Origin of the sequence: Nocardia goodfellowii (assembly GCF_017875645.1) — a bacterium.
Classification (GTDB): Bacteria; Actinomycetota; Actinomycetes; order Mycobacteriales; family Mycobacteriaceae; genus Nocardia; species Nocardia goodfellowii.
Map to the genome: position 1 here is coordinate 6,609,221 of NZ_JAGGMR010000001.1, position 55,720 is coordinate 6,664,940.

Genomic DNA, 55,720 nt, shown 5'->3' on the forward strand with positions numbered 1-55,720 from the left:
CGTGCGGATAGACCCCGGACAACACCTTCATCAGGGTCGATTTGCCCGCGCCGTTCTCACCGACCAGGGCGTGGATCTCGCCGCGGGCGACCTGGAAGTCGACCTCGTCGAGCGCCTTCACGCCCGGGAATTCCATGGTGATGGCACGCATTTCGAGAATATTCGCCGTCATCGGCCGCTCCGCCCGCCCGCCGCCGCTATTGCAGGTCCTTGTCGGTGTAGTAGCCGGTGTCGATCAGCGCCGCCCGATAGTTCGTCTTGTCCACCGACACCGGTCGCAGCAGGTACGACGGCACCTTCTTCCTGCCGTTTTCGTAGGAGGTGGTGTCGTTGGTCTCCGGCGTGCCGCCGGTGAGGATGGCGTTGGTCATCTGCACCGCCCGTTCGGCCAGTTTCCGGGTGTCCTTGAAGACGGTTTGGGTCTGCTCGCCCGCGATGATGGATTTGACCGACGCCTTCTCGGCATCCTGGCCGGTGACGATGGGCATCTTCCGGGCCCCGCCGTAGCCGACGGCCTTGAGCGCGGACAGGATTCCGATGGACACCCCGTCGTACGGGGACAGCACCGCGTCCACGGTCGCTGCGGCGTAATGCGCCGAGAGCAGGTTCTCCATGCGGGACTGAGCGGTCGCGCCATCCCAGCGCAGGGTGGTTACCTGATCGATCCTGGTCTGTCCCGACCGCACCACGAGCTTGCCGGTGTCGATATGCGGCTGCAGCACCGACATCGCGCCGTTGAAGAAGAAATAGGTGTTGTTGTCGTCCGGAGACCCGGCGAACAATTCGATGTTGAACGGCCCCGGACCGACGGCGACACCGAGGTGCTCGACCAGGTAAGCGGCTTGCAGCACACCGACTTCGAAGTTGTCGAAGGTCGCGTAGTAGTCGACGTCGGCGGTGTCGCGGATGAGCCGGTCGTAGGCGATGACCGCGACCTTGTTCCGTTTCGCCTGCGCCAGTACTCCGGTCAGCGACTTGTTGTCGATGGCCGCGATCACCAGCGCCGTGGCGCCCTGGGTGAGCATGTTCTCGAGCTGTGAGACCTGTGTCTCGATGACGTCCTCGGCGTACTGCAGGTCGGTGGTGTAGCCGAGTGCTTGGAACTGGTTGACGATATTGCTGCCGTCGGCCACCCAGCGCTCGGAAGATTTGGTGGGCATGGAGATTCCGATGCGACCCTTACCGCCCGAGCTCGGGCTTCCGCTGTCGACGGAACAGGCGGCCGCCGCCAACAGGGCGATGGCGCCGCCTCCGACCGCGAAGAATCCGCGGCGATTGATGCCGGTCATGTGCTGGCTCCTCTGTCAGACCTGGACGAATTCGATTCCGGACATGCGGCAGAACACCCGCCAGTCGGCGGCGTGCCGGCCCAGGTTGAGTACCTGGTGGTGTGGGCCGCCGGCGCTCAACCAGCCATCCATGCAGGCGCGCACCCCCGCGTCGGGCCGGAACTGGCCGTAGGGCATCTCCAACTGCGGCAGCGGCGGCGCGTCGAGCACCTCGCCCTCGGTCACCACCAGCCGGAAGCGTTCGTCTCCGAGCGAGACCAGGCAGGCCAGGGTGGCGGGCCCGGGGCGGTAACGGAACAGGAAGGTCGGCGGGGCGTCGAGTTTGCCGATGCCGAGTTCGCGGTGGATGAGCCGCACCGGCTCGTCGTCCCGGGCGACGCGCCAATTGCCCTCGCCCATATGGCTCATCAGGATCGAGTCGGACGGGAAGTCCATGGCGTACATCTCGGTGAAGTGGCCGTCGCCGATGAGCTGGTGCCCGGCGTACACCATGGCGGCGGCCAGCGCGTCGCCCTCCGCTCCGTACCCGTAGCCCTTGGCCATCAGGCTCGACGCCGCGGCCAGCGGCAGCCGCCGGAACCGCCCGTCGTCGCCGATGGCGTCGAAATGCGTGGAGTACGCGCCATAGCCGCGGTCGGTGAGAATGCGTTCGATGGCGATCTGCATGCGGGCGTGGTCCTCGCGTTCCAGCGCGGTCAGCGCCGGATCGACCGCGAAACGGGTGTCCTCCCACTCGATCAGCGCCCGCACCTCGTCGTCGGTGACATCGCGGGTGCCCCGGTACAGGTCACCGGGGGCGAGGTAGCTGATCTCCGGGCCCAGGGCCCGCAGCAGGGCGTTCTCGTCGACGCGGATATCGCCCATATCGTTCATGGCGTAGCCGAAGACGCCGATCTTCAACGACTTCCAGGCCGTCACCGCGCGGGCGGAGCGGGCCCAGCGGTCCACCCGGTCATGGAACTCGGCGCTGCGCCAATCCTCGGTGATCACTTCGAAGGGGCGGTCGGCGCGCACCATGGCGTTGGCCGTGTCCTGCGCGCCGTGGATGCCCTGGTTGTAGGTCATGTCGGCCATGTCCCAGGCGGCGGTAACGGCCGGCTCGGGCTGAATGTTGGCCAGCAGCACCGGCATCCGGTTCTCGTTGAACAGCCGGGCGACCCGCATGGCCGGGCCGTAGGTCAGCAGGACGACCATGACCCCGTCGAGTTCGCCGTGCTGGAATTCGCGCATGACCGCCTCGGCGTCGGCGCGGTCTTTGACCGGGCGGCCGACGGTCCAGTCGGCGACATCGGCGAGTTGGTCGGCGATGGCTTCGGCGTAGCCCGCCTGGCGTTCGGTGATACCGGGAATCATGTGGTCGTAGAGGGCCTGCATGATGCCGAGCAGACCGATGCGCGGCTTGCGGGTGGTGGCCGTCGTGGCGGAGGCCGAGGGTGCGGTCACGAGGGAGAACTCCTTCTTCGGAGCCGGTAGAACCGGCGAAATCAGCGCTGGCCGTATACGTTTCGGTAGCGGTCGTGCAGGCTGTCCACGGCGGACTGCGGAATGGGAACCGGCTCGCCGAGACTGCGAGCCAGGTGTGCGGTGCGTGCCACGTCCTCGCACATGACCGCGGCCTTGACCGCCGCGCGCGCGTCCGGACCGATGGTGAACACGCCGTGGTTCTTCATCAGGACGGCCGGAGAACGATGTCCGGCAAGGGTTTCCACCACGCCCCGGCCGATCTCGTCGCCACCGATGAGCGCGAACGGCCCGACCGGGATCGCACCGCCGAATTCGTCGGCCATGGCGGTGAGGACGCACGGAATGGGCTCGGCCCGCGCCGCCCACGCACTGGCGAAGGACGAATGGGTGTGCACCACACCGCCGACGTGCGGCATGTGCCGGTAGATATAGGCGTGCGCGGCCGTGTCGCTGGACGGGGACAGCGCGCCGTCGACCAGGTTGCCGTCCAAGTCGCACACCACCATCGATTCGGGGGTGAGGTCGTCGTAGGAGACGCCGCTGGGCTTGATGACCATCAGGTCCTGCCCGGCTACGCGGGCCGATACATTGCCCGCGGTCCAGGCCACCAGGCCCCAGCGCACCAGCTCACGGTGCAGATCGACCAGTTGGGTGCGCAGTCCGGCGAGATCGAGGTCGGTCATGCGGTGGCTACCTCCGTGCGAGTGGCGTTACGAATACGGCGCAGCCGGTGCAGTACCTGGGTGCCGCCGCGGCCGAAATGGTCGTGCAGGGTGCGGTATTCGGCGTAGAGCGCGTCGTAGGCGGTGACGCGACCCGGGTCCGGCAGGTAGGCGGCATTGCTGACCCGGCCCATCGCCGCCGAGGCCACGCGCACGTCCGGGTACGCGCCCGCCGCGACGGCGGCATGAATGGCCGAGCCGAGCGCAGGGCCTTGTTCGGAGCCGAGTACCGAGAGGGGCAGGCCCGTGACGTCTGCGTAGATCTGCATGAGCAGCGGATTTTTGAGGAGTCCACCCGCGACGATCAGCTCTCGCACGGGAACGCCTGCGGCATTGAAGGTTTCGATGATCATGCGGGTGCCGAAGGCGGTCGCCTCGAGCAGGGCGCGATAGATGTCCTCGGGCCGGGTGGACAGCGTCAGCCCGACCAGCACGCCCGACAGGTCGTGATCCACCAGGACGGAGCGATTGCCGCCGAGCCAATCCAGCGCGATCAGGCCGTGCTCGCCGACGCGCTGGCGTCCGGCCAGATCACCGAGATAGGCGTGCGTATCCTGCCCCCGGGCGGCCGCCTGTTCGCGATAGTGCCCCGGCACCGCGCTGTCGGCGAACCAGGCGAAGATATCGCCCACCGCGCTCTGCCCTGCCTCGTAACCCCAACTACCGCTGACGATCCCGCCGTCGACGACACCGCACATGCCGGGCACCTCGGCCAGCCGATCGCTGTTCATCACATGACAGGTGGAGGTGCCCATGACCGCGAGCAGCTGACCCTCCCCCACGGCCTGCGCCGCGGGCGCGGTCACGTGCGCGTCGACATTGCCGACCGCGACCGCGATGCCCGGGCGCAGACCGGTCCACCGTGCCGCCCGCTCGGTCAGGCCGCCGGCACGACCGCCGAGCGGCGACAACGGATGGGCGAGCTTGCCGACGAAGTCGGCGAAACCCGGATTCAGGGCGGTCAGATAGGCGCGGCCGGGCCAGGCATCGTCCTGATGCTGCCCCTTGTACCCCGCCGTGCAGACATTGCGAGTTTCCCGCCCGCACAGCTGCCAGACGATCCAGTCCGCCGCCTCGATGAATCGCGCTGCGGCAGCGTAGATCTCAGGGTCTTCCTCCAGCATCTGGAGCCCTTTGGCGAATTCCCACTCACTGGAGATGCGACCGCCGTAGCGGCCGATCCAGGGCTCGCCGAGCTCGTGGGCCACCGCGGTGACCCGGTCCGCCTGCGGTTGTGCGGCGTGGTGCTTCCACAATTTGGGATACGCGTGCGGGCGTCCGGCGAACTGCGGCAACCGGCACAGCGGAGTTCCCTCCGCCGTGGTCGGCAGGACCGTGCAGGCCGTGAAATCCGTTGCGATGCCGATGATGTCGGCCGGATCGACCTGAGCCGCGCGCACCGCCGCGGGCACCGCGACGCGCAGCACGTCCAGATAGTCCTCGGGATCTTGCAGCGCCCAATCCGGTGCCAGCGGCACCCCGGTGGCGGGCAGCTCCCGCTCGATCACCCCGTGCCGGTACGCACAGATCGCGGTGCCCAACTCCGCGCCGTCACGCACCCGCACGACCAGGGCGCGACCGGACAGCGTCCCGAAGTCGACCCCAACGACGTACTTGTCGGCCATGTATCGCTCCCAGCTATGTTAACGCTCACATTGTTACCTACGACACTGGGCGGATGTCAAGGTTCGCGGCGCGACGGGAGGATGCGGACGATTCGAAATCGCTATATAGCAAGGTGATACGAGGTATCACTTTGGCAGCCAAACTCAGAGCGAGCACCTATCAGGCGCGTGGTCGCGGTGTGAGCGCTCACCACGCGCCGATCGGCGCGGCTGATTTCGAACTCGCTGACGGTCGTGGCGTGTTCGACGGGCCTGGCCGCAGGTCGAACCGGCGGCGGCCCCGGTGCGGCAACGGCTCTGGCGGACAAGCTGATCCGGGGCACGGCAGCGCCCTGGTTCAAAGCTCGTAGGTTCGGGTTACCGCGATCAGATCTCCGTCTTCTCGGGTCGAGGCGACGGTGTCGCTGGGGCGGGGACGGAAGCCTGGTGCGTCGGCGAGGTTGTAGGACTCGTCGATGGCGGTCACTCGGATTCGGGTGGCGCCAGGCGTACGCAGTGTGATGTCGACTCCTTCCGGTGGAAGGTCGCGGAGGCGTATTTCGCCCGGCCAGGTCTTGGCGCGTGCACCGGTGACGTCGAGAGTGGACGATGTCATGCCCGGAAATGTCGCGGTTACCCGGTCGATCCGGTGATCGACGCGAAGTACCAGTGCGGTCGCCGCTCGCCGGGACGCCACGTGCAGCGTGACGGTGTCGCCGTCGCGGCCGCGGCGGTCGATCGACGGACCGTCGAGTGCCATCGGTTCGGCCACACCGGTCCAGAGCGGGCCGCGCGCGTATCCGGGCGAAAGCTGGGATACATCTTGGGTTTTCAGGTATTCGCGGGTCCAGTCGGCAGGTTCGGCTTCCCCGCTCACCCAGCTCGCCGTGCCGGTGTCCGCGTTGAGCACGTAGGCGAGGTGCGAGCGTTCGGGGTGATCGGCGTCGACGGTGTCCACCGCGAGACCGGTGCCGACCAGCGCCGCCGCCAGGATCGCGGCGGTGGCCGGTACGGCGGCGGTGGCTCGTTGCCCCCGGGCGGGGGACGGCAGCAACAGCTCGAACACCGGGAGCAGCAGCAGCCCGAACAGTGTCAAACACACAGCGGTTACGCCACCGAGAGCCAAGCCCAAGCCGTTGAACAGATTACGAGCCAGCGTTGGTAGTACCGCGGTGGCGACCAAGAGCCCCAGCGTCAGTGCGACGACCGGGAACCAGCTCCCCCGGACCGGCAGCAGCAGTGCCGCCAACGCGCCCAACGCCGCGAACAACGCCGGCAGCGCGAACAGGAACGACGCGCCTGGCGCGAAGAGCGCGCACGCGATTCCAGCCGCGACCGGCCAGGTCAGAGCGCCGATCGCCAGCGCCGCCGGGCCCAGGCGGCGGCGAAGCAGCAGATACCAGCCGGATAAAGCCGTCGCGACCACCGCGACGAGGGCGCACTGGTAAGCCATCGGGCGATGCAGAAGTCCGCCCATCAGGTCGTAGCCGGGGCGCAACCAGACCAGCGCCGACCACATGGCCTGGCCGAGGAACAGCGACACCGCCAGGGGTACCGCCACCGAGACGGCGCTGACGAGGATGCGCGGAACGCTCACCAGCCGCCGCTGTCGCGCTGCCACCGCGAGGGCGACGAGCAGTAACAGAGCCAGCAGGGCGATCGGCGAAACCAGCGCGTCCGAGTAGGTGACCATGTGGCCGAACAGGCGAAAGTAGGTCGCGTCGTGGTCGGACCGCAGCTCGGGCAGATCAGCAGCGCCCAGGGCGCGAGACAGCTGCAGCATGTTCTCGCCGTGGTGCTGCAGACTGCTCCGGTCGAGGTTGGCGAGAGAGTCACCGGCGGTGTGATAGTGCGACGAGTTCTCGATGTAGGCGAAGTTCAGTCCGGTGAAACCGGCATCCCGTAACGCGCTGAAGTCGGTGTTGTTGGGCAGTATTCGATACAGCTGGACCAGCGCCGAGTCACCTCGGGGATGGGGCACCGCCTCGGCGAACAACGAGACCAAATCGGCGTTGTGCTCCGAGGTCTCGAACATCAGAGACGGTCCGCTGACTCCCCGGGCCTCCCAGTTGAGCACCACACCACCGGCGCGAGCCAGCGGGTGTGCACGTGCGAACGCGTCCGCGCCGAGTACGCCGTCTTCCTCACCGTCGGTGAACAGCAGGACGAGGTCGTTGCGCAGACCGCCTTGCGCGCTGATCAGCTGACCGACCTCGAGCATCGCCGCCACCGCCGCGCCATCGTCGGAAGCACCGGGGCCCATCGCGGCGGAATCGTAATGTGCGGCCAGCACAACCGTTCCGGTGGCGTCGCGTCCGGGCAGCGTCGCCACCACGTTGTCCACTCGGCCGAAAGTCGCGAGGCCGGTCGAGGAGCGAGTGCCGAGGGCGTGCTGAGTGGTCACGAAGAACCCGGCCGACCGCAGCTGCTCGGTGAGGTATTCCCGCGCCCGGTCACTGGCCGGACTGCCCAGCGGCCGCGGCTCGGTCGCGAAACGGTGCAGATGGGTCAGTGCCCGTTCGGCGCTGAATCTGTCGGTAACGGATGCGGAAAGCGGTTGCTGGCCGCTGCCTTCGCCCAGCACGGTTACCGCGACCGCGGCCAGCAGAACCAGCAGCGCCGCTACTCCCGCCTTTATCCGATGGGGAGTTTCGATCAGTTTTTCGATCACGATGCGACGCTATGCAGCGGGAATATCGATCAGTACGGGGAAATCCGCACACCGAGTGCGGAAAACCACAATGGTCCGCCCGGAAAACCGCAATGGTCCGCCGATTTCACGCCGGTAACGTCGTTTTCATGGATATCGTCGCAACCACGAACACCACAGAGCTGGGTGGTGTCGCCGCATGGGCGGTCGATCTGATGGAACGCCTCGGCGGCTTCGGCGCCGGGCTGGCCATAGCCGCGGAGAACTTGTTCCCGCCGTTGCCGAGCGAAGTGATCCTGCCGCTGGCCGGATTCGCTGCCGCGCGCGGGGAGATATCTCTCGTCGGTGCGATCGGCTGGACGACCGCCGGTTCACTGATCGGCGCGACCGTGCTCTATCTGCTCGGAGTCGCGCTCGGCCGTGATCGGTTGTACGCGATCGTGCGTCGCCTGCCGCTGGTGCACACCGACGATCTTGCGCGCAGCGAGGAATGGTTCGCCCGGCACGGCCGCAAGGCAGTGCTGTTCGGCCGCATGGTTCCGATCGTGCGCAGTCTGGTCTCGATTCCGGCGGGCGTGCAGCGCATGCCGCTCGGTCAGTTCGTCGCGCTGACCGCACTGGGCAGCGCGATCTGGAATTCGCTGTTCGTTCTCGCCGGACATAGTCTCGGCGCGAATTGGGAGACGGTCTCGGAATACGTCTCGCGGTATCAATTGCTGGTGTTGGCGCTGATCGCGCTCGGCGTAGTCGTGTGGTTTGTTCGCCGCTTGCGCGCCCGGCTAGCCTGACCGCGTGATCATGGCGAAGTTGCCCGACTCGTTCGTGCGGGCCATCCGCGCGCTGGTCGGCGCGATATTCGGAACGATCACCGCGCTCACCGGACTGTTCGCGGCGCTCGCGGGCCGCGACACCCGGCTGCCCCGCCAGGTGCGTCGCGACCGGCAGCGCCTGGTCCGGTGGTTCGGCGCATCCGCGGTCGGTGACCTGCCGGATCGCGACCCCCGCCGATATGTCCTGGCGCGCTCGGCTTACGGCATCGTCGGGGGCGTCCTACTCGTCGGTGTGCTGGTCGCCGCGGTGGGTTATTTCAGCTGGGCGGTCGAACTCACCGCGCGGGGACGGATCCCGATCCAAACCGGCGCGGTGACGATGGCGGTCGGCGCCGTCGGCGTCTACCTGTGCGCGCGGTTCGCGATCGCCCTCGGGCGGTGGGACGTCACACTCGCGCTGCGCTTCCTCGCCGCCGACCCGACACAGCATCGCCTGCGCGAGCTGGAACGCACCCGCGCCGACGTCGTCCGCGCGGTGGACGACGAGCGCCGCCGGATCGAACGAGCCCTGCACGACGGTGTCCAACAGCGCGCTGTCGCGTTGGCACTGCAACTCGGCCGAGCCCGCCGCCGCACGAGCGGGGAAACCGCCGAATTGGTCACCGAACTCGACCGCGCGGCCGTCGAGGCCGGACAGTTGATCCGCGACTTGCGCGAGGTCGCCTGGCGGATCTATCCAGCGGTCCTCGACGAGCACGGACTCGAAGTCGCATTGCGCGGGTTGTCGGCACACACCACGATGCCGCTCCGGCTCGAGGTCCATCTGGACCGCCCACCGGAGCCCGCGATCGCGGCCGCGGCGTACTTCGTAGTCGCCGAAGCTGTCACCAATGCGGTCAAACACTCCGGCGCCCATACCGTTTCGGTTTCGGTCGGCACCACGATGGATCGCCTGACAGCGGAGGTGCACGACGACGGATGCGGCGGAGCCGACCCCGCCGGGACGGGCCTGACCGGTCTGCGGCGGCGCGTCGCCGCGCTGGACGGAACTCTGCACGTCCGCAGCCCCGCGGGTGGGCCGACCGTTTTGCGAGCGGAGTTGCCGTGCGCGTCGTGATCGCCGAGGATTCCACGCTGCTGCGCGAAGGACTGACCCGCCTGCTGGCGGATGAAGGGCATGAGGTGACCGCGGTCGGTACGGCGATCGAACTCGTCCACGAAATAGACCGTGACACACCGGATCTCGCCATCGTGGACGTCCGCATGCCGCCGACGCACTCTACCGAGGGCCTGGACGCCGCCAAGACGTTGAAAGCCCGCTATCCGGATCTCGGTGTATTGGTGCTGTCCCAGTACGTCGAACAGCGCAGTGCCGTCGAACTTCTCACCGCGGGCCAGGGTGGCGTCGGATACCTGCTGAAGGACCGTATCGCCGACCTCGACACATTTCTGGCGGACATGAACCGGGTCGCTAACGGCGGCACCGCTTTCGATCCCGAGGTGGTCCGTCAATTGTTCGCCCAGCAACGGCGACCGCAGCCGCTCGCCGCCCTCTCGCCGCGGGAACTCGACGTTCTTCACCTACTTTCCCAGGGGTACACCAACACTGGGACAGCCGATCATCTTTCCCTGTCCGTCAGCGCGGTCGAGAAACACGTCAACGCTATTTTCACCAAGCTCGAATTGGCCAAAGACCCCAACCACAGCCAGCGCGTCCGGGCCGTGTTGATCTACCTGGAACAGAACACCTCCTGAACGCTCGCGAGGCCGGCCGTTCCACGCTGCTGTCAGCGGATCCGCTGACAGCAGCAGGGGGCGATTTCCGGGGTCGGGCTGGGGCACGGTGGGTGCATGGCACATGACGACAAGACGCCGACGTTCAATTGGCGCATCCGGGAACAGCTTTTCGGCCGGCGGATTCTGGTGCTCGACGGTCCGCTGGACGACGACAACGGAGCGCTGCTGATGACGCAGTTGCTGACCCTCGCCGCCGAGGATGCCGAGGCCGGGATCTCGCTGTGGATCCATTCACCGGGCGGATCGGTTCCGGCGATGCTCGCCATTCGCGATGTCATGCGGCTGGTGCCGTGTGAGGTGTCCACACTGGCGCTCGGATTAGCTTGCAGCGCTGGGCAATTCCTGCTTTCGGCCGGAACTCCGGGGCGGCGGTTCGCCTTGCCGCACGCGCGGATTCTCATGCATCAGGGCTCAGCCGGAATCGGTGGCAGTGCGGTGGAGGTCGAGGTGCAGGCCGACGATTTGCGCTACACGGTGCAGACCGTCCTCGGACTCATCTCCGAGGACACCGGCCAGCCCTACGACCAGATCTTCGAGGACTCCTTGCACGACCGATGGTTCACCGCGACCCAGGCCCGGGAGTACGGGTTCATCGACGGGATCGTCGACTCGTTCTGGCAGGTCGTTCCGCAGCGGCAGCGGGTGGGAATCTCATGACCAGCTACACGATTCCGAATGTCATCGCCCAGCATCCGCGCGGCGAGCGCATCATGGATGTGTACTCGCACCTGCTCACCGAGCGCATCGTCTACCTCGGCACCCCCATCGATTCGGGTGTCGCCAACGCGCTCATCGCGCAGCTGCTGCACCTCGACGCCGACAGTCCCGGCCAGGACATCAACCTCTACATCAATTGCGAGGGCGGAGATTTGACCGCCATGCTCGCGCTCTACGACACCATGCAGCACATCCAGTCTCCGGTGGTCACCACCTGCGTCGGCCAAGCCATCGCGGTCGGCGCGGTACTGCTGACCGGCGGCGTGGCGGGCCGGCGATCGCTGCTCCCGCACGCCCGGGTCGTCCTGCATCAACCCGCGGCTCGCGGGCAGGGCACCATCCCCGACCTCATCCTGCAGGCCGACGAGTTGGTCCGGATGCGCGCCGAGGTCGAAGCCATCCTGTCCAAGCACACCGGCCAGTCGGTGGAGACGCTGCGGCACGACACCGACCGCGACCGCGTCTTCACCGCACAGGCGGCCATCGATTACGGCATCGTCGACCAAGTACTGGCACCGCGGGATTGACCGGCGCGCAGGGCGACGGCGCGCCGGACCGAGGGGGACGGCGCGCCGGACGCTACGCCGCGAGGAGCAGCCCGTTGTAGGGAGCGTTCGCGCGCGGCCCGGCCGAACGCGTCAGGGCGGGCCGTTGCTGCTGGAACAGGTCGTCGGCGACCTGATGGATGAGCCCGCCGAGCGGGATGTCGAGCGCACCCGCCATGGCGGCGATCATCTCGCTGGAGGGTTCCTTGAGGCCGCGCTCCACCTCCGAGAGGTACTGCGGTGAAACCCCGGCTCGCCCAGCGGTTTCCGCGAGCGTCTCGCGCTGCTCCTGTCGCAGCGCCCGCAGCCGCTGCCCCAGGGCCTCCCGCCAGAGGAGCTCGCGGACAGGCCGCGGCCGGGCACCGCGCGCGGCCGGCGCAAGCCGATCGACCGGAGCCGAGGACCGTCGATCGAGGGCAGGCAGTTTCCCGGAAATCTCCGGATGCGGATTGCGCGGCCGATGGTCACGACCGCCGGGGATCGCCCGCAATCGCGGCGGTTCGGTCCGCGGAATCTCAGCGCTCGGATGCTCGCTCATAGTCGGAGCGTACGGCTGGACTCCACCCCGTGCCCGCTCCTCTGCTCTGGGCGAACAGCATCGTGCGGCTATCGCCCGCCAGTCCGATCGCTAGTGCGCGGCCGGGGCGGGAAGCAAGATCGTCCGCAGCACTTCCGCCCATTCCTCCGGGCTCGGCGGCGCGCCGGTGACCAGGGCCTGCATCAGCATGCCGTCGATCGTGGCCGCCAGGATCCGGAGCCGTATCGGGTCATCGGTGTATTGGCGGCCGAACCGCTCGATCGCGTCCAGCCAGCGTCGCGGTGGTTCACGGAGTTCGGGGCGGCAGGCGGCCAGCAGATACAGCTCGAATTCGGCCTGCAGGTGCGCGGTTTCGGCGACCGCGGCGACCGTCACCTCGGTCAGCATCCGGATGCCCTGCTCGCCGCCGCCGCTCGCCTCGGTCAGCTTCCGGATCCGCTCGGCATCCTGGTCCATGCACGAGGTGAGGGCGGCGGTGAGCAGGTCATCGATGGTTTTGAAGTGGTACGCGGCCGAGGTCGGCGGCTGACCCGCTTCTTTGGCGACGGCACGGTGACTTACCCCGGCGACGCCCTCGCGCGCGACGACCCGGATGGTGGCCTCGATCAGCTCCTTCTTGCGCCGTTCACCCTTGAGCTTGCGGCCGTCCGTAGTCGCTTCGCTCAACCTCGATCTCCTCGCGTACGGCCCCGGTGAGCGGCGCCTTTGCCAGCAATGCCACCAGCAAGGCTACGGTGCCCGCCGCCACCGCCACGGCGAAGCCCGCCTGCCCCGCCCGATCGACGACGGTGCCCGAGACGAGTGCGCCGAACGCGATGCCCGCGCTGAGACCGGTGAGTGCCCAGGTCATGCCTTCGGTCAGCGCCGCCACCGGCACTGTCCGCTCCACCAGCCCCATGGTCACGATCATCGTCGGCGCGAAGAACGCGCCGGAGACGAACATGGCCGCGGCCAGCGCGGCGATCCCGTCGACCAGGAGCAGCGGCAAGGTTGTCAGCATCGTGCCCGAGACCACGAGGACCAGCAGTCGCGGTAGTGGTATCGAGAGCCGCAAGGTCCCGAAGGCCAGCCCGGACAGTCCCGACCCGGCGGCGTAGGCGGCCACCACGATTCCCGCGCTTGCCGGTGCGCCGACCTGCTCGGCGAAAGCCACGCTGACCACATCGACGGTGCCGACGATGACACCGCCCGACGCGAGCAGCAATGCCAGCATCCGCACCGCGGGGATCCTGATGGCCGAGCCCCGGTCCTCGGTGGAAACGTCTTGCCGGACAGGAGGTTCGGTGCGCTTTTGCGGCACGAACAACAACACGCCGACCACCAGCAGAACCACGGCGAGCAACGGTCCGGCTTCGGGGAACAGTGCCGTCGACAGCACGACCGCCAACGCCGGACCGGCCACGAAGGTCAGTTCGTCGACCACCGATTCCAGCGAGAAGGCCGTGTGCATCCGGGATGTGCCCGCGTGCACGTAGGTCCAGCGGGCTCGCACCATCGCCGCCATATTCGGCAATGTCCCGGCGATGACGGCCGCGGCGAACAATGTCCAGGTGGGCGCGTCGGTGCGGACGCTGAGCAGCAACGCGGCCCAGCCGAGGACGCTGAGGCCCATGGCCGGCAGCAGTACTCGCCCCTGCCCGAGCCGGTCGACCAGCCGGGACACCTGCGGTCCGGCGATGGCCGTGCTCACCGTGAAGGTCGCCGAAACGGCCCCGGCCAGCGCATATTCCCCGCGCATCTGCGAAACCATCGTGATGATGCCGATCGCGGCCATCGCGAGTGGGATCCGGGCGATGAAGCCGGCGGCGGAAAAAGCCACGGCCCCAGGAGCTTTGAACAGGGCGAGGTAGGGATTCGCCATCGAGATCGACCTCCGCAAACAATTTGAACGAATGTTTCAATTGTTGACCCTACACGCCGGACGAGTGGGAGGATCGACCCATGACGACGGTTTCGGGTGACTTCGAATTGACCATGGACGAGTTGCGAGTAGTAGCGCGCTACGTGACGGAGAGCGCCCAGGATCTCCTTCCGGTGTTCGAGGAGACCGCACCCGGCGATCCGCGCCCGCGCGCGGCCATCGATGCCGCATGGGAATTCGTGAACGGCGCGAAAAGGACCAAGCTGCAACGGGTTACCGCCCTGGACGCGCACCGGGCCGCGAAGGAAGCAGACACCGAAGCGGCGCGTCTGGCCGCCCGGTCGGCCGGTGATGCGGCGGCCGCCGCGTATCTGCATCCGATATCGCAGGCCAGTCAGGTAGGACATATCCTGCGCGCCGCGGCGAGTGCCGCACGTGTCGCCGAGTTGCGGGCGGGCGACGATCCCGCGGTCGGAGATCGGCTGATCGAGCAGGCTCGGCGACGTGCCACACCCACCCTGGTCGCCGTCCTCTCCCGGTACCCGCCGGCGCCGACCGCCAAAAATCGCGTCGCGCAACTCATGAGCACATTGGATGCTTCGCTACGCGCGTCCGGCGGACCCGGCGGCGGGCGGTCGGGCATATTGGGGAGATGAAGTACGTATTGCTGATTTGCGACGATGAGACGTCCGCGCCGAGTATGGCGGAGATCGCCGCGGATCCGGCCTACCAGGCGTACTCGGCGGAGGTGGATCGGCGCGGCAAGAGTCTGGGCGGCGCGCGGCTGCGTCCGGTGGCGGATGCGACGACGGTCCGGGTCCGGGACGGGGAGACGCTGGTATCGGACGGCCCCTTCGCCGAGACCAAGGATTTCATCGGCGGCATCGACATCATCGACTGCGCGGATCTGGACGAGGCGATCGCGATCGCCGCACTGCACCCCTATGCGAATCGGGGTTGCGTCGAGGTCCGTCCCGTGTGGGAATGACCGCGCCACAACAGATTCGGGCCGCGGTGGACGCGGCCTACCGCGACGAGTGGGGTCAGGTCGTCGCGACTCTGATCGGGGTCACCGGCGATTGGGATCTGGCGGAGGACTGCGCCCAGGACGCCTTCGCGGCAGCGCTGACCACGTGGCCGCGCGATGGCGTGCCGGCCCGCCCGGGTGCCTGGCTCACCACGACCGCACGCAACCGCGCCCTCGATCGCCTCCGCCGGGATACGGCCGCGACCGCGAAACTGCGCCAGCTCGCTGTGCTGCACCGGGATCCGCTCGAGCCCGCCGCGGACGCCATACCCGACGACCGCCTGCGGCTCATCTTCACCTGCTGCCATCCCGCACTGCCGTTCCCCGCCCGGGTCGCCCTGACCCTGCGCACGCTCGCGGGCCTCAGCACCGCTGAGATCGCGAAGGCGTTCCTCACCGCGGAATCCGCGATGGCGCAACGACTGGTGCGCGCCAAGCGAAAGATCGTCGAGGCCGCCATCCCGTACCGAGTCCCGCCCGCGGAGTTGTTACCGCAACGGCTGACCGCTGTCCTCGCGGTGCTCTACCTGATCTTCAACCAGGGTTACGACGACGAGGACGGCAGCCGTGGACTGGCCGCCGAGGCGATTCACCTCGCCCGGATGCTGGTCCGGCTGCTGCCCGCCGAACCCGAGGCTCGCGGACTGCTGGCCCTGATGCTGTTGCTGGAGGCACGCCGCGCGCACCGGACCGACGACGGGGTGCTGGTACCGCTGGAGGATCAGGACCGCTCGCGCTGGGATCGCGCGCTCATCGCGGCGGGCACCGAGACGCTGGAAACGGCGCTGGCGATGCGGCGTTCCGGGCCGTACCAGGTGCAGGCCGCAATCGCCGCCTGCCACGCCACCGCGCCCGACGCGGCCGCCACGGACTGGCCGCAGATCGCGCAGCTCTACCGCGAGCTCGCACGGCTGGCGCCCTCCCCCGTGGTCGACCTCAACCGTGCCGTGGCGGTCGCCATGGCCGACGGGATCCCCGCGGGTCTGGCTCTGGTCGACGAACTCGATGCATCCGGCCGGCTCGACGGCTACTACCTACTGCCCGCCACCCGGGCGGATCTACTCCGCCGCGCCGGCCAGGTCGGCGCAGCCGCGGCGGCGTACGAGGCGGCACTGGAACTGGCTCCGACCGAAGCCGAACGACGCTATCTGACCGCGCGGCTGCGCGGCCTCTGAATCTTTTTCCGGCGCGATGTCGATCTGAGCCGGTCTCCTTCGTCGGTGGGGCAACAACCACCCGAGAGAAAGAGGCAGAACAATGTCGCACACCCTGACCGCCACGATGTCCGTCAGCCAGACCCCGGACGAAGTCTTCGCCGCCCTCACCGATGTGCGCGGATGGTGGAACGAGAACATCATCGGCGACACCGCCGCTCCGTACGACGAATTCGTCTTCACCGACGACTCCGAATACGCGGGGGAAACGGTCAAGGCCAAGACCGGTATCCAATACTGCCGATTCCAGATCACCGAGGTCGACCCGGGCCGGCGCATGGTCTGGCGCGTCGTGGATTCCTACCTGACTTTCATCGAGGACCGGCACGAATGGACCGACACCGTCGTCATATTCGATCTGACCGCGACCGGCGAAGGCACGACCCTGCACTTCACCCATGAAGGCCTGACGACGGAATCCCAATGCTTCGAAGCCTGCTCACGCGGCTGGGAGTTCTACATCACCAAGAGCCTGCCGCAATTGATCACCACCGGTACGGGTGATCCCATTACGAAGTACAAGTCCTGAATCGCCGCGGACCGGCAAAACGGAACGCTTAGTCGAACCGATTGCTACGTCTATGCTTTCGCGGTATGCGCAGCGACGAATACCAGAACTTCGACGCGCTGGGCCTGGCCCAGCTCGTCGAAGCCGGGGACGTAACGCCCGGCGAGCTTCTCGAAGTCGCTCGGCAGCAGGCCGACACGGTAAACGGCCGCGTCAACGCGATCGTCCGATTCATGAACGCCGAGGCCGACCAGCGCGTAACCGATTCATTGACCGGACCTTTCGCCGGTGTTCCGTTTCTGATCAAGGACCTCGCCCAGGATTACGCCGGTCTGCCCAGCAGCAGCGGGTCTCGTTCCTTGGCGGGGATTCCGGCCACCGAGCATTCGACGGTGGTGCGGCGATGGATCGATGCCGGGCTTGTCATCTTCGGGAAAACCAACGCTCCCGAGTTCGGCGCCAAGGGCATCACCGAACCCCGGCTCTTCGGCCCGGCTCGCAATCCGTGGTGTCTGGATCGAACCCCCGGCGGCTCGTCCGGGGGTTCGGCGGCGGCGGTCGCGGCCGGCATCGTTCCGGTGGCCGGGGCGAACGACGGCGGCGGCTCCATCCGTATCCCCGCCGCCTGTTGCGGACTCGTCGGCCTCAAGCCGGGACGCGGACTGCTGCCGATGGGGCCCAGCGTCGGCGAGGCCATGCACGGCGCCGCGGTCCAGGGCGTGGTGTCACGCACGGTGCGCGATACCGCCGCCATGCTCGACGTCCTCAAAGGCGGCGAACCCAGCGGGCCCTACCTCCCCGCCGTGCCGGACGCGACGTTCCTATCCCAGGTCGGGGCCGACCCGGGGCGACTACGCATCGGCATCTGCACCTTCTCCGCCATCAACTCCGCACCCCATCCGGAGGCTCAGGCCGCTGTCGACGCGGCGGCCGCGGCACTCACCGACCTGCACCACGCCGTCGAAATCCTGGACAAACCACCGTTCGACGACCAAGCCCTGGCGCAGGACTTCCTCTTGACCTGGTTCACGTTCCTGGCGTGGGAGGTCGATGACGCCAAGCGCCGAACCGGTTGCGGCGACGAGGGTTTCGAGTTCGACACGCGCATGATGGCCGCGCTGGGGCGGGCCACCGGCAGCGTCGAATACGTCGACGCCGTCATGCGCCGTCATGATCACGCACGGCGACTGTCGACCTTCTTCGACAGCTACGACCTGCTGCTGACCCCCACCCTCGCCGATCTGCCGCCCCGAATCGGTTCGCTGGACACGCCCCGGCCGCTGCGCCGGGCCGCGGAGCTACTACTCAAGACAGGCACGGCGGGCCTGCTGCGCCATTCCACGCTGATGGACCAGATCATTCACAACAGCCTGAGCTGGACCCCGTATACGCAGGTCGCGAACGTGACGGGCCGGCCGGCCCTGTCGCTGCCACTGCATTGGACCGCCGACGACATTCCGATGGGTGTGCAGTTCACGGCGCAACTGGGCGGCGAGGCGATGCTGCTGCGCCTGGCGGCGCAACTGGAGCAGGCCGTGCCGTGGCGCGACCGGCGACCGACGATCTAGCGGACGAGATCACCGGACGGTTCCAGCGCAGTGCCGACAATCTCGGCCGCGGTAGCCGAGCGCACCTCGTCGACGCTGATTCCGGGCGCGGTTTCCACCAGCACCAATCCCGCGTCGGTGACGTCGAGCACCGCCATATCGGTGATGATCCGCTGCACGCAGCGCAGGCCGGTGAGCGGAAGGGTGCACTGCTCGAGGATTTTCGGTTCACCGCGCCGCGAGACATGCTCCATCATCACGATGACCCGGCGTGCGCCGTGCACCAGGTCCATCGCCCCGCCCATGCCTTTGACCATGTGCCCGGGAATCATCCAGTTCGCCAGATCGCCGCGGACGCTGACCTGCATGGCCCCGAGGACCGCGACATCGACCTGCCCGCTGCGGATCATCCCGAAGGACTGCGCGGAGTCGAAGTAGGACGCGCCGGGCAGGACGGTGATGGTTTCCTTTCCCGCATTGATCAATTCGGGATCGAGTTCGTCTTCGGTGGGGTACGGGCCGACGCCGAGGACGCCGTTCTCCGAATGCAGAACCACCGTGATGTCATCGGGCAGGTAGTTGGGCACCATCGTGGGCATCCCGATGCCGAGATTGACGTACTGGCCGTCTACCAATTCCGCGGCCACCCGGGCGGCCATCTGCTCACGTGTCAGTTTCATGCTCGCACCGTCCGCTGTTCGATACCGACCTCGACCTTGCCGACGTGCACTAGGCGCTGCACGTGGATGCCAGGAGTGTGCACTTGATCCGGGTCGAGTTCACCGGGCTCCACCAGGTGCTCGACCTGGGCGATGGTGATCCGGCCCGCGGCGGCCGCCGGCGGATTGAAGTTGCGGGCGCTGCGCCGGTACACCAGATTGCCGTGCCGGTCGCCCTTCCAGGCGTGCACCAGGGCGTAGTCGGTGACGATGGCGCGTTCCAGGACGTAGTCGACACCGTCGAATTCCCGGGTCTCCTTCGGCGGGCTGGCCACCGCGATGCCGCCGCGACCGTCGTAGCGCAGCGGCAAGCCGCCCTCGGCGACCTGGGTACCGACGCCCGCCGGAGTGAAGAACGCCGGAATCCCCGCGCCGCCCGCCCGCAGCCGCTCGGCGAGGGTGCCCTGCGGAGTCAACTCCACCTCCAGTTCACCGGCCAGGTACTGCCGTGCGAATTCCGCGTTGGAGCCGACGTAGGAGCTGATCGTGCGGCGAATCCGGTGTGCGGCGAGCAGCACGCCGAGGCCGAAACCTGAAGTGCCGCAGTTGTTGCTGACTGTCTCCAGGTCGGTCGCGCCCTGCTCGAGCAACGCGTCGATCAAGACCGCGGGCACCCCGACCAAGCCGAATCCGCCCACGGCGAGCGACGCGCCGTCGGGCACATCGGCGACCGCCTCGGCGGCCGTGGCAATGACTTTATCCATCACCTGGCCCACGGTAGCCGAACGCGTACGTATTGTGAACACGAATTCGTATAGCGAACATTTTTGCCGCAGCCTGTTGCTCGCGTCACGATCAGCTGCCTATGCTGTTCGCATACCGAGAACATGTCCACATACCGAACGGGGTCCGAGCATGCTTCACCTGCCGCCGCGGTACCGCGGCATCGAGAAGGGCGAGGAAGCGCCGCTCGATTTCGCCGACTACCGGACGACCACCCTGCGGCACCCCAAACAGCCGCTCACCTTGCTGCCACAGCGACTCACCGAGCTCACCGGCCCGGTCTTCGGCGACGAACGCGTCACGGACGCGGACGCCGACCTGACCCTGGCCAACAACGGCGAGGCCCAGGGGCAGCGGATCATCGTGCACGGCCGGGTGCTCGACAGCGACCGCAAACCCGTGCCCAACGCGCTGATCGAAATCTGGCAGGCCAACGCCGCCGGGCGCTACCGCCATCAGGGCGACCAGTGGCCCGCCCCCCTGGATCCGCATTTCAACGGAGCCGGCCGCACCGTCACCGACACCCAGGGCCACTATTCATTCGTCACGATCAAACCGGGCGCCTACCCGTGGGGCAACCACCACAACGCCTGGCGGCCCGCCCACATCCACTTCTCGTTGTTCGGCGTGGCGTTCGCCCAGCGCCTGGTCACCCAGATGTACTTCCCCGACGATCCGCTGTTCTTCCAGGACCCGATCTACAACTCGGTCCCCGACGGTGCCCGCCAGCGGATGGTCAGTGTGTTCGACTACGAGGCGACCACCGACAACTGGGCGCTCGGCTTCCGCTTCGACATCGTGCTGCGCGGGCGCGATGCGACACCGTTCGAGGAGGACGATCACGATGACTGACAGCACCGGTTTCGCGCCGCGCTATCCCGTCGTTCCGGGTGATTTCAGCACCGTCGAGTTCGGGCCCACCCCCTCCCAAACGGTCGGCCCCTACCTGCACATCGGACTGCCCTGGCCCGACGGCCCGGAGGTGGTCCCGCCCGGTACCCAAGGCGCGCTGTCCATCTCGATCACGGTCTTCGACGGAGCTCGGGCACCCATGTCCGACGCGCTGGTCGAAACCTGGCAGGCCGATGCCGCGGGGATCTTCGGCCATCCCGATGATGCACGGGCACAGTCGGATTCGGTCTGCCGCGGCTTCGGTCGCTGCCCCGCCGACAGCACCGGCACCGCCCGGTTCAGCACCGTCAAGCCCGGGGCCAACCCCACGACCGACGGTACCGAGGCGCCGCACCTGAATGTGTCGATCTTCGCCCGCGGGATGCTCAATCGGCTTATCACCCGGCTCTACTTCCCGGACGAAACGGCCGCCAACGCCGCCGATCCGGTACTGAGATCACTGCCGGAAAACCAGCGGCACAAGCTGATCGCCACCGCGACGCCCGAGGGATACCACCTCGACGTCTTCGTGCAGGACGCCGACCCGGACGGCGCGGAAACCCCCTTCTTCTACCTCTAGGAGCACCGCTTGTCGCGTGCAGAGCTCTTCGACCCGCTGTTCGGGGCGGACACCGTTGCCGCCGCCGTGTCCGACCGTGCGTGGCTCACGGCGCTGCTCGACGTGGAGGCGGCGCTGGCCAGAGCCCAGGCCAGCGTCGGTGTGCTGGAACCGCGCTATGCGCAGGCCATCGACGCGGCGGCCCGGAAGCTGGCGGGCACCCTCGACCCGGAGCAACTCGGGCGCGAGGCGGTGGCGGGCGGTAATCCGGTCATCCCGCTGGTCCGGCACCTGCGCGCCCAGTGTCCGGAGGTACCCGGCGACGCAGTGCACAGAGGGGCGACGAGCCAGGACATCATCGACAGCGCACTCATGCTGATCGCCCGACGGTCCGGCAGCCATATCCAGGCCGATCTGGCGGCAGCGGCCGACGCGGCAGCCACCCTGGCGCGCACCCACCGGGACACCGCCATGGCCGCCCGCACCCTCGGACAGCAGGCCCTGCCCACCACCTTCGGCGCACTGGCCGCGGGATGGTGCGCTGCTCTCGATCGCGCGCGGCGCGGGCTCACCACGGCGCTGTCCGGTTTGCCCGTCCAATTCGGCGGCGCCGCAGGCACTCTCGCGGCACAATTCCCCGACGGCCTGGCGGTCGCCGACGCCCTGGCCGCCGAACTGGGCCTGGCGCGGCAAGGGGTGCCCTGGCACACCGATCGGGTGCACATCGGCGAACTCGCGGCCGCCCTGGGTGTCGCGGCAGGCGCGGCCGGGAAGGTCGCCACCGATATCATCGCCCTGTCCGCCACCGAACTCGGCGAGGTCCGCGAGGACTCCCCCGGCGGCTCCTCGGCCATGCCCCACAAGCGAAACGCCGTCGCCGCCATCACCGCGCGCGCCGCCGCGCGCCGCGTCCCCGGCCTGGTGGCCACCGCCCTCGGCGCAATGGACCACGAACTCCAGCGCGCGGCCGGCCCCTGGCACGCGGAGTGGGAAACGATCACCGACCTGCTCCGCCTCACCGGCGGCACCGCTCACCGCCTGGCCCACAGCTTGACCGGCTTACATGTCCACCCAGACGCCATGGCGCGCAACCTCTCCCGCACCGGCGGTCTCCTCCTCGCCGAACGAGTCACCACAGCACTGGCGGCCCACACCGACAACGCCCGAGACATTGTCACCGCGGCCGCCACCGCCGAGGACCCCGACTTGGCCGCCGACCCGCGGATAACCGAACACCTCAGTCCCGCCGAGGTCCGCGAATTACTGGATCCGACAACGTATCTCGGCCACGCGCCGGACATCGTCGACCGAGTACTCGCCACCCGCGGCCCGCAGGGGCAGCAATGATCGAGCGGAACAGGATGGTGTGGGCGTGACCGTCGACTTGGCATATCAAGTGGCTGGGCCGGGATCGGGTGCGCCCACAGTGGTGTTGCTCGGCTCTCTCGGGTCGAACCGGGGGATGTGGGAGCCACAAGTCGGGGCGTTGTCAGCGGTGTTCGAGGTGGTCGCCGTCGACCTGCGGGGGCACGGCGAATCCGTCGCGCCGCCAGGGCCTTACACGATCGAGGAGCTGGCGGGTGACGTACTCGCGTTGATCGATCGCCTCGGCCGCCGCGCAGTGCATCTGGTGGGGTTGTCCCTGGGAGGAGCGATCGCGCAGTGGATCGCCGCGCATGCTCCCGATCGCGTGCTGTCGGTGACTTTGCTGTGCACCGCGGCGAAATTCGGTGCGCCGCAAGCCTGGCTGGACCGGGCGGCGGCGGTGCGGTCCGAGGGCACGGCATCGATCGCCGAGGCCGTGGTCGGCCGCTGGTTCACGGCCGGTCTGGCCGAACGGGATCCGGCACTGGTCGCGCGGAGCCGGGCGATGATCGAGGCGACCGACGACGAGGGCTATGCGGCGTGCTGCGAAGCGATTTCGGCCTGGGACGGGCGCGCGGACCTGCCCCGCATCTCCGCGCTCACCCTGGTGCTCGCCGGTGCGCAGGACCCGGCCACCCCACTGTCCGATCTGCGCCTGATCTCCGAGGGAATCGCGAATTCCCAACTCCGCGAACTCGATCCAGCCGCACACTTGGCCAGCCTGGAGCAGGCGGGGCCGGTCTGCGCGCTCATCGCCGCGCACGTCGCGGGCGCGGAGCGGCGATCGCCGACCGCGAACGGATCAGATCTCGCCGGAACCACGGCATCTTCCCCGCATTCCGCGCTGTCTGCCGAGCGTGCCGCCGCGTACGAGGCGGGCATGCGGGTGCGGCGGTCCGTGCTCGGCGACGCCCACGTCGATCGCGCCGTCGCGGGGACAACCGAATTCACCGCTCCTTTCCAGGATTTCATCACCCGTACCGCCTGGGGCGATGTCTGGAGCCGACCGGGTTTGGACCAGCACACCCGGCGACTGCTGACCCTGGCGATCCTCACCGCCCTCGGCAATACCCACGAGCTCGATATGCACATCCGGGCGGCGCTGCGGGGCGGTGTCGCGGCCGAGGAACTCGCGGAGGTGTTCTTGCACACCGCGATCTACGCGGGCGTGCCGAACAGTAACCTCGCGTTCGGACTGGGCAAAGCGGCACTCGCGGAGGGTGCCGGGTCCACCGACGAGGAGGAGCCACACCGACCATGACCGAACCATCATCGGACTACGTGCAATCGCTGGGCCGGGGATTGGCCGTGATCCGGTCCTTCGACGCCACCCATCCCCGGCGCACGCTCAGCGAGGTCGCCAAGGCTACCGATCTGACTCGCGCCACCGCGCGACGGTTTCTGCTGACACTGGCCGAGCTCGGTTACGTGCGCACCGACGGCTCGCTGTTCTGGTTGACGCCGCGCGTGCTCGACCTCGGCTACAGCTATCTATCGAGTCTGACGTTGCCGGAAGTCGCTGGGCCGCACCTGGAATCGCTGGCCGAGCAGGTGCAGGAGTCGACCTCGATCTCGATTCTCGACGACGAGGACGTGGTGTATGTGGCCCGCGTCCCGGTCAGCCGGATCATGACCGTCTCGATCAATATCGGCACCCGTTTCCCGGCCTTCGCCACCTCGATGGGCCGGGTGCTGCTGGCGGGGCTCGACGACGAGGCGTTCGAGCAGTACCTGGCGAAGGTGTCGCTGACACCGCTCACCGGTCGCACCATCATCACCACCGAGCAACTCCGCGCGGAGGTGGCGAAGGTGCGCCGCGACGGTCACTGCATCGTCGACCAGGAATTGGAGGACGGACTGCGGTCGATGGCCGCGCCGATCCGGGACCGCACCGGCGCGGTGGTCGCCGCGGTCAATATCTCCACCCAGGCCGCGCGCTATTCGGCCGCGGCGGTCCGCAAGGACCTGATCCCGCCGCTCCTCGCGACCGCCGAGGCGATTCGGCACGACCTCGCCCGCGTACAGACGCAAACCTGAGATCCGTATCAGTGAAGGAAGTTTCATGCCCGACGCCGTCATCTGCGAACCCCTGCGCACCCCGGTCGGCCGATTCGGCGGTGTCTTCAAAGACATCGCGCCGCAAGCACTCGCCGCGACGGTGATCTCCGAGCTGCTCGCCCGCACCGGAATCGAGGCGAGTCACATCGACGATGTCATCCTCGGGCAGGCGTCACCCAATGGTGAGGCGCCCGCGATCGGACGCGTCGCCGCGCTGGACGCCGGGCTGGGTGTCGGCGTGCCCGGTTCACAGGTGGATCGGCGCTGCGGCTCGGGACTCCAGGCCGTTCTGCAAGCGTGCATGCAGGTAGCCACTGGCGGTAGCGAACTGGTGCTCGCGGGCGGTGTGGAGTCGATGAGTCAGGCCGAGTTCTACGCGACCGGGATGCGCTGGGGCGTCAAGGGTGACGGCGTCGCGCTCACCGACCGGCTGGCGCGCGCCCGGGTGAGCGCGGGCGGCGCGCACTTCCCGGTCCCCGGCGGCATGATCGAGACCGCGGAGAACCTGCGCGCCGAATTCTCCATCGGCCGCGCCGACCAGGACGCGCTCGCGGCGCAGTCGCATCAGCGCGCGGTCGCCGCGCAGACCTCCGGTCGTTTCGCCGCCGAAATCGTGGGAGTGCCGGTCCCGCAACGGAAGTCCGACCCGATCCGCATCGACACCGATGAGCACCCGCGCGCCGACACCAGCGTGGAGTCTTTGTCGAAATTGCGCCCCATCCGCGCCGCGGTCGATCCGGAATCCACGGTCACCGCGGGCAATGCCAGCGGCCAGAACGACGGCGCGGCGCTGTGTGTCGTCACCACGCCCGAACGCGCCCGCGCCCTCGGCCTGCGCCCGCTCGCGCGGCTGGCCTCCTGGGCCGTGGCGGGCGTACCACCGCGCACCATGGGCATCGGACCGGTGCCCGCGACCGAAAAGGCTTTGGCACGATTGGATCTCACGATCGACGACATGGGCGTGATCGAACTCAACGAGGCCTTCGCGGCACAGACCCTCGCGGTGTTGCGCACGTGGAAGCTCGAACCCGACGATCCCCGGCTCAACCCCAACGGCTCGGGCATCTCGCTCGGTCACCCGGTCGGCGCGACCGGCGCCCGCATCCTGGCGACGCTGCTGCGTGAGATGGACCGGCGCGAGGCGCGCTACGGGCTGGAGACGATGTGCATCGGCGGCGGGCAGGGCCTGGCCGCCGTCTTCGAACGTCTGCCGCGGTAGAAATCGGCTTCCACTCTGTGGAAGTCCCGCAGCGGCGCGGTTGTGCCGCCAGTCACACTTGAAGTCGTTCCCGTCCCCGAGCACCGGAGTCCGCACCATGTCAGCCCCTCGCCCCGCCGCCACCGTGGCCGCTGCCGATCGCAGCGTGCTCGGCCGGGCGTTCGAGCTGCTGCGCGCCTTCGACGCGCACCGCACCGAGTTGACGTTGTCGGAGCTGAGCAGGCGCACGGGCATGCCGCTGGCGACGGTGCACCGGCTCTGCCAGCAACTCATCGATCTCGGTGCGCTCGAACGTGACCCGTCCGGGTGTTTCCAGATCGGGGCGGGCCTGTGGGAGATCGGGTCGCTCGCACCGCGGGCGCACGGCCTGCGCGCTGTCGCACTGCCGTATCTCGAGGACCTGTACGAGGCCACGCACCAGAATGTCCAACTGATCGTGCTCGACGGCACCGAAGCCCTCTATATCGAACGGCTCTCGGGGCATCAGTCGATTCCGCTGCTCGGCCGGGCCGGTGGACGCCTGCCGCTGCACGCTTCCAGCGGCGGTCTGATCCTGCTGGCACATGCCGGACCAGACCTGCTCGCCCAGGTGCTGGCAGGCGGCTTGGCGGCGTTCACTCCCGACACCATCACCACCGAGCACCGGCTCCGGTCGACGCTGGCCGATATCCGGCGCACCAATGTGGTGGTCTGCCGCCGCCACATCGACCCTCGATCGGTCGCCGTCGCCGCACCGGTGCGGCACGGCTCGGGTGCGGTGGTCGCCGCCGTCTCCGTGGTGCTGAACGCCACCGAGGACCCCGCGCATCTCATTCCGGCGCTGCACACCGCCTGCCGGGGCATCTCACGTGGGCTCCGTCCCACCGGCTGAATCACTTGCCCGGCCCCGGCCGGACAGCGCCACCCACACTCGCACCGCGAGCACCCTTCCCGAGGAGAACACCCATGCGTACCCAAGTCGGCATCATCGGCGCCGGACCAGCCGGTCTGCTGCTCGCGCACCTGCTGCACCTGCGCGGAATCGAATCCGTGGTGCTGGAGACGCGCAGCCGCGAGGACGTCGAGGGCACCATTCGCGCGGGTGTGCTGGAACAAGGCACCGTCGACCTGCTCACCGACACCGGTGTGGGTGCGCGCCTGCACCGAGAAGGCCACCAGCACAACGGCATCGAGCTGCGTTTCGACGGGCGGGGGCACCGGATCGATTTCGCGGAACTGACCGGCCGGGCCGTCACGGTCTACCCGCAGCACGAGGTGCTCAAGGACCTGATCGCGCGGCGCCTGGCGGATGGCGGCGAAATCCGTTTCGGCGCAACGGTTACCGCTGTAGAAGGCATCACCACCGAGACCCCGGTCATTCGCTTCACCGACGCCGACGGCACTTCCGGCCTACTGCGCTGCGAGCTGATTCTCGGCGGCGACGGCTCCCGCACCGTGACTCGCGCCCTGATCCCGGAAGCCACGGTGCGCACCGATCACTTCCGGCAGTATCCCTTCGCCTGGTTCGGCATTCTGGCCGAGGCTCCGCCGTCCTCCGACGAGCTGATCTACGCCAACCACGCCAACGGATTCGCGCTGATCAGTACCCGCACGCCCACCGTGCAGCGACACTATCTGCAAGTCGATCCGTCCGACACCGTCGAGGACTGGTCCGACGACCGGATCTGGCACGAGCTGCACACCCGGGTCGACGGCGAGGGCGCCGAAATCAAGGACGGGACCATCTTCGCCAAGACCGTCCTCGGTTTCCGTAGTTTCGTGTGCGAGCCCATGCAGTACGGGCGACTGTTCCTGGCCGGCGACGCCGCCCACACGGTGCCGCCCACCGGCGCGAAAGGGCTCAACCTCGCTGTCGCCGACGTCTACGTGCTGGCCCAGGCGATGGAGCGCTACTTCCGCACCGGCGCGACCGACGGCCTGGACGCCTACACCGCGACCGCGTTGCCGAGAGTCTGGCGGGCACAGCACTTTTCGTGGTGGATGACCTCGATGCTGCACCGCATGCCCGACGCCACCGGGTTCGACCACAAACGCCAGCTCGCCGAGCTGGACACGGTGACCAGGTCGGCCGCCGGTCGCGCCCTGCTCGCCGAGAACTACGTGGGCGCCCCGCTCTACTGAGCGCCGGACCCCGAAATAACCACCGAGAGTGAGTGATTCGTGAACACAACAAAGCAGGGCACCGAGACCGGAGCGGGCGTGTCCGCCGCAAGCTGGGTAGCCGCACTGTGCTGGACGGCGGTGCTGCTGGACGGCTTCGATCTGGTCGTCCTCGGCGCGGTCATCCCGTCCCTGCTGGACTACCAGCCATGGGGGCTGAACGCCGGCACCATGTCGGTCATCTCCACCACCGGCTTGATCGGGATGACGATCGGCGCGCTGACCGTCGGGACGATGACCGACCTGCTCGGGCGGCGCAAGTCGCTGATCGGCGCGGTCATCCTGTTCTCGGTGCTGACCGCGCTGTGCGCGGTCGCGCCGAACCCGTGGGTATTCGGCGCGTTGCGTTTCCTGGCCGGGCTCGGCCTGGGCGGCTGCCTGCCGACCGCCATCGCCATGGTCACCGAGTTCGCCCGTGGACACCGCGGCGGCACCGCCACCACCACGGTGATGACCGGCTATCACGTGGGAGCCGTCGCCACCGCCGCCCTGGCCATCGTGGTGATCGAACCGTTCGGCTGGCGCACCATGTTCGTGATCGGCGCGGTGCCCGCACTTGTCTTGGTGCCGTTGATGATTCGCTATCTGCCCGAATCCCCCGACTACTTGATCTCGCGCGGGCGGCACGCGGAGGCCCAGGCCATCGCCGACGCCGCAGGCCTGACCCGCCGTGCACCCGCGCAACCCACCGACAACCCGCCCGCCGCCGTGAATCCCGTGCGGCGCTTGTTCTCCCGCGAATTCCTGCGTACCAGTCTGGCGATCTGGGTCACCTCCTTCATGGGCCTGCTGCTGGTCTACGGCCTCAACACCTGGCTGCCCACGATCATGCGGGAGGCGGGCTACAACCTCGGCGCGGCGCTGTCGTTCCTGCTGCTGCTCAATGCCGGGGCGATCGCGGGCCTGCTCGTCGCCGGCCGCGTCGCCGACCGTATCGGTGCCCGCCGCGCCGCCATCATCTGGTTCACCGGCGCGGCCCTGTTCCTGGCGCTGCTCAGCATCAAGGTCTCCTTCGGCGTCTATGTGCTGGTCTTCCTCGCCGGTTGCTTCGTCTTCAGCGCCCAAGTGCTCGTGTACGCCTTCACCAGCGCGCACTATCCCGCCGAGATCCGCGCCACCGCGCTGGGCTGGTCCGCCGGTGTCGGCCGGGTCGGTGCGATCTGCGGACCGACCCTGGGCGGCGCCCTCTTGTCCGCGGGCCTCGCGGTCCCGTGGGGCTTCTACGCCTTCGCCCTCGTGGGTTTCGCGGGTGCCGTGGCGATTTCGATGACGCGGAGCCAGGCCTAGGAGTTCACCGGCGCGGCGACCGCAGGGGTGACATCGAGCACCGGGCCGCGCCGCTTCGGCGAGCGCAGGAAGAGCAGGGCTACCGCGGCCAGCAGCACCACGCCCGCGACCGCGACATACAGCTGCCCGGCCGACCAGCCGGCGTCGAGCAGACGGCCGGCCGCAGTCGGAGCGAGAATGGCGCCGGCCCGGCCCACGCCGATCGCCCAACCGACCCCGGTGCTGCGCATACGCGTCTCGTACAGCGACGGACTCAACGTGTACAGACCGGCGATACAGCCGTTGGCGAGGCCACCGACCACCACACCCAGTGCGAAGGCCACACCGATGATCGACGTACTGGAAATGAAGACGACCATCGCGGCAGCGGTGAGAACGGTGAAGATGAGCAGTACGCCGCGCGCGGTCCAGCGGGTGGCGAGCCCACCGAAGATGACCGAGCCGAGCGTGCCGCCCAGCGCGATCATCATTCCCGCCGTCGCGCTCTGGTCCTTGCTCATACCCGCCGTCTCGAGCAGCGCCGGCGTCCAGGAGTTGATGAAGTAATAGCCGAACATGGTCGCGAAGAACGCGGTCCACAGCAGAACTGTCGGACGGGTATTGCCGCCCGCGAACAAATCCGCGACCCGGCCCGCGCGCGGCGGACCGGAGGCGGGCACGACGGGAAGTTCGCGCAGCGGTTCCTGCCGGATACGCCGGGCGATGCGATTGACCCGGCCGAGCACGTCGCGCCGCCCGCGGGTGAGCAGGTAGTCCACCGACTCGGGCAACAGCACCGCCAGCAGCACCAGCGCCAGACCCGTGAGAACGGCGCCGCAGACGAACACCGCCCGCCAGCCGTACTCATCGCGCAGGAACACCGCGGCCAGGCCGCCGAGTGTCGCGCCCAGGCCGTAGCCCGAGGTGTAGAGGCCGATGGACAGCCCGCGCCAGCGCTTCGAGGAGTACTCGCTGGCGATCACGTTGGTGCAGGCCAGGATTCCGCCGACACCGAGCCCGGTGAGCACACGCCACACACCGAGCTGGACCGGTGATCCGGCGGTCGCGGACAGCGCCATGCCCGCCGTGGCCATGGCGACGGCGGACAGGATCAGCGGCCGGCGGCCCAGCTTGTCGGCGAGCGGCGCGAGCACGAGCGCGCCGATGGCCATGCCGACCAGGCCCGCACTGAGCAGCACACCGGTTTGCGCGCTGGAGAGACCGAATTCATTGCCGATGCTCTTGGCGGTGAAGGCCAGAGCCATCACGTCGTAGCCGTCGAGCATATTGAGTACGACGCACAGTCCGACGATCAGCCACTGGTAGGGGCTCATCGGTGCCGCGTCTATGCGGGCGCGCAGGTCCATCTGAATGTCTTTCTCGAGGGTGAGCGGATAGCTCGGGAACGAATATGACTGGCGCTCAAGGGATGTCGAGCGTCAGCACGCCGGGGCCGGAATCGGCGCGAGCGCGCACCACCCGGGAGACGCACGCGCAGAGCGTGTTCGCGCGCGCCTTCTGCGTATCGCTGAAGAACACGTCACGGTGATCGACGGCGCCGCGCAGATCGAGGATGCCGACCGTGCACAGACCGCACTCACCCTTGCGACAGTCCGACATCACTTCCGCGCCGGCCCGTTCGAGGGCTTCCAGCAGGGAATCGCCGGTGCGGACGGCGGTTTCGATACCCAGGCGCGGCACCCGGACGGTAAATTCCTCGGTGTCGAACCAGCCGCTGTTACCGAAGGTTTCGTAACGCAGGTTCGGCAGCGGCAGTTCCGCGGCCAGCCAGGCGCGGCGCACCGCGTCCATCAGCCGGATGGGGCCGCACATGTACAGCTCCACGTCCGGATCGGCGTCGGCGACGAGTGTGCCGACATCGAGGGGCGTGCCCTCGTCGTCGATGTGCACGCGCAACCGATCACCGTGCCGCGCGGTCAATTCCGGCAGGAAGGCCATGGCCGGACGACTGCGGCCGACATAGACGAGGGTGTAGTCCGCGCCCAGGCGCGCCAGCACCCGGGCCATGCCCGCGATGGCGGTGATCCCGATGCCGCCCGCGAGCAGGAGGTACCGTCGCGCCCCGATCCGGAGCGGGAAGTCCTGTAGCGGGGCGGTGATGTCGATCGCCGACCCGGGGGCCAAGGTATGCATGAAGGCCGACCCGCCGCGGGACGTCGGCGACAGGCGAACACCGAGAGTCACACTGGCGCCGTCGGATTCGACGATCGAGTACGACCGCACGAGACCGGGGCCGATCCGCACGTCGACGTGGGAGCCGGGGTCCTCGCGCACGGGACGTTCGGTCCGCACGTCGATGCGGGCGATTCCGTCGGCGGCGCGCGTGCTGGCGGTGACGACGCCCCGTTGCCAGGTGGTCTGATTGCCGGTCATCAGCGCACCACCGTCGCGGCGAGCTGTTCGGCGTCGATCATGCGCTGGATGAGCCTGCGCATCCACATACCACCGGCGTCGATATTGAGGTTGTAGAACTCGTGATCGGGATGGGCGTCGATTCCGCGCTGCTGAGCGGCGAGCATGGCCTCGTCCTCGGCGAAGACGCCGTGCACCGCCTCCCGCAATTGCGTGGTGATGAGCTGGCTTTCGAGCCGGTAGTTCCGCATGAACGCCCAGAAATAGTGGGCACTGCGATCGGTCGCGGGTGTGATCGTGTTCATCACGAACCCGTTGACGCCCTGACTGCGGTCGCCTTCCGGGGCTCCGGTGCCGGCCTTGGCGACACCCACGTCGATGCGGATGGTCGAAGGGGCCTGGAATTCGATGATCTGCCACCGGTCGACCCGGCCGTCGAAATCGGGGAACTTGTCGCGCATGTTCTTGCGCCAGAACGGCGGTGGTTCGATGTCGAGCATCCAGCGCGTGACGGTGACGGTGTGGTCGTCGTGGGACACCGTGAAGTCGGATTCGCTGAGCTCCTCCTGACCGATGGTGGAGGAGTGCACGAATTCCTCATGGGTCAGGTCCATGAGATTGTCGAGCACCAGCGTGTAGTTGGTATCGACCGCGATGGTGCGGCCGTCACCGGCCCACTCCGGCGAATCCATCTGGAACATATCGGGAATCAGGGCCGGATCGGCGTTCAGCGGATCTCCGGTCCAGACCCAGACGAAGCGATGCCGTTCCACCACCGGATACGACCGCACCATGGCACTGGGGTTGATGGTCTGCTGGGCCGGCATGAAGGTGCAGCGACCCGCGGAGTTGTATCGCAGTCCGTGATAAGGGCATTGGATTTCGTCCGTGCCCACGAGCTTGCCCATCGACAAGGGCGCGAGCCGGTGCCAGCACGCGTCCGCCAGTGCGACCGGACGGCCCGATTCGGTGCGATAGAGCGCCAGCGATCGGTCCGCGACGGTCCGGGCGAGGATCGACTTCGCGGTGATCTCGTGGTCCCACGCCGCCGCGTACCAGGCGTTACGCGGGAAGCCGAGGGATTTCGCGGTCGCACCGGATGGGCTGGGATTGGTCATGAGCGGAACCTTTCGCAAAACCACTATCGACATAGTTATTGAGTGGTGTGGGACACACACTAACTATCGATATAGTGATTGGCAACACTCGATTGCCCGAGAGGACGTCATGAGCCTGCGGTACGCCCTGCTGGCCCTGCTCACCGCCGAACCGCTGACCGGCTACGACGTGGCCAAGCACTTCAACGCCTCGGTCGGCCATGTCTGGCACGCGCCCGATTCGCAGATCTATCCGGAGCTGCGCCGGATGGAGAAAGAGGGACTACTCGAAGGCGAGGACGTGCGCTGGGGGCCCAACAGCACCAAGAAGCGCTACCGCGTCACCGGTGACGGACTCGCCGCGCTGCGCGAATGGATGGACGCCCCCCTCGATTACGCCCCGGGCCGGGACGCGCCGCACATGCGCGCCGCCTACCTGGAGTGGGCCGAACCCGATCGCGCCCGCGACCACATGCGCCGTCATATCGACCACTACCGCGACCAACTCGAGCAATGGACAGCGACCCGCGCCGCGATCCTGGACCGCAGCAACGCGACCATCGCCAAACGCCTCCAGCGCTATCCCGAGGCGGACCACGAGCGCATCATCGCCTTCAAGGCGTTCGCCTACGATGGCTTGATCGCCCGCGCGGAAGCCGAAATCGCTTGGGCTGAACACGGTCTGGAGTTGATCGACAAGCTCTCGCCCGGATCGGAGGAGTGAGCCGGTATCACCGCGGGATGAGCACCCACGTCGTCACCGCGTCGACCAGGCGCGGTTCCCGGATCACCGGCCCGCGCCCCGTTCCGGCGGCGGACCGACCACCTCGAGATCGAGTTCGGCGCGCGCACGGGCGAAGCCCTCGACGGGAAAACGCATATCCCCGCCCTCGACGTGCACGTGCGCCTCGGTCGGGGTGTTCATGTACTCGAAGAACTTCTCGAACACATCGGTGGTCAGCAGGCCGAGCATCTGGGTGCTGTGACTGTCGAAGGCGAAGCTGTGAATGGTGCCCGCCGGCGCGTGCAGGAAGTCACCCTTGGTGAGCAGGATCTCTTTCCCGTTCGCGTGCAACAGGATTCGGCCTTCGAGGCAGAGGAAGTTCTCGGTGTGCTGCCGATGGAAGTGCCGCGGGATGTAGGCGCTCTTCCCGCCGCTGGTGTGCATCGCGAAATAGGTTCCGCCGGTATTGCGGGACCGTGCCAGATAGGAATTGAGTTGGTCCATGCTCGCCCACCGGTCGCCCGCACCAGCCTCGAGGACGTAGGGCGATTCGTCCATCGGCAGCGCCGCACCGGTGCGCGGCGGCAGCTCATGCTTCTCCAGATCGTGGATCACGACGCCGAACTGTGCCGCCAGCTCCGATTGCCGCCCCGGCGAAACCGGCTGGGCCGCGGTGATATCGAAGACATGCGCGGACGTCTCGCGACCGGCGGCCTGCGCGAACCGGTGCCCGTCACCGAGGGTGAGCCAGCTCAGGAACCGCGTGCGATGCGCGAGCATGCGGTACGCGTAGGGCGTCCCGGGCGGTATCGCGACGGACCCGCCGGGCGCCAAGACCTGCGTTTCCCCCGGCAGCCACACCTGCAACTGGCCATCGGTGACATAGAGGAATCGATGCTCGCCCTCGTGCGAGAGGAACGGTGTCTCGATGCCCTTGCCGCCGTAGATATACGCGGCGCCGAACTGCCCGCCGGTGTCCTCCGGGTGAGCGATGACCGTCAGCAACTGACCGCCGAGCTCATACCGCTCCCCTTCACCAGCGGCCAGGTAATACGGAACGCAACGGCCGGGCAGCGTGTCGATCGCCGGAGCCACGGCATGCACTTCGTCGATAGCGGGAATGTCGAAGTCCGTCATGATCGTTGCCGACCTTTCAGTGTGCGCGCGAAGAAGTCCGCGATGGCGGGGAAGCAGGCGTGCGGATGCCGTTCGGCGAAGGCCGCGCCCGCCGGAGTGGAGGCATGGATCCGTGCGAGCGCCGAGGGTTCGCGTTCGAGCCGACCCTGGTCGAGAAGCAGGCCGGGACCGAGCTCGAACACCGCACCGGGGTTGAAGAATCCGTGCCCGAAACCTTCGATGAGGTAAAGGATTACGTCGTTGCCGTGGGCCACCAACGCGGTGTACAGCGCCATACTCTGGTCGTGCCGCACCAGGGTGTCGGCGAGTCCGTGCATGAGGAGAAACGGCGGCGTAGCGCCGCTTACCTGCAATGCGGGGCTCGCTGAGACCGCCGCGCCGAGATTGTCCCGAATGGGTCCGCCCAGCAGATCCGCCTCCGGCGCAACGGATTCCCCCGGCGCCCGCTCCCCCGCGAGGTCGATCATGCTCGGCAGGTCGGCGGGCCCATAGCCATCGACCACTGCCGCGACCGCGCTGCTGACCGACGACACTTCCTCGCCGGGCAAACACGCCACAGCAGAATGCACACCGGCGAGCGCTGCCAGATGACCGCCCGCCGAGGAGCCCCACAACCCGATCCGGCCCGGATCGATGCCGTGGTCAGCGCCATTGGCACGCAGCCAGCGCACCGCGCGGCGAACATCGAAAAGCTGACCGGGATGCGTCGTCGCCGGAGCCAGCCGATAATCCAGGCTCACCATGACGAAATCCTGGGATGCGAAGTGCCGCAACAAATCCGGGCAGGCCGTACGGTCTTGCAGCCGCCATCCACCACCGTGCAGCCACATGATCGCGGGCAGTGGCCGCGACATAGGCAGAGGCCGCACGACATCGAGCAGTAACCCCGGCGCGTACTCGAGTGTGGAACGACGGACAACGGTCGAAGCCGTGTCCAAGGGAAGAACTCCTTCGAACGCAGAACCCGGGCCTGGGTCGCCGCAACCGCGGTTGTAAGGCCTCACCTTAGGTCTCTGCCTGCGTCGGACTGTAACAGCCCACCCACCACACTCGCCAGCCTTGGGGGCCGTCGCGATCGAAGACGAAAGACCATACATTGGACTTGAAGTGTACGGTCATCTTTTATGGCAACTCCGATCGAACCCGGCGCACAACACCCACCCAGGCCCCGTCAGCTGGACTCGCCGCTGATACCGAAGATCCTCAAATATGCGGGCAAGGCACAGGTCTGGATCTACCGACGCACCGGCGGCCGCATCGGCGGCACATGGCGAATCGGTGCGGGGTTCCGGAAACCGGTGCCCACGCTGTTGCTCGAACATCGCGGCCGCACCACCGGCACGATCTACACCGTGCCGCTGCTCTACCTCGCCGACGGCGCCGACATAGTCGTGGTCGCCTCGCAGGGCGGGCTGCCGAAACACCCGCAGTGGTACCACAACCTGCGCGCGCACCCCGATACCCACATCCAGATCGGCCGGGAACGCCGAGCCGTCCACGCGACCGTCGCCGATCCGGTGCAGCGAGCCCGCCTATGGCCTCGGCTGACCGACCTCTACGCGGACTTCGCCACCTATCAATCCTGGACCGACCGCGAGATCCCGGTCATCATCCTCAGCGACCAGCGAGCCGTTTGAGGTTTTCCACCAACGCGATGTATTCCGACCGAGCCTCCTGGCGACTCATCCCCTTCATCCCGGCCCAGAGGTTCCATTTCGCCCTGGCGTCGCTGTCGTCGTCGGCGGGTGGCTCGGTGGTGTTGTCCCCGACGACGGCCTGTTGGAAATAGGCATACAACTGGAGCGCGACGCCTTGGGACGGCGGGGGCGTCAAACCTCGCACATCGGCGTGGGCGGCCTCGAAGGCGTCCTGGGAATCCGTCACCATGATGTCCTTCCACGAATAGAACCGGGGCGGCTCCCCGGTCGATAGATCGGATAGCCATCTCGCGCCGGATCTATCACGGAACCCCGGCACGACCGCCGGCGGTCATCGCAGCGCTTGCTCGAACATCGGCCAGGATTTGTGCAGATCGTCCTGCCAATAGCCCCAGGCATGGGTGCCGTTCGGTCGGAGATCGAAGATCGCGGGCACACCCGCTGAGCGCAGACGCTCCTGTAACTGACGGGTGCACATGTTCGCGATCACCTCCATCGGCGCACCGAACATCAGTTGATAGAGCAGCTGCGTGATGTCGCCACCCGCACCTTCGAGGCTTTCCCTCGGTCCCGGCAGGCCGGTACCGGTCGCGACATAGACGGCCGTACCGCGCAACTTGTCCGCTTGCAGGTAGGGGTCGTTCGCCCGCCAGGCCGGATCGCCGGGTGGCCCCCACATATTGGCGGCGGTGCCGCGCTGCGTGGTGACCACGGCCTGGACGATGGCCTGGCCCGCCGGATCGCTGGTGCGCACACACCCGCTGTAGGAGCCGATCGCCCGATAGAAACCCGGTGCGGCGAGCGCGAGCTGAAACACCGAGGTTCCCGCCATCGACACCCCGGCGATGGCATTCGCCCCGGTGCCGTGGAATTCGCCGTCCACGATCGGCGGCAGTTCCTCGGTCAAAAAGGTGGCCCAGCGCTGCTTGCCCAGCACCGGATCATCCGCGCGCCAATCGGTGAAATAGCTCCCCGCGCCGTCCAGCAGCACCATCACGTTCACCTGCTTGTCGGCGAAGAAATCGGCGATATCGGTGCGATCGATCCAGTTCCCATCCGAACCCCCGCTGGATCCGTTGAGCAGATACAGCGTAGGTGCCGGGGTTTCCGGATCGGCGGCACGCAGCAGCGTCATCCGCACGGCTCGGTCCATCGCCGCCGAATACACCTCGAGCTGTGTCTGCCTACCAGGTCCCGGGCGTTGCTCCACAATCCGCGAAGTGTCGGCCGGCACGGGATCAGCATGGGCGGTCGCACCCACACAGGCGAGAAAGAGCGAAGCGGCAAGCAGCACCGTGCCCGTTCGCCGCGATCGGTTCGGCATGTCGACTCCTGCCCGCTGAGACGGCTCCGATTCGCAGTCAAGAGCATTCGCGTGCGGACCCGCGCGCTATTCGCGCAACCTTGTGGGCGTTACCAATCGACGGGAGTTTCTATCGAGGTCGCTCCCAAGCGGCCGCGCCCGAACTCATGGCCGGACGGGACCCGCCATGATGACCGCGAGCGCTTCGGCTCGGGTGGTGATCTCCGGCAGGGCGGTCAGCCACCGGGTAGGTCCGGCCCCTGATTCTCCGCGAACCCGCCTCGCGCGCCCCGGCCCGAACACCCCGCTGAGCCATGTCCGGGACCGGCGAACGGTCAGAAGGTTATGGCTGTGAAGATTTCGTTGACCAACCCCAGCGTGGCATCCCGGTCTTCACCTGCCGCCATAACCTGCTCGTAGAAGCGACCGTCGCTGATCGGCAGGTGGAGTATGGACAAACGCATTGTGCCGCGGTTTCCGGCGACTTCGGCGTCGTTGGTGATGACATCGGAAAAGGCGCTCTGATGCAGCACCTGCGCGATATTGGCTTTGTGTTCCGCGATGGTCGGGGGATGCGCGGGGCCGAGCTGCATCTGTCGCGTATTGCAGAACAGGAACGCCATCGGTACTCCAGCCGTCTGGGGACGAGGATAGATCAGCAACTTTACGCCGCGGCCCCCGAAGACGGCGCCGAACACCCCGGTAGCGGGCAGCGATGTTCGGACCCCCGGATCGCGCGATCGCCGTGCCCACGCGAGCGTTTCGAACGATCCCGCCCGACCGTGGACCGTCCAAGAACTCAGCACGACGGTCGGAGCATCCAGACATGTCTTCGCGCAACGCTTCACCGCCCTCGTCGGCCAGTCACCGATGGCCTGTCCGGCCGGGTAGCGACTGAATATTGCGGTACGCCTGCCGCGGCCCTCCCCCGGGGTTCGATTGTCAGCGACGTCCTCGAAAGGTGCGACGTAAGTCGTCGGTCCATTGCTCGGGGATCTCCCAGGGGATGAAGTGGCCGCCGCGGTCGTGGACGGTGAGATTGACGTGGTTGTACCACTGGGCGCGGTCGCCGGCACAGAAGTGTTCGACGCGTTGGGCGGTACTGACACCGGGCGGGTTCTCGTAGCCGACGAAAGTGATGCCGGTGGGGGCCTGCACGACCGGGAGGCGGTCGTGCGACGGCGTCCAGGGATAGCGATTGTTGTTGGCGTAGAGGCGAATCGAGGTGCCGATGGTGTTGGTGGCCCAGTAGATCGTGGCGTGGGTGAGCAGATCATCCTTGCTGAACACCGTTTCGATGTCGCCGCCGTTGTCGCTCCATTTGCACCAACGTTCCAGAATCCAGGCGAGCATGCCCGCCGGAGAATCCGACAGCGCGTGGGCCAGGGTGCTGGGAGCGAGCATATGTGCGGCCAGGTGGACGGCGAAACGCCTGTCCAACTCCACGATTCGCGCGCGGTCCGCCGCGGGCAGGCCGTCGGGAATCGGCTGCCCGCCACCGAGATCCCAGGCCCGGTCGCCGTTGAACAGGGTGAGTTTCAGTCCGGATCCGATGTGAATGGCATACAGCTCGTCGGCGTATTTGTGCCCGAGCTGAGCGGTGACCAGCGCACCCACGTCGCAGCCCGCGGCACCGTATTTCCGGTAACCCAGAACATCGGTCATCAGCGTGTGCCAGAGGTCGGCGACCTTCCAGAAGTTGAGATCCGGACGGTCCGTCAGCGGGCTGGAGAACCCGAAGCCGGGAAACGACGGCACGATCACCTCGAACGCGTCGGCCGGGTCGCCCCCGTGCGCACCCGGATCGGCCAGCAGGTCGGCGACCTTGGACCAGTGCCAGAACGTCCAGGGCCAGCCGTGGGTCAGGATCAGCGGCGCCGGATTCGGTCCGACGCCGGGCCTGCGCATGAAATGCACTGGCACTCCGTCGATTTCGACGTGGTAATGCTGGTATGTGTTGATCTTCGCTTCGGCGGCGCGCCAGTCGTATCCGCCGCGCCAGTAGTCCACCAGTTCCTGGAGATAGTCGCGGGGCACGCCGTAATACCAGTCTTCATTGCCGACAGCGTCGGGTAGCCGGGTCAGCTCCAGGCGTTGCCGCAGATCGGTGAGCACCTGGTCGGGAACGTGAATCTTGGTCGGCGACAAGGGAAATGGCCGCGTTTCGTGGGTGCTGTAGCTCATCTGACCTCCTACGCCGGTTGCACCTCACTTTACATAAGCAGCTTATTTAATCAACTTCTATAAGCCCCGGATATAGTTGTCGGCGTGGACGACATCGACGATTTCGACGTGGCCGCCTTCACCACGGCGATCGAGGACTTCAACCGCTGCTACATCCGCATCCCGGTGCGGGAAAAGCTGCCGTTCACCACCCTGTCGGTGCTCGACACCCTCGCCACCCGAGGGCCGACGCGCCTGACCGATCTGACCGTGACCGAGCAGCTGACCCAGCCCGGTATCACCCAACTCGTCACCCGTCTGGAACGCGACGGACTGGTGTTGCGCCGCCGCGATCCCGCAGACGGGCGGGCCGTGCTCGTGCACCTCACCGACGCGGGCCGACAGGTGCGAGACAACCGTCGCGACGACCGCGTCCGGCACCTCACCCCGATGGTTTCCGAGCTGAGCCCCGCACACCGTCGAGCACTCGCCGCAGCGCTGCCCGCCCTCACCCGGCTCGCGGAGCTCGGACGTGCGCGCTGAGAAAGCGCGCGAAACAGCGTCACCCCGCGTTTCGCGGGTCGAACGCCTGGGCAACGGACAGGCTGTCTTCGTAGACGTGGTGGCGAGTGATCAGATCGTTCTCGACGGTGAGGTGCAGCGCGAAACGGGCGCTATAGGCGCGGCCGGTGGGCCGGGCGGTCTGGCGAATCTCCCCCAGCACCACCGCATCCGGGCCGTCGACCAGAATGCGTTCTACCACCGTGCCGACTCGATCGGGCACGTGGTGCCGGGCGATTTCGCGATAGTGCTCAGCCGCGTCGGCGCGGGTGGCACGGTGCCGAATCCAGGGCGTCTCGTTCCGGCCGTGCTCGTGCTCGGGCCAATCCAATTTCCAGTCGCTGACCGGGGCGTACAGCGCGGCGGTTGCTTCCGGGTCGCCCGACCCGATCCGACGAAGTAGTTCTTCGACGACGGTACGAGTGGCGGTTGTCGCCGCGAGGTCGCTCATGACTGCCACCATGCCCAAGCCGGAGGGCGCTGTCGATTACCTCCGAGGTAATGGTGGTCTATCCCGCCGATGGTGTGAGCACGATTCTGCCGAACAAGGTCACCACCATCTTTTGCTGCACCAGGAGGACCGTCCCTCGTCCGACCGGCTACCGCCGGTCCCGCGACTGGCACCGGCTTCGGCGTCCCTGGACATGGGGCCCAGCGCGGTTCGGGTGTAACCTGCCGACCATGCAGCGCGCTCGATTCACTACGACGCCGGACGACGTCCCGGCGCGCTGAACACTGTTCTGATCAAGCCCCGGGCGGATGCCCGGGGCTTTTTCCGTGTGCTGATCCGCCCATACCTGGGAGGAGACCCACGTGCACGACCACCGGAAATTGGGCCGAGAACTCGGCTTGTTCGACAGCGACCCGCTGATGGGGGCCGGGCTGCCGTATTGGTTGCCGGACGGCGCGATCGTGCGCCACAGCCTCGAGGAGTACATCCGCGCCGCGGAACGGCAGGCGGGCTATCAGCACGTGTATTCGCCGGTGCTGGGAAAACGCGAACTGTACGAAATCTCTGGGCACTGGGCGCATTACCGCGATGACATGTACCCCGCGATGGACCTCGGTGGCGAGCAGGTGGTGCTGCGCCCCAGTTTGTGCCCCCATCACGCTTTGATCTACCGGTCCCGCTCGCACAGCTACCGGGAGCTTCCATTGCGAATGGCGGAGCTCGGCGCGATGTACCGTTCCGAATTATCCGGCGTGCTCGGTGGTTTGACCCGCGTGCGCTGTATCCAACTCAATGACGCGCACATCTTCTGCACTCTCGACCAGGTAGCCGACGAAGCCGCGGGCGCGCTCGCGATGATCGGCTCCGCCTACCGTGCGATGGGGATCAGCACCGAGCGCTACCGGTTGTCACTGCCCGGTGCGGGCGGCAAATACGTTGCGGCACCGGACATGTGGCGGCACGCCAGCAAAATTCTGCGCGAGGTACTCGACCGATCCGGCGTGCGGTACGAAGCCGTCGAGGGCGAAGCCGCGTTCTACGGCCCGAAAATCGATGTCCAGGTGCGTGATCACGCCGGCCGCGAGTCCACCCTGTCCACCGTCCAGGTCGACTTCTATCAGCCCGAACAGTTCGGGCTGCACTACACCGGTGCCGACGGCGCCAAACACCGCCCGGTCATGGTGCACCGCAGCATAATCGGCAGCGTCGAGCGTGCGGTCGCCCACCTGATCGAACAGCACGGCGGCGCCTTCCCCGCTTGGCTGGCCCCGGTGCAGGCAGTGCTATTGCCGATATCCGCAGCCGAAGCGGCCGCGGCCGCCGCACTTCGTGACCGATTCCTCGAAGCCGGTGTGCGCGTGCGAATGATGGACGCGGAAGCGGGCAGCCTGGCCGCACGCGTACGGGAAACCCGCCTCGTGCCCTACCAGCTCATCCTCGGCCCCGCCGAAACCGCGAACGACGAAGTAGCCATCCGGCTGCGCGACGGACGCCGCATACCCGCCCAACCGGCGCACGACGCGCTGGCACGTATCCGTGCGACTATCGAAAACCGCGACACCGCTCTGTGGCCGGAGTTACGGCCGCGCTCTCGAATACTTTGAGCGACAACCGCTTTGGAGCGCAACCCCGACTCGTCCCACCCGCCTGGCCCGTCAGGCGGCGAAGACGGCGCGTACGACGGACTCGTCTCCGTCGATCTCGACCAGTCCCAGGGTCCGGGCGTCGCTCAAGGTGAGGGCGCCCGCGGCGGGGGCGAGGACGTAGGAGGGGTCGGCGCGGACGGTGGCGTCCAGGGCGCGGCCGTCATGCGGGCCGACTTCGAAACCGGAGCTGGTCGCGTGGAGGTGGAAAGGGCGGTCGCCGAGGTCGAGGCGGGCCTGCCCGACGTCGCCGATCTGCCGACGCTGATCGTGTGGGGCGACGCCGACATCGCCTTCCGCCGTGAGGAACGCGAGCGCCTGGAAGCGACGTTCACCGATCACAAGACCGTAATCGTCGAGGGCGCCGGGGACATACGTGGAATCCGACGAGCCCGAGGAGTTTGTCGCCGCTATCCGCGAGTGGACAGCGTCGTAGTCGAGATGCGACTCGTGGCCGCCAGACATGCCGATGGGCACCGCGGCGAAAAGGGAGTGCGGGATCGGTGGGGCCTTCCGTAGGCTGACGCCACCAGCCTTCGTGGGGAGGCTTTCTCGGGGGAGGAGAAATCATGGTGTTCATCACGATCATCGGGGTGATCAGTGTTTTCGGTGCGGTCGTCGGCTTCGCGAGTGGGGATTGGGGCTTCGGATTCAGCTGCCTCGGGTTCGCGGTTGTCACGGTGATCATCGCCGGTGCTGTGCGTGACACCGGCAGCGGGCGTGCCCGCACGCGGGGGCGTTCCGGATCCTGGCGTGCGGGTAGCGGCATCCTCGGCAGCTCCGGCGGCGATAGCGATTCCGGGAGTGACGGCGGCGGTTGTGGTGGCGGTTGTGGCGGTGGCGGCTGAGTAACGCGACATTCGCGTTTGGCAGAGTGGGCACCGAGACCGTGGAGATGGCGACAAGGAGCAGAACGTGATCGATATTCCCTGTAGAGCGGTACTTTTCGATTGCGATGGCGTCCTGGTCGATTCGGTCGACAGCGGTGAACGCGCCTGGCGGCAGTGGTCGGGTGAGTACGGCCTGGACTCGGCGCTGGTCCTCGACGGCATCCACGGCCGCCGCTCAGCGGACACGGTAGCCCTGTTCCTGCCGCCTGAACTGCGCCACGACGCCCTCGCGAGAATCGAGACCATCGAGATCGACCAAGCCGTCGATACCCGGCCGATCTCCGGCGCACGGCAGTTGCTCGACCAGCTCACACCGCACTGGGCCGTGGTCACCTCGGCCTCCGCACCGTTGCTGACGGCCCGGTTGACCGCGACCGGCTTGCCGACCCCGCCGATCGTGATCACCGCCGGCGAGGTTCAGGTGGGCAAGCCGGCTCCCGAGGGCTACCTGTTGGCGGCGGACAAACTCGGCGTACCGATCCAGAACTGCGTCATCGTGGAAGACAGTGCGACCGGTATCCGAGCCGCTGCCGCGGCCGGCCCCGCTCGCATTATCGGAGTCGGGGAGGCCGCGAAGGACAGCGCGGCCCACCTCGTGGTCCGCGATCTGACCGGCATCAGCCGGACGTCCACCGGACTGCGCATCGACGCCCGGGTGATATTGCGTGGCTGAAAGGCGATGAGCCGCAACCCAACTGAGCGCAGGCTGGTCAGTACATGCTGGAATGGCCGTAGACGGCGAACGTGTCTTCATCCCGTCTGACGATCCGATAGGGCCGCCATCCCGTGGCCAGTGCTGGATTGAGCAAGTTGAGCTGCACGCGCGGTGGGTTCCGGCTGCCGCCCCAATCGCGTTGCAGCTCGGTGTATCCGGCGGCGACGTTGTCCGCGAGCATGGTGGCGATCCAGCGAGGGAGGTCGTCGTCGCTGATGTCGAGGACCTCTCGCGCGCCCCAGGCCTCCGATATCTCGAGGAAGTCGCGTTGGATGGCCGCGCCGTCGGCAGTCGGTAGCCGTCGCGCGTCGCTCATGATCAGGTTCGCTCGCCCGGACGCTCGCGAAGCGGATATCTCGTCATCGCGGACGACCGCACCCGTTCGCCTCGATGTTTGCCGCACCCGAACCACATGGTCGTCCTGTAGCACCAGGTCGGTGTCGACGCCGCGTGGTTTGTTGCGGTAACTCCAGAAGCGTTGCCGTGGCGGCTTTCCACCGCTCACGGAGCTGTAACTCGACGACAAGTCCTCGGCACCGGTTTCGCTTTTCGGGCTGCCCAGCAAGGCGACAACCTGAGCGGCGCTCATTCCAGGGGCGATCTGGTCACGGGTTTTCCGGCCGAACACGTCCATACCTCCTGGTCGAGGGGATCGTCGATTCGACCATACAGGCGAGCGCGCTGGGGTTTTCGCGGTTGACGAATTGTGTGGACGTTCGCTCAGCGGATAGGGCGCGGTGGTTGTCACTCTTGCCTCGTCGGCCGCCTAGGCGGATGCGAACCGACCCGCCAACCCACGCAGCGGCAGGTCCGCGCTGGTGAGGATGCCCGGGGGTGCGGCCACCACCGATCGGATCGCGTTGAGGGCGGGCAGTCCGGTGACGGTCATGCCGATGGCGGCGAAGGAATCCGGATCGGACAGGTCGATACCGGGTTTCGGGAAGATCATGTGTTTGCTGTAGATACACGGGTCGCCCGTTATCTTGGTGACATAGCAGCCCTTCACGTCCCATTTCGGGGCCGTATGGGGGGTCATCTGCCATTCCAGATGGGATTCGATCCGCGGTACGCCGTCGACGATGCCCTGATATTTGATGTAGTTGGCGCCGAGTGAACCTTCGGGCAGGGTGTACCAGCCGAGGTCGACATCCCTTGTGCACGCGCCGAGTTCGTAACTGAAGGTGACATCGTCCAGCTCGAGACCGAAACAGTCGGCCATCAGATATACCGAGTCGGCGAAGACCCGGGTGAATTTCTCGAGCGAGGCAGGGATCGTGGGGTCGTCGACAGGCCGGCCGTAGCCGACTTCGATCCAGGTCCGCACGGAATGGTGGCAGGACACGTCGACCGATTCGATGACGGTGACGTTTTCGATCTCGGCCACGTCGCAGGAGTGGGCGACCCCGAGGATCTGGCACAGGCCGGGATTCATGCCGGTGCCGTAGAACGTGGAACCCCCGCGTTCGCAGGCGGCCCGCAGTACCTCGGTGACCGGCTTACCCGAGGGGTGCGGATGGTTCCGGTCACGATGGTGGCCGGTGATCCAGTCGGCCGTGGTCACGATATCGATGCCCGCCTCGAGGACGCGTTCGTAGAGAGCCTCGTCGGGGAACACGCCGTGGAAGGTCACGACATCCGGTCGGGCCGCGATGATTTCCTCGACCGTGCCGGTGGCGCGCACGCCGATCGGCGGCAGACCGGCGAGTTCCCCGGCATCGCGGCCGATCTTCTCCGGTGTGTAGCAGTGCAGTCCGATCAACTCCAGATCCGGATGTCTGCCGATACGTTTGATCATTTCGGTGCCGACATTGCCTGTGGCGACCTGGAATACGCGGATCTGCTGCTGGGTGCTCATGGGGGACAGTGCCTTCCGTCATCGAGTCGCGGGATAGAACTGCGCGGCCCAGTGCCGGAGCGCTTTGAATCCCTCGAATTCCTTCTGGGACAACCCGGGTGGGTCGGAGTAGCGCTGGTGCGCCCAGATGTGGATGTCGGCTTCGAATTGCGCGATAACGGCCTGGGCGAGCTGCTGCGCCTTGGCCGCCGCGTCGGTTCGTTGCGCACCGGACGGCCGCCCGATCCAGACCGAGAAACGCACGTCGGAGGTTTCGTCGTCGACCGGGGTGACCGCCGACAGCGTGCGATTGTCGATCATGCCCCAGCTCTTGGTGACCGCCGCGCCGAGTCCGGCGTTGATCGCCTGCACGCCGCTGTTGATCTCGCCGGCCGCGGTGTCGTCGAAGGCGATCGTGAAATCCACGTAGGCGACCGGCTTGTCGAAATTCTGGCGGGTGAACGTCGGGATGATCGGGACCTTGTGCACATACTTGAAATGCGCGAAGTCCACCCCGTTCTCCATGATGTATTGCGGGTGCAGCTCGAGCCGTTCCCGGTACAGCGTGGAGTGCGGATACGCCGGGAAGTAGTCCGCGGCACTTTTCCCGTCGTCGAATCCGGTGAATACATCAGGTATTTCGAAGTGCGGGGGACGTCCATCGACGTCGTGCCAGATCCAGATCGATTCGTTGCGCTCCACCACCGGGTAGCTGCGGATGCGCCTGCCCTTGTTGGGGTGGTTCTCGTACGGAACACGGACATTTCGGCCTTCGCGATTCCATTCCCAGCCGTGAAAAGGGCATACGATGCGGTCGCCTTCGACGTGCCCGCCGAACCCGAGGTGCGCGCCGAGGTGTTCACAGTAGGCGTCCATCACCGCGACCTCACCCGCTTCCGACCGCCACGCGATCAGGTCGCGCCCGAAGTAGGTCATCCGGTGCACCGCACCGACACCGACCTCGGCCGACCATGCGACCTGAAACCACCCGGTCGGCCGCATCGATAGTGGGGGTTTTGCCATGGTCTTGTCCTCCGTCGTGCGGGAGCGCCTTGATCGTAGAACCCTCTTCGATACTATGCAAGAGGGTTCTACGAAAATGGAAAGGCACCTGCCCCAGGAGATTTCAGCAGTCCCGGAGCTGGCTAGGATGCACGCGATGACCGATCCGGGAACGACAGGCAGGCGCAGCAACAAACGCGGTATCGCCACGCGCGAGAACATGCTCGAAGCCGCCCTGCGGGCACTGGCCACCGGCGACCCGGCGGCGGCCTCGGGCAACCGGATAGCCAAGGAGATCGGCGCCACCTGGGGTGTCGTGAAGTACCAGTTCGGTGACGTCGACGGGCTATGGGCCGCGGTGCTGCGCCGCACGGCCGAACGCCGCGGCGACCTCCCCGTCCGCGTCGACCCCACCGCATCCCTGCGCGAACGCGTCACGGGCATCATCGAATTGATGTACACCGGCCTCAGCTCACCCGACTCCCGCGCCATCGAAACGCTGCGGGCCGCTCTCCCCCGCGATCCGGCCGAACTGGAACGTCTCTATCCGCGCACCGCCGCGGAACTCGCGTCGTGGAAGCCGCTCTGGCACGACGCCTGCCAGAAAGCCTTCGCCGACTTGGACATCGACCCGCGGCGCATCCGCGAGATGGCGGCCCTGATCCCCGGCGCGATGCGCGGCCTCGTCTCCGAGAAGCAACTCGGCACCTACGCCGATCTGGACGAGGCGCGCCGCGGCCTGATCAACGCCATCGTCGCCTACCTGGAGCCCTAGCCAGGGCTCATCACAGCGCCGAAAGCGAGTCCGGTCAGCTTGGGCGCTGTCCCCTGAATCCGGCGGGTCGTCCGGGGCGAGACCGACGGATCCACCCAGTAGCCGATCGGGGGCATACTGGTCTGGGTCGGTAGTTCCCGAGCAAGACTCCACACCAGGAGGTATCTCGATGGAGCGTCACCAAGATCTCTCGCAGGATGCGCGGCGTAAGGCCGGCGACGAGAGCGCCGCGGCCCAGCGCGCCGAACGCCACGACCAGATGACGGACATGAACCTCATCCGCGCCGAGTCCGGCGGCGACTACGAGCCGCCGACCCGCGCGGACATGGAAGGCCGGATCGACCGCGAGCGCAAGACCACGCCGCGCGAAGACCGCCATGCCGCCAAGTCCTCGACCCATGACGCGACCCGGGTCGCCAACACCGACCTCGACGAAGGCTCCTGAGCGCGGACGCCCAGCCTGATCAGGCGAGGTGCCGGTTCGCGCACCGCAGATAGCCAAAAATCGCCGTTGACCAGGGAAAGTCGGGCTTCTCACTTTCATGTGCGAGCGCGGCTCCCGACTCCCTACCGTCGGTGGCATGACAGAGAAGACGATCCCCAGATTGATGGCCCGGTCGATCGACCCGGTAGCCGATTTCTATACCGCGCTGGGGTTCGAGACCACGTTCCGCCAGCGGGCCCCCTACCAGTTCTTGAGCGTGCGGCGGCATGGTATCGAACTGAACTTCTACGGCGACAAGAACTTCGATCCGGCATCGTCCACGCATGGCTGCCTGATCGACACCGATGACGTCGACTACCTGTACGCGGTATTCACCGAAGGGTTGCGCAACGCTTACGGGTCGGTCCCCACCCAGGGGTGCCCGCGGGTGGGCACGTTGAAGGACGTGAGCTATGGCATGCGGCAGTTCCTGGTGATCGATCCCGGTGGGAACACCCTCCAGATCGCGCAGCCGATCAGCGAGAACCAGGAACACCGGCCATTGCCGAAGGGGACGTTCGACCGGGCCATCCACATGGGCGCGTTGTTCGCGGATTCGAAGCAGGACTTGGCGCTGGCGGTGCGGGTGCTCGATCGGGCGCTGCACCGGACCGACGAGGAGCCGACCGCGGTCCAGTTGGTGAAGCTGCTGGTGCTGCGGGCCGACGTGGCGGTCCGGCAAGACGAGCCGGAATTGGCGCGGCAGTTGCTTGCCCGTGTCATCTCCGCGGAGGTCAGCGGGCCGGAACTAGCTGATGATCTCCGGCGGGCCGCGGAGCTTCGAGCCGGGCTGTGACATCGACCCAGCGCCGGACAGCAGCATCGGTATTACCGTATGTTCCGCGGCGCTGGGTTCAGTTTGTGCCGAGCGCGACCTACGCCTGGATAACTTCGACTTTCACCAGTGCGTTCAGCGAATCGCAACTCGCCCACGACTGGTTCTGCCCGTATTGCACCGGGCCGTACTTCCAATAGGTGAACGGGACAGGCCACGCAACGCAGGTGAGCTTCACCTGATGCCAGGTCGGCAACTCGCAATTGGCCATTCCGCCGGTGTTGAAGATGTTGTAAACGTGACAATTGGCTTGCCACACCGGTACGTCCGCCTGGGCCATGCCGCCACCGGCGAGTACAGTGGCCGCAGCCGCGCTGGCCACGGCGGCACCGGCAACTAGCCGCTTCGCAGATAGCATTTCGAACCTCCTGAATTGATGTTGTCTGAAACACATCGCGAACGGTTGATACTTGTTACTCCAACCTGCCGTGACGTGCACCGATCCATTCCGGCATCCGCGTAGCTATTGATGCGAATACCCGGTGGAAACGCTTTCCGCTAGCCCTCTGCGGGGCATATCGACGGCGACGGTTGAGTGCCGCAGTGTCGTGCTTCGGCCTGCCCACCGGGCTGTGCACGCGGTTATCCGCGGCGGAAGTGTTCTACCAGCCGGGAGTAGCTGTCATGGCCATGACCAGCGTCCAGTGCTGCGGCGACAAGCTTTCTGGTGTAGGTGGGCAGATCGACGTCGATACCCCGGACCCGGCTCTCGGCGATCAAGTCGTCGAGAGAAGGCAGATGATGCACCAGCGCACCATAGGGGGTAGCGAATTCGGCGCGGTCGATTTCGCCGGCGAGCATCGGGAACAGCGATGACAGCGCCGTCAAGGACGGCTGCGCCACCTGCTGGAAATCGCCGACCCGAATGCCCGCATTGCCGAGAAGTGCCGCGGCGTGCAGGAAACCGTTCAGCAGACCCCACATGATGTCGTGAACGGCCATGCCGTACAGCACGGCTACACCCGGGTCGTCGGAGACGTGGGTGGCACGGCCGCCGAGGGACCGGAGCAGGGCTTCGTGCCGGTCGAAGACGTCGCGGAGACCACCGTAGAAGACCACCGCGTCCGGCGAGCCGACAGCCGGCGCGATGGTCATGATCTGCCCGTGTAGATAGTCCGCACCGTGCGTGGTCACCAATTGACCGGTCGCCCTGGACTGTTCGGAGGATCCGTCGGTCAAGTCGACCACGGTGCGCCCCGGTAGCGCAGACGCCGCCGTGCGCAACACCTCCGCCGCCACCGCGCCGCCTTTGACGTTGACGATCACCACCTCGGCGGCGGCTACGGCCGCCTCCGGCGTCGCTGCCGGGCGCGCACCCTTTGCCACCAACTGGTGCACCTTGTCCTCCGACCGGTTCCAAACGGTCACCGGATAACCGGCGTCCAAGAGCGCGACGGCCAACGCCGACCCCATCTCGCCCAGGCCCAGAACCGCGACCGCCACTGCTTGTTCGTTCTCATGCACACTCACAGAACGGACCCTAGAAGCTCAACTCTTGTTGAGGTCAAGCTCGGCTGCGCAACCCACCTTCCGTTCCGTCGTCGGCATCGCAGCTGGCGAAAACCGCTGGGATGCTGCGACTTTGGTAATCCGGGCAATAACAGACCGCTACCCGCACAGTGCGATGTATGCTGACCGGGACAGCAGTGCCTGTGACAGGCCTGGTCTGCGGCGTGACGTCGGTCCGCCTTCTCACCCTCCGTGCAATCCGTACGACGAGTGGATCGAACGTTCCCTTCCCCCGGTCGTCCCTGACGCCGAATCTTTGCCCTTCGCCCGAGTCGAGCGGCGCCCTGCCGTTCGACCCCGACACACCAAACCTCGGTCCCCACAACAGAAATGGAGTGAATGCCCATGAGTACCAACCCAATTACCAACGGCACCGAACGAGCGATCATCGAGGACATCCTCGACCGCAACCGCGAAGCGCTCATCGAAACCGTCCGCGGCCTGTCCGACACCGACGCCCGCCGACGACTCGTCGCGTCCCTGACGACGCCGATCTCGGTGATCAAGCACGCCGCCGCCGCGGAACGCATTTGGTTCCAACGGTTCTGGGCCGAACTCGACGAATCCGAATGCGATGGTTATTCACGCCGCGACGAAGGCACCTTCGCCGTCGCCGACGACGAGACGCTGGCCGACGTCATCGCCGAATTCGAACGCGCGAGCCGACGTTCCCGCGAGATCGCGTCCCGTTTCGATCTCGACGACACCAAGGACAATCCCCGCGAGGGCACCGTCAGCATGCGCTGGACACTGCTCGCCATGATCCAGGAATTCGCCCGGCACGCAGGTCACGGTGACATCTTGCGCGAACAGATCGACAAACCCCTGCTGTGAGACTTTGAGCGTGACGATCTACGGGCCGGACCGACGGTGAGTGAGTTGCCCAGGACGGCACGCGGCTGATAGAACCGAGCGAATCGATGGGGGAATTCAGTGTCTAATCCAGGGCCGGGCCAGTATCACTACCCTGAGCAGCCGTATCCCGCACCGGCATATGGACCGGGGCCCCACGGCGGCCGGTCGGCGCCCGGTCGCCCACCACGGAGCAACGCGCCCTTGATCATCGGCGTGGCCGTGGGCCTCGGTGTGGTGTTGTTGATCGTAGTCGCGATAGTGCGCATAGGCGGTTCCGCGTCGTCGCCGTCGGCCGCTGGTGATTACACCCTGGCCGGGCTGCGCGACGGCTGTGACGTGGTCGACCCGAGTCCGCTCGAGCAGTGGGCTGTGGTGCGTAGCGGCATCGACCAGACCGACAGCCCGCCCAGCACGTCGCACGGCGGTCACTTCCGCTGCACGATCCGAAACCAGGATCACAATGTGGCCGAAGTACGGGTGCAGGCGAGCATCAACGCCCCGGGCGGCGAACCCTCGTACTTCGAGAACAAGAACTCGCGGAAGCAGTTCCTGGGCACCGGCGGGGTGATGACGGATGTGTCGGGTGTGGGTGAGCAAGCCTTCGAAACCGTTGACGCGGTCGACTGTTTCATGCAGTTCGCCGGTGGCTGTCTTACCTACGAACTCGGTCTGCTGGACAGCAACTTGTCGCTGCTGGTCCGGGTGAAGATCGAACTCGGCACCGAGGGTGATCGAATCGACAAGGACGCCGTCGCCGGTGCCACGCGGATGATTGCGCAGCAGGTGATGGGGGAACTCCGGCGTTAGGGTTCGGCCGATAGGCCCGCCGACCGGCAGCGCGTCCGACCCGGGTGTGCGACGATACCGTCGCCGGTACGGCAGAACACGGGTTGCCCCGGCGCACAGTCGATCCCGCGTTGCTCCGATCCGGACTGTCGCGGACTCCCCGTATCCCTCGGTCGTCACCCGGCGGAACATGGTGCTGGGTACGTAGATTCGGAGGGGTAGGTCATGAAGGAGGGCCCATGGTGAATTCGTTGTCCGACAATCAGGTCCAGCAGATCGCTGCCGCGATAGAAGCGGGACGACGACCGCGTGTGTACTTCACCGCCGACGCTGTCGGGATGGAGGAGGGCCGGTCCGGTGTGGTGGTCGAGGTCGCCTCGCCCGCCGAGCCCGACTACCTGCATGTGCGGCCGACCGGATCGAGAGACACACTCGCGTTCTCTCCCACCGAGTTGACCCTCTCCAGACCGGCGCGCCGCCGCTCCGCTCCGCAACGGCCGCGCGCCGACGACGAAAGCCCTTCCCTGTTCGAGAATGTCGGCAGTCGGCCGTAATGCCCACCGGCCGAGCGGATAACGGCCCGCGAGGTATCAGCCCGTGACAGCTCCGTGCGCGGCCGAGCTGACGAGCTTGCGGTACTTGGCGAGCACGCCCGAGGTGTACTTGGGCGCGAGCGGTTCCCAGCCGGCCTTGCGGTCGGCGAGTTCGCTGTCGTCGATCTCCACGTCGAGGCGACGGTTGGCGACGTCGAGAACAATCGGGTCACCGTCGCGGACGAAGGCGATCGGGCCGCCGTCCACGGCTTCGGGAGCGACATGCCCGACACACAAACCCGTTGTGCCACCGGAGAATCGGCCGTCGGTGAGCAGCAGCACATCCTTGCCGAGACCAGCGCCCTTGATCGCACCGGTGATGGCGAGCATCTCCCGCATACCCGGGCCGCCCTTCGGGCCCTCGTAGCGAATGACCACCACATCGCCCGCCGCGATCGTGCCGTCCTCGAGCGCGTCCATCGCGGCACGCTCCCCGTCGAACACCCGGGCCGTCCCGCGGAAGACATCGGAATCGAAGCCGGCGCTCTTCACCACGGCGCCCTCGGGTGCGAGTGAGCCGTGCAGGATGGTGAGTCCGCCCGTCTTGTGGATCGGCTGATCGAGCGAACGGATGACATCGCCATCGAGACCGAGTTCGATGTCGGCCAAGTTCTCCGCCATGGTCTTCCCGGTGACGGTCATGACGTCTCCGTGCATGAGGCCCGCGTCGAGCAGCGCCTTCATCACGACCGGGATACCGCCGACCTTGTCCACATCGTTCATGACATAGCGGCCGAACGGCTTGAGATCGCCCAGGTGCGGCACCTTGTCGCCGACCCGGTTGAAGTCGGCGAGGGTCAGGCTGACGCCCGCCTCGCGGGCGATGGCCAGCAGATGCAGCACGGCGTTGGTGGACCCGCCGAGGGCCATCACGACAGTGATGGCGTTCTCGAACGCCTCCAAGGTCATGATGTCGCGCGCGGTGATGCCCCGGCGCAGCAGTTCGACGACCGCCTCCCCGGACTTCACGGCGTAGTCGTCGCGGCGGCGGTCGGGGGCGGGCGGAGCCGCCGAGCCGGGCAGACTCATCCCGAGCGCCTCGGCGGCGGAGGCCATGGTGTTGGCGGTGTACATGCCGCCGCACGCGCCTTCGCCCGGGCAGATCGCCCGTTCGATGCGGTCGACCTCTTCGCGGGTGATCAGGCCTTTGATGCAGGCGCCGACCGCTTCGAAGGCGTCGATGATCGTGACGTCCTTGCCGTCGACGTTGCCGGGCAGCGTCGAGCCCGCGTACAGGAAGACGCTGGACAGGTCCAGCCGCGCCGCCGCCATCAGCATGCCCGGCAGGCTCTTGTCGCAGCCGGCCAGCAGCACCGAGCCGTCCAGGCGCTCGGCCATCATGACGGTCTCCACGGAGTCGGCGATGATCTCACGGCTGACCAGGGAGAAGTGCATCCCCTCGTGCCCCATCGAGATACCGTCGGACACCGAGATGGTGCCGAATTCGAGTGGATACCCGCCGCCGGCGTGGACGCCGCGTTTGACCGCCTTCGCGAGCCGATCGAGCGACAGATTACACGGAGTGATCTCGTTCCAGCTGGACGCGACGCCGATCTGCGGCTTGGCCCAATCCTCGTCACCCATACCGACCGCTCGGAGCATGCCGCGGGCGGCGGTCTTCTCCAGGCCATCGGTGACGTCGCGGGAGCGGGGCTTGATGTCGAACGACTTGCCGGACTCGGGTGCCATTGCGCAAGTCTACGACCCGGGAAACCCGGTGTTATCCGCGCCGCCTCGGCTCTCCCCCGTCCGGGTGGTGCGGCCCCGGCACCACGGCCGCCGGACGATTACCCTGGGTGACACCCGCCCGGAGTTTGGGCGGTCGACGGTGTTCCACATCGGGATCGACGAACCAACTCAACGTCAGGACGGCCGATGTTCACTCAGTCCGACCTATTCACCCTCGTCAACGCCACACCCGGACGCGGTGTGTCCTTCTACCTGCCCACCCACACCGGCGGACCGCAGACCAGGCAGGATCCGATCCGCTTCAAGAATCTGATCGCCGAAGCGCACGGCAAACTGGTCGCCGAAGGCCTGCGCAATCACGAAGCCGACGCGCTCCTGGCCCCGGCGAACGCCCTCGTCGACGACGATCCCTTCTGGCAACGCCAGAGCCAGGGGCTGGCGCTGTTCCTCGGCGCGGACGGCACCGAGTACCGGTACACCGTGCCGCTGGCTTTCACCGAGCAGGTGCACATCGAGCCGGGCTTCTATGTGAAGCCATTGCTGCCGCTGCTGGCCACCGACGGGGAATTCGCCGTGCTCACCATGACGGCCGATGGCGCACACCTCTACAACGCCACCAAATACACCATGACCGAGGATCGCGGTGCGGAGCTTCCGGGCACCGCGACCGACAATCTGGACGACGACAACGAGACCCGCGTGCAGGGCGGTCCCGCCGCACGCCCGCACACCGGCGGCTACGCCAGCTCGACCACCCAGGCCTACGGGGACACCCCGGCGGACTGGCGCAAGACCGTGCTCGACGAATGGGTGGGCAAGGTCGCCTCCGCCGTCGACCGCCACCTGGCCGACCGGTCGATTCCGCTGGTATTGGTCGCGGGCCCGGAATTGGCCGGCCAATTCAAGAAGCGGACCACCCTCGGTTCGCTGCTGGCCGGAGCGGTCGACACCAACCCCGCGGCCCTCGATACCGAGCGGCTGCACGCCGCCGCCTACGCGGTGGTGCAGCCGGAGTTCGAAGCCGAACAGCACGCCGCTCTCCAGCGCGCCGCGGAGTTGCTGGCGGACAGCCCGACAAAGGTCGCGGTCACGATCGGCGAGGTCGTCCGGGCGGCGTTCCAGGGCCGCGTCGATACCCTGCTGCTGACCGCCGGCGCGGAGGAGCCGGGCCGATTCGACGAAATGAACGACGCCGTCGAAACCAATTCGGCGCCGGGCACTTCGGTGGTGGACCTCACCGAGTACGCCACCGTGCGGACCTTGGAGAACAAGGGCGCCGTCCATATTCTGCCGCCCGAGGAGATCGCCGGACTCTTCGAAAGTCCCGCGGCGCCCACCTCCATAGCGATACTGCGCTACTGACGGGCGCTCGCACTCGCCGTTCACCCCTGGGATAACGATGACCGCTCGCTGTGTGCCGTAAGTTTGCC

The 55,720-nt window shown here is 67.2% G+C and carries 59 protein-coding genes and 1 pseudogene (1 of these 60 only partly in view); 32 read left to right on the forward strand and 28 right to left on the reverse strand.

The window, feature by feature from the left end:
- The 6 genes from mmsA to BJ987_RS30680 form a co-directional block, all read right to left on the reverse strand.
- On the reverse strand, window positions 1–172 hold the start of the coding sequence (gene mmsA, locus BJ987_RS30655; protein WP_209896560.1) for a multiple monosaccharide ABC transporter ATP-binding protein. The gene continues 1,379 nt to the left of window position 1, outside the view; only the first 172 of its 1,551 coding nucleotides appear in the window; its start codon is at window positions 170–172; the stop codon falls past the left edge of the window.
- A 25-nt stretch (window positions 173–197) separates the two neighbouring features.
- Window positions 198–1,289 (reverse strand): multiple monosaccharide ABC transporter substrate-binding protein, encoded by a 1,092-nt coding sequence (gene chvE, locus BJ987_RS30660; protein WP_209896561.1) that lies wholly within the window; start codon window positions 1,287–1,289, stop codon window positions 198–200.
- A gap of 15 nt (window positions 1,290–1,304) precedes the next feature.
- Window positions 1,305–2,732 (reverse strand): L-fucose/L-arabinose isomerase family protein, encoded by a 1,428-nt coding sequence (locus tag BJ987_RS30665; protein WP_307869804.1) that lies wholly within the window; start codon window positions 2,730–2,732, stop codon window positions 1,305–1,307.
- A 41-nt stretch (window positions 2,733–2,773) separates the two neighbouring features.
- Complete coding sequence (locus tag BJ987_RS30670; RefSeq protein ID WP_209896562.1) at window positions 2,774–3,436, reverse strand: L-ribulose-5-phosphate 4-epimerase; 663 nt, start codon at window positions 3,434–3,436, stop codon at window positions 2,774–2,776.
- A complete protein-coding gene (gene araB, locus BJ987_RS30675) occupies window positions 3,433–5,100 on the reverse strand; it encodes a ribulokinase (RefSeq protein ID WP_209896563.1) in 1,668 nt (555 codons plus the stop codon). The genes BJ987_RS30670 and araB overlap by 4 nt, the downstream gene beginning before the upstream one ends.
- A gap of 337 nt (window positions 5,101–5,437) precedes the next feature.
- Complete coding sequence (locus BJ987_RS30680) at window positions 5,438–7,750, reverse strand: M28 family peptidase (RefSeq protein WP_209896564.1); 2,313 nt, start codon at window positions 7,748–7,750, stop codon at window positions 5,438–5,440.
- A 128-nt stretch (window positions 7,751–7,878) separates the two neighbouring features.
- Here BJ987_RS30680 and BJ987_RS30685 point away from each other — a divergent pair, with 128 nt between their 5' ends.
- The 5 genes from BJ987_RS30685 to BJ987_RS30705 all read left to right on the forward strand — a co-directional run bounded on the left by BJ987_RS30685 (window position 7,879) and on the right by BJ987_RS30705 (window position 11,540).
- Entirely contained in the window at window positions 7,879–8,517 is a 639-nt protein-coding gene (locus BJ987_RS30685) for a DedA family protein (protein WP_209896565.1), read from the forward strand.
- Between the two features lie 10 nt (window positions 8,518–8,527).
- Window positions 8,528–9,616, forward strand: coding sequence for a sensor histidine kinase (locus BJ987_RS30690; RefSeq protein ID WP_209899351.1), 1,089 nt, complete (start codon window positions 8,528–8,530; stop codon window positions 9,614–9,616).
- The gene (locus BJ987_RS30695) at window positions 9,604–10,254 is read left to right on the forward strand and encodes a response regulator transcription factor (RefSeq protein WP_209896566.1); all 651 of its coding nucleotides are present in this window, start codon (window positions 9,604–9,606) and stop codon (window positions 10,252–10,254) included. Before BJ987_RS30690 ends, BJ987_RS30695 begins: the two co-directional genes overlap by 13 nt.
- Window positions 10,255–10,350: 96 nt before the next feature.
- Complete coding sequence (locus tag BJ987_RS30700; RefSeq protein ID WP_209896567.1) at window positions 10,351–10,953, forward strand: ClpP family protease; 603 nt, start codon at window positions 10,351–10,353, stop codon at window positions 10,951–10,953.
- On the forward strand, window positions 10,950–11,540 hold the full coding sequence (locus BJ987_RS30705) for a ClpP family protease (RefSeq protein ID WP_209896568.1): 591 nt from the start codon (window positions 10,950–10,952) through the stop codon (window positions 11,538–11,540). The genes BJ987_RS30700 and BJ987_RS30705 overlap by 4 nt, the downstream gene beginning before the upstream one ends.
- Before the next feature lie 52 nt (window positions 11,541–11,592).
- Here the strand turns inward: BJ987_RS30705 and BJ987_RS38290 are convergent, their stop codons facing one another.
- From BJ987_RS38290 to BJ987_RS30720, 3 genes are all read right to left on the reverse strand, one after another.
- Window positions 11,593–12,096, reverse strand: coding sequence for a helix-turn-helix domain-containing protein (locus tag BJ987_RS38290; protein WP_209896569.1), 504 nt, complete (start codon window positions 12,094–12,096; stop codon window positions 11,593–11,595).
- 90 nt (window positions 12,097–12,186) lie between these two features.
- Window positions 12,187–12,762, reverse strand: coding sequence for a TetR/AcrR family transcriptional regulator (locus BJ987_RS30715; protein ID WP_209896570.1), 576 nt, complete (start codon window positions 12,760–12,762; stop codon window positions 12,187–12,189).
- Window positions 12,722–13,957, reverse strand: coding sequence for an MFS transporter (locus tag BJ987_RS30720; protein ID WP_209896571.1), 1,236 nt, complete (start codon window positions 13,955–13,957; stop codon window positions 12,722–12,724). The genes BJ987_RS30715 and BJ987_RS30720 overlap by 41 nt, the downstream gene beginning before the upstream one ends.
- 80 nt (window positions 13,958–14,037) lie before the next feature.
- Between BJ987_RS30720 and BJ987_RS30725 the strand changes: the two genes are divergently transcribed.
- The 5 genes from BJ987_RS30725 (at window position 14,038) to BJ987_RS30745 (ending at window position 18,274) form a co-directional block, all read left to right on the forward strand.
- Window positions 14,038–14,613 (forward strand): putative immunity protein, encoded by a 576-nt coding sequence (locus tag BJ987_RS30725; protein ID WP_209896572.1) that lies wholly within the window; start codon window positions 14,038–14,040, stop codon window positions 14,611–14,613.
- On the forward strand, window positions 14,610–14,945 hold the full coding sequence (locus tag BJ987_RS30730; RefSeq protein ID WP_209896573.1) for a YciI family protein: 336 nt from the start codon (window positions 14,610–14,612) through the stop codon (window positions 14,943–14,945). The genes BJ987_RS30725 and BJ987_RS30730 overlap by 4 nt, the downstream gene beginning before the upstream one ends.
- On the forward strand, window positions 14,942–16,159 hold the full coding sequence (locus tag BJ987_RS30735; RefSeq protein WP_209896574.1) for an RNA polymerase sigma factor: 1,218 nt from the start codon (window positions 14,942–14,944) through the stop codon (window positions 16,157–16,159). The genes BJ987_RS30730 and BJ987_RS30735 overlap by 4 nt, the downstream gene beginning before the upstream one ends.
- A gap of 82 nt (window positions 16,160–16,241) precedes the next feature.
- On the forward strand, window positions 16,242–16,727 hold the full coding sequence (locus tag BJ987_RS30740) for an SRPBCC family protein (protein WP_209896575.1): 486 nt from the start codon (window positions 16,242–16,244) through the stop codon (window positions 16,725–16,727).
- 65 nt (window positions 16,728–16,792) lie between these two features.
- Complete coding sequence (locus tag BJ987_RS30745; protein WP_209896576.1) at window positions 16,793–18,274, forward strand: amidase; 1,482 nt, start codon at window positions 16,793–16,795, stop codon at window positions 18,272–18,274.
- Here BJ987_RS30745 and BJ987_RS30750 read toward each other — a convergent pair.
- Window positions 18,271–18,933 carry a CoA transferase subunit B gene (locus BJ987_RS30750; RefSeq protein WP_209896577.1) on the reverse strand — a complete coding sequence of 221 codons (663 nt, stop codon included), beginning with the start codon at window positions 18,931–18,933 and terminating at the stop codon, window positions 18,271–18,273. The two genes, BJ987_RS30745 and BJ987_RS30750, sit on opposite strands and share 4 nt — an antisense overlap.
- Window positions 18,930–19,676, reverse strand: a complete 747-nt coding sequence (locus BJ987_RS30755) for a CoA transferase subunit A (RefSeq protein ID WP_209896578.1) — start codon at window positions 19,674–19,676, stop codon at window positions 18,930–18,932. Before BJ987_RS30755 ends, BJ987_RS30750 begins: the two co-directional genes overlap by 4 nt.
- Window positions 19,677–19,827: 151 nt before the next feature.
- Here BJ987_RS30755 and pcaH point away from each other — a divergent pair, with 151 nt between their 5' ends.
- From pcaH to BJ987_RS30800, 9 genes are all read left to right on the forward strand, one after another.
- Entirely contained in the window at window positions 19,828–20,547 is a 720-nt protein-coding gene (gene pcaH, locus BJ987_RS30760) for a protocatechuate 3,4-dioxygenase subunit beta (RefSeq protein ID WP_209896579.1), read from the forward strand.
- Window positions 20,540–21,166 carry a protocatechuate 3,4-dioxygenase subunit alpha gene (gene pcaG, locus BJ987_RS30765; RefSeq protein ID WP_209896580.1) on the forward strand — a complete coding sequence of 209 codons (627 nt, stop codon included), beginning with the start codon at window positions 20,540–20,542 and terminating at the stop codon, window positions 21,164–21,166. The genes pcaH and pcaG overlap by 8 nt, the downstream gene beginning before the upstream one ends.
- A gap of 9 nt (window positions 21,167–21,175) precedes the next feature.
- Window positions 21,176–22,492 (forward strand): 3-carboxy-cis,cis-muconate cycloisomerase, encoded by a 1,317-nt coding sequence (gene pcaB, locus BJ987_RS30770; RefSeq protein WP_209896581.1) that lies wholly within the window; start codon window positions 21,176–21,178, stop codon window positions 22,490–22,492.
- A 25-nt stretch (window positions 22,493–22,517) separates the two neighbouring features.
- A complete protein-coding gene (pcaDC, locus tag BJ987_RS30775) occupies window positions 22,518–23,771 on the forward strand; it encodes a bifunctional 3-oxoadipate enol-lactonase/4-carboxymuconolactone decarboxylase PcaDC (RefSeq protein WP_209896582.1) in 1,254 nt (417 codons plus the stop codon).
- Complete coding sequence (locus tag BJ987_RS30780; protein ID WP_209896583.1) at window positions 23,768–24,547, forward strand: IclR family transcriptional regulator domain-containing protein; 780 nt, start codon at window positions 23,768–23,770, stop codon at window positions 24,545–24,547. The genes pcaDC and BJ987_RS30780 overlap by 4 nt, the downstream gene beginning before the upstream one ends.
- Window positions 24,548–24,572: 25 nt before the next feature.
- The gene (locus BJ987_RS30785) at window positions 24,573–25,787 is read left to right on the forward strand and encodes an acetyl-CoA C-acetyltransferase (RefSeq protein WP_209896584.1); all 1,215 of its coding nucleotides are present in this window, start codon (window positions 24,573–24,575) and stop codon (window positions 25,785–25,787) included.
- A gap of 124 nt (window positions 25,788–25,911) precedes the next feature.
- Complete coding sequence (locus tag BJ987_RS30790) at window positions 25,912–26,658, forward strand: IclR family transcriptional regulator (protein WP_209899354.1); 747 nt, start codon at window positions 25,912–25,914, stop codon at window positions 26,656–26,658.
- Between the two features lie 74 nt (window positions 26,659–26,732).
- On the forward strand, window positions 26,733–27,908 hold the full coding sequence (locus BJ987_RS30795; protein ID WP_209896585.1) for a 4-hydroxybenzoate 3-monooxygenase: 1,176 nt from the start codon (window positions 26,733–26,735) through the stop codon (window positions 27,906–27,908).
- A gap of 39 nt (window positions 27,909–27,947) precedes the next feature.
- Window positions 27,948–29,234 (forward strand): MFS transporter, encoded by a 1,287-nt coding sequence (locus BJ987_RS30800; RefSeq protein ID WP_307869805.1) that lies wholly within the window; start codon window positions 27,948–27,950, stop codon window positions 29,232–29,234.
- Here the strand turns inward: BJ987_RS30800 and BJ987_RS30805 are convergent.
- From BJ987_RS30805 to BJ987_RS30815, 3 genes are read right to left on the reverse strand one after another with little or no spacing between them, the layout of a single operon-like run.
- Window positions 29,231–30,580: an MFS transporter gene (locus tag BJ987_RS30805; RefSeq protein ID WP_209896586.1), complete on the reverse strand. Its 1,350-nt coding sequence runs from the start codon at window positions 30,578–30,580 to the stop codon at window positions 29,231–29,233. The two genes, BJ987_RS30800 and BJ987_RS30805, sit on opposite strands and share 4 nt — an antisense overlap.
- Window positions 30,581–30,635: 55 nt before the next feature.
- Window positions 30,636–31,607: a PDR/VanB family oxidoreductase gene (locus tag BJ987_RS30810; protein ID WP_209896587.1), complete on the reverse strand. Its 972-nt coding sequence runs from the start codon at window positions 31,605–31,607 to the stop codon at window positions 30,636–30,638.
- Entirely contained in the window at window positions 31,607–32,704 is a 1,098-nt protein-coding gene (locus BJ987_RS30815) for an aromatic ring-hydroxylating dioxygenase subunit alpha (RefSeq protein WP_209896588.1), read from the reverse strand. Before BJ987_RS30815 ends, BJ987_RS30810 begins: the two co-directional genes overlap by 1 nt.
- 109 nt (window positions 32,705–32,813) lie before the next feature.
- Between BJ987_RS30815 and BJ987_RS30820 the strand changes: the two genes are divergently transcribed.
- Window positions 32,814–33,407 carry a PadR family transcriptional regulator gene (locus tag BJ987_RS30820; protein WP_209896589.1) on the forward strand — a complete coding sequence of 198 codons (594 nt, stop codon included), beginning with the start codon at window positions 32,814–32,816 and terminating at the stop codon, window positions 33,405–33,407.
- 63 nt (window positions 33,408–33,470) lie between these two features.
- Here BJ987_RS30820 and BJ987_RS30825 read toward each other — a convergent pair whose 3' ends face one another.
- The gene (locus BJ987_RS30825) at window positions 33,471–34,544 is read right to left on the reverse strand and encodes a quercetin 2,3-dioxygenase (RefSeq protein ID WP_209896590.1); all 1,074 of its coding nucleotides are present in this window, start codon (window positions 34,542–34,544) and stop codon (window positions 33,471–33,473) included.
- On the reverse strand, window positions 34,541–35,482 hold the full coding sequence (locus BJ987_RS30830; RefSeq protein WP_209896591.1) for an alpha/beta hydrolase: 942 nt from the start codon (window positions 35,480–35,482) through the stop codon (window positions 34,541–34,543). The genes BJ987_RS30825 and BJ987_RS30830 overlap by 4 nt, the downstream gene beginning before the upstream one ends.
- A 186-nt stretch (window positions 35,483–35,668) precedes the next feature.
- Here BJ987_RS30830 and BJ987_RS30835 point away from each other — a divergent pair, with 186 nt between their 5' ends.
- Window positions 35,669–36,181 (forward strand): nitroreductase family deazaflavin-dependent oxidoreductase, encoded by a 513-nt coding sequence (locus BJ987_RS30835; protein WP_209896592.1) that lies wholly within the window; start codon window positions 35,669–35,671, stop codon window positions 36,179–36,181.
- Here the strand turns inward: BJ987_RS30835 and BJ987_RS30840 are convergent.
- The 4 genes from BJ987_RS30840 to BJ987_RS30855 form a co-directional block, all read right to left on the reverse strand.
- Window positions 36,159–36,428 (reverse strand): acyl-CoA-binding protein, encoded by a 270-nt coding sequence (locus BJ987_RS30840; protein ID WP_209896593.1) that lies wholly within the window; start codon window positions 36,426–36,428, stop codon window positions 36,159–36,161. The two genes, BJ987_RS30835 and BJ987_RS30840, sit on opposite strands and share 23 nt — an antisense overlap.
- 105 nt (window positions 36,429–36,533) lie before the next feature.
- On the reverse strand, window positions 36,534–37,526 hold the full coding sequence (locus BJ987_RS30845; RefSeq protein WP_209896594.1) for an alpha/beta hydrolase: 993 nt from the start codon (window positions 37,524–37,526) through the stop codon (window positions 36,534–36,536).
- A gap of 314 nt (window positions 37,527–37,840) precedes the next feature.
- Entirely contained in the window at window positions 37,841–38,128 is a 288-nt protein-coding gene (locus BJ987_RS30850; protein WP_209896595.1) for a hypothetical protein, read from the reverse strand.
- Window positions 38,129–38,447: 319 nt separating this feature from the next.
- On the reverse strand, window positions 38,448–39,689 hold the full coding sequence (locus tag BJ987_RS30855) for an epoxide hydrolase family protein (RefSeq protein ID WP_209896596.1): 1,242 nt from the start codon (window positions 39,687–39,689) through the stop codon (window positions 38,448–38,450).
- A gap of 84 nt (window positions 39,690–39,773) precedes the next feature.
- Between BJ987_RS30855 and BJ987_RS30860 the strand changes: the two genes are divergently transcribed.
- Window positions 39,774–40,211, forward strand: coding sequence for a MarR family winged helix-turn-helix transcriptional regulator (locus BJ987_RS30860; protein WP_307869806.1), 438 nt, complete (start codon window positions 39,774–39,776; stop codon window positions 40,209–40,211).
- Window positions 40,212–40,230: 19 nt separating this feature from the next.
- Here BJ987_RS30860 and BJ987_RS30865 read toward each other — a convergent pair whose 3' ends face one another.
- On the reverse strand, window positions 40,231–40,680 hold the full coding sequence (locus tag BJ987_RS30865) for a nuclear transport factor 2 family protein (RefSeq protein WP_209896597.1): 450 nt from the start codon (window positions 40,678–40,680) through the stop codon (window positions 40,231–40,233).
- 359 nt (window positions 40,681–41,039) lie between these two features.
- Between BJ987_RS30865 and thrS the strand changes: the two are divergent.
- Window positions 41,040–42,284, forward strand: a pseudogene (gene thrS / locus BJ987_RS30870) (threonine--tRNA ligase); the annotation flags it as partial.
- A gap of 51 nt (window positions 42,285–42,335) precedes the next feature.
- Here thrS and BJ987_RS30875 read toward each other — a convergent pair.
- Window positions 42,336–42,788: a hypothetical protein gene (locus tag BJ987_RS30875; protein ID WP_209896599.1), complete on the reverse strand. Its 453-nt coding sequence runs from the start codon at window positions 42,786–42,788 to the stop codon at window positions 42,336–42,338.
- A 104-nt stretch (window positions 42,789–42,892) separates the two neighbouring features.
- Here BJ987_RS30875 and BJ987_RS30880 point away from each other — a divergent pair, with 104 nt between their 5' ends.
- Both BJ987_RS30880 and BJ987_RS30885 read left to right on the forward strand, forming a co-directional pair.
- Entirely contained in the window at window positions 42,893–43,171 is a 279-nt protein-coding gene (locus tag BJ987_RS30880; protein WP_209896600.1) for a hypothetical protein, read from the forward strand.
- A 67-nt stretch (window positions 43,172–43,238) separates the two neighbouring features.
- A complete protein-coding gene (locus tag BJ987_RS30885) occupies window positions 43,239–43,886 on the forward strand; it encodes an HAD-IA family hydrolase (RefSeq protein WP_209896601.1) in 648 nt (215 codons plus the stop codon).
- A gap of 37 nt (window positions 43,887–43,923) precedes the next feature.
- On the opposite strand, the gene BJ987_RS30890 is transcribed toward BJ987_RS30885, so the two are convergent.
- The 3 genes from BJ987_RS30890 to BJ987_RS30900 form a co-directional block, all read right to left on the reverse strand.
- Complete coding sequence (locus BJ987_RS30890) at window positions 43,924–44,562, reverse strand: hypothetical protein (RefSeq protein WP_209896602.1); 639 nt, start codon at window positions 44,560–44,562, stop codon at window positions 43,924–43,926.
- Window positions 44,563–44,694: 132 nt separating this feature from the next.
- Entirely contained in the window at window positions 44,695–45,783 is a 1,089-nt protein-coding gene (locus tag BJ987_RS30895) for an NAD(P)H-dependent amine dehydrogenase family protein (RefSeq protein ID WP_209896603.1), read from the reverse strand.
- An 18-nt stretch (window positions 45,784–45,801) separates the two neighbouring features.
- A complete protein-coding gene (locus BJ987_RS30900; RefSeq protein ID WP_209896604.1) occupies window positions 45,802–46,785 on the reverse strand; it encodes a Rieske 2Fe-2S domain-containing protein in 984 nt (327 codons plus the stop codon).
- A gap of 136 nt (window positions 46,786–46,921) precedes the next feature.
- Here BJ987_RS30900 and BJ987_RS30905 point away from each other — a divergent pair, with 136 nt between their 5' ends.
- The 3 genes from BJ987_RS30905 to BJ987_RS30915 all read left to right on the forward strand — a co-directional run bounded on the left by BJ987_RS30905 (window position 46,922) and on the right by BJ987_RS30915 (window position 48,819).
- Window positions 46,922–47,539 (forward strand): TetR/AcrR family transcriptional regulator, encoded by a 618-nt coding sequence (locus BJ987_RS30905; RefSeq protein ID WP_209896605.1) that lies wholly within the window; start codon window positions 46,922–46,924, stop codon window positions 47,537–47,539.
- Between the two features lie 169 nt (window positions 47,540–47,708).
- On the forward strand, window positions 47,709–47,984 hold the full coding sequence (locus tag BJ987_RS30910) for a hypothetical protein (protein WP_209896606.1): 276 nt from the start codon (window positions 47,709–47,711) through the stop codon (window positions 47,982–47,984).
- A 136-nt stretch (window positions 47,985–48,120) separates the two neighbouring features.
- A complete protein-coding gene (locus BJ987_RS30915) occupies window positions 48,121–48,819 on the forward strand; it encodes a bleomycin resistance protein (RefSeq protein ID WP_245366205.1) in 699 nt (232 codons plus the stop codon).
- A 79-nt stretch (window positions 48,820–48,898) separates the two neighbouring features.
- Here BJ987_RS30915 and BJ987_RS30920 read toward each other — a convergent pair whose 3' ends face one another.
- Entirely contained in the window at window positions 48,899–49,180 is a 282-nt protein-coding gene (locus BJ987_RS30920; protein WP_307869807.1) for a hypothetical protein, read from the reverse strand.
- A gap of 260 nt (window positions 49,181–49,440) precedes the next feature.
- The gene (locus tag BJ987_RS30925; RefSeq protein ID WP_209896607.1) at window positions 49,441–50,328 is read right to left on the reverse strand and encodes an NAD(P)-dependent oxidoreductase; all 888 of its coding nucleotides are present in this window, start codon (window positions 50,326–50,328) and stop codon (window positions 49,441–49,443) included.
- 384 nt (window positions 50,329–50,712) lie between these two features.
- Between BJ987_RS30925 and BJ987_RS30930 the strand changes: the two genes are divergently transcribed.
- The 3 genes from BJ987_RS30930 (at window position 50,713) to BJ987_RS30940 (ending at window position 52,562) form a co-directional block, all read left to right on the forward strand.
- The gene (locus tag BJ987_RS30930) at window positions 50,713–51,201 is read left to right on the forward strand and encodes a DinB family protein (protein WP_209896608.1); all 489 of its coding nucleotides are present in this window, start codon (window positions 50,713–50,715) and stop codon (window positions 51,199–51,201) included.
- Window positions 51,202–51,423: 222 nt separating this feature from the next.
- Window positions 51,424–52,029: a hypothetical protein gene (locus tag BJ987_RS30935; RefSeq protein WP_209896609.1), complete on the forward strand. Its 606-nt coding sequence runs from the start codon at window positions 51,424–51,426 to the stop codon at window positions 52,027–52,029.
- Between the two features lie 218 nt (window positions 52,030–52,247).
- Complete coding sequence (locus BJ987_RS30940) at window positions 52,248–52,562, forward strand: hypothetical protein (RefSeq protein WP_209896610.1); 315 nt, start codon at window positions 52,248–52,250, stop codon at window positions 52,560–52,562.
- Window positions 52,563–52,598: 36 nt separating this feature from the next.
- On the opposite strand, the gene ilvD is transcribed toward BJ987_RS30940, so the two are convergent.
- Window positions 52,599–54,290: a dihydroxy-acid dehydratase gene (gene ilvD, locus BJ987_RS30945; protein WP_209896611.1), complete on the reverse strand. Its 1,692-nt coding sequence runs from the start codon at window positions 54,288–54,290 to the stop codon at window positions 52,599–52,601.
- A gap of 186 nt (window positions 54,291–54,476) precedes the next feature.
- Here ilvD and BJ987_RS30950 point away from each other — a divergent pair, with 186 nt between their 5' ends.
- The gene (locus BJ987_RS30950) at window positions 54,477–55,652 is read left to right on the forward strand and encodes a baeRF3 domain-containing protein (RefSeq protein ID WP_209896612.1); all 1,176 of its coding nucleotides are present in this window, start codon (window positions 54,477–54,479) and stop codon (window positions 55,650–55,652) included.
- Window positions 55,653–55,720 lie beyond the last annotated feature (68 nt).

Bases quoted from the DNA above. Each gene is read 5' to 3' on its own strand.
- ilvD (WP_209896611.1), bottom strand. From the start codon at position 54,290: ATGGCACCCGAGTCCGGCAAGTCGTTCGACATCAAGCCCCGCTCCCGC.
- araB (WP_209896563.1), bottom strand. From the start codon at position 5,100: ATGGCCGACAAGTACGTCGTTGGGGTCGACTTCGGGACGCTGTCCGGT.
- BJ987_RS30705 (WP_209896568.1), top strand. From the start codon at position 10,950: ATGACCAGCTACACGATTCCGAATGTCATCGCCCAGCATCCGCGCGGC.
- BJ987_RS38290 (WP_209896569.1), bottom strand. From the start codon at position 12,096: ATGAGCGAGCATCCGAGCGCTGAGATTCCGCGGACCGAACCGCCGCGA.
- BJ987_RS30720 (WP_209896571.1), bottom strand. From the start codon at position 13,957: ATGGCGAATCCCTACCTCGCCCTGTTCAAAGCTCCTGGGGCCGTGGCT.
- BJ987_RS30905 (WP_209896605.1), top strand. From the start codon at position 46,922: ATGACCGATCCGGGAACGACAGGCAGGCGCAGCAACAAACGCGGTATC.
- BJ987_RS30750 (WP_209896577.1), bottom strand. From the start codon at position 18,933: ATGAAACTGACACGTGAGCAGATGGCCGCCCGGGTGGCCGCGGAATTG.
- BJ987_RS30795 (WP_209896585.1), top strand. From the start codon at position 26,733: ATGCGTACCCAAGTCGGCATCATCGGCGCCGGACCAGCCGGTCTGCTG.
- BJ987_RS30855 (WP_209896596.1), bottom strand. From the start codon at position 39,689: ATGAGCTACAGCACCCACGAAACGCGGCCATTTCCCTTGTCGCCGACC.
- BJ987_RS30900 (WP_209896604.1), bottom strand. From the start codon at position 46,785: ATGGCAAAACCCCCACTATCGATGCGGCCGACCGGGTGGTTTCAGGTC.
- BJ987_RS30785 (WP_209896584.1), top strand. From the start codon at position 24,573: ATGCCCGACGCCGTCATCTGCGAACCCCTGCGCACCCCGGTCGGCCGA.
- BJ987_RS30850 (WP_209896595.1), bottom strand. From the start codon at position 38,128: ATGGCGTTCCTGTTCTGCAATACGCGACAGATGCAGCTCGGCCCCGCG.
- BJ987_RS30700 (WP_209896567.1), top strand. From the start codon at position 10,351: ATGGCACATGACGACAAGACGCCGACGTTCAATTGGCGCATCCGGGAA.
- BJ987_RS30895 (WP_209896603.1), bottom strand. From the start codon at position 45,783: ATGAGCACCCAGCAGCAGATCCGCGTATTCCAGGTCGCCACAGGCAAT.
- BJ987_RS30730 (WP_209896573.1), top strand. From the start codon at position 14,610: ATGAAGTACGTATTGCTGATTTGCGACGATGAGACGTCCGCGCCGAGT.
- BJ987_RS30685 (WP_209896565.1), top strand. From the start codon at position 7,879: ATGGATATCGTCGCAACCACGAACACCACAGAGCTGGGTGGTGTCGCC.
- BJ987_RS30880 (WP_209896600.1), top strand. From the start codon at position 42,893: ATGGTGTTCATCACGATCATCGGGGTGATCAGTGTTTTCGGTGCGGTC.
- BJ987_RS30825 (WP_209896590.1), bottom strand. From the start codon at position 34,544: ATGACGGACTTCGACATTCCCGCTATCGACGAAGTGCATGCCGTGGCT.
- BJ987_RS30690 (WP_209899351.1), top strand. From the start codon at position 8,528: ATGGCGAAGTTGCCCGACTCGTTCGTGCGGGCCATCCGCGCGCTGGTC.
- BJ987_RS30740 (WP_209896575.1), top strand. From the start codon at position 16,242: ATGTCGCACACCCTGACCGCCACGATGTCCGTCAGCCAGACCCCGGAC.
- BJ987_RS30865 (WP_209896597.1), bottom strand. From the start codon at position 40,680: ATGAGCGACCTCGCGGCGACAACCGCCACTCGTACCGTCGTCGAAGAA.
- BJ987_RS30835 (WP_209896592.1), top strand. From the start codon at position 35,669: ATGGCAACTCCGATCGAACCCGGCGCACAACACCCACCCAGGCCCCGT.
- BJ987_RS30890 (WP_209896602.1), bottom strand. From the start codon at position 44,562: ATGGACGTGTTCGGCCGGAAAACCCGTGACCAGATCGCCCCTGGAATG.
- BJ987_RS30930 (WP_209896608.1), top strand. From the start codon at position 50,713: ATGAGTACCAACCCAATTACCAACGGCACCGAACGAGCGATCATCGAG.
- BJ987_RS30670 (WP_209896562.1), bottom strand. From the start codon at position 3,436: ATGACCGACCTCGATCTCGCCGGACTGCGCACCCAACTGGTCGATCTG.
- BJ987_RS30875 (WP_209896599.1), bottom strand. From the start codon at position 42,788: ATGTCTGGCGGCCACGAGTCGCATCTCGACTACGACGCTGTCCACTCG.
- BJ987_RS30780 (WP_209896583.1), top strand. From the start codon at position 23,768: ATGACCGAACCATCATCGGACTACGTGCAATCGCTGGGCCGGGGATTG.
- BJ987_RS30820 (WP_209896589.1), top strand. From the start codon at position 32,814: ATGAGCCTGCGGTACGCCCTGCTGGCCCTGCTCACCGCCGAACCGCTG.
- BJ987_RS30845 (WP_209896594.1), bottom strand. From the start codon at position 37,526: ATGCCGAACCGATCGCGGCGAACGGGCACGGTGCTGCTTGCCGCTTCG.
- BJ987_RS30805 (WP_209896586.1), bottom strand. From the start codon at position 30,580: ATGGACCTGCGCGCCCGCATAGACGCGGCACCGATGAGCCCCTACCAG.
- BJ987_RS30940 (WP_209896610.1), top strand. From the start codon at position 52,248: ATGGTGAATTCGTTGTCCGACAATCAGGTCCAGCAGATCGCTGCCGCG.
- BJ987_RS30725 (WP_209896572.1), top strand. From the start codon at position 14,038: ATGACGACGGTTTCGGGTGACTTCGAATTGACCATGGACGAGTTGCGA.
- BJ987_RS30810 (WP_209896587.1), bottom strand. From the start codon at position 31,607: ATGACCGGCAATCAGACCACCTGGCAACGGGGCGTCGTCACCGCCAGC.
- BJ987_RS30735 (WP_209896574.1), top strand. From the start codon at position 14,942: ATGACCGCGCCACAACAGATTCGGGCCGCGGTGGACGCGGCCTACCGC.
- BJ987_RS30950 (WP_209896612.1), top strand. From the start codon at position 54,477: ATGTTCACTCAGTCCGACCTATTCACCCTCGTCAACGCCACACCCGGA.
- pcaG (WP_209896580.1), top strand. From the start codon at position 20,540: ATGACTGACAGCACCGGTTTCGCGCCGCGCTATCCCGTCGTTCCGGGT.
- BJ987_RS30815 (WP_209896588.1), bottom strand. From the start codon at position 32,704: ATGACCAATCCCAGCCCATCCGGTGCGACCGCGAAATCCCTCGGCTTC.
- BJ987_RS30745 (WP_209896576.1), top strand. From the start codon at position 16,793: ATGCGCAGCGACGAATACCAGAACTTCGACGCGCTGGGCCTGGCCCAG.
- pcaH (WP_209896579.1), top strand. From the start codon at position 19,828: ATGCTTCACCTGCCGCCGCGGTACCGCGGCATCGAGAAGGGCGAGGAA.
- BJ987_RS30910 (WP_209896606.1), top strand. From the start codon at position 47,709: ATGGAGCGTCACCAAGATCTCTCGCAGGATGCGCGGCGTAAGGCCGGC.
- BJ987_RS30915 (WP_245366205.1), top strand. From the start codon at position 48,121: ATGACAGAGAAGACGATCCCCAGATTGATGGCCCGGTCGATCGACCCG.
- BJ987_RS30755 (WP_209896578.1), bottom strand. From the start codon at position 19,676: ATGGATAAAGTCATTGCCACGGCCGCCGAGGCGGTCGCCGATGTGCCC.
- chvE (WP_209896561.1), bottom strand. From the start codon at position 1,289: ATGACCGGCATCAATCGCCGCGGATTCTTCGCGGTCGGAGGCGGCGCC.